General features: G+C 58.4%; 54 protein-coding genes and 3 pseudogenes (1 of these 57 only partly in view). 31 read left to right on the forward strand and 26 right to left on the reverse strand.

What is annotated here, in order from left to right:
• Positions 1-166, reverse strand: a pseudogene (locus B7L15_RS20085) (IS1380 family transposase); the annotation flags it as partial.
• A 221-nt stretch (positions 167-387) separates the two neighbouring features.
• Between B7L15_RS20085 and B7L15_RS09915 the strand changes: the two are divergent.
• A complete protein-coding gene (locus B7L15_RS09915; protein WP_085918821.1) occupies positions 388-1,146 on the forward strand; it encodes a HEPN domain-containing protein in 759 nt (252 codons plus the stop codon).
• A gap of 148 nt (positions 1,147-1,294) precedes the next feature.
• Positions 1,295-1,426 (forward strand): annotated as a pseudogene (locus B7L15_RS20090) (transposase); the annotation flags it as partial.
• A 19-nt stretch (positions 1,427-1,445) separates the two neighbouring features.
• Here B7L15_RS20090 and B7L15_RS09925 read toward each other — a convergent pair.
• Positions 1,446-2,180, reverse strand: a complete 735-nt coding sequence (locus B7L15_RS09925) for an SDR family NAD(P)-dependent oxidoreductase (protein ID WP_085918822.1) — start codon at positions 2,178-2,180, stop codon at positions 1,446-1,448.
• Positions 2,181-2,274: 94 nt separating this feature from the next.
• On the opposite strand from B7L15_RS09925, the gene B7L15_RS09930 reads away from it, so the two are divergent.
• The 4 genes from B7L15_RS09930 to B7L15_RS09945 all read left to right on the forward strand — a co-directional run bounded on the left by B7L15_RS09930 (position 2,275) and on the right by B7L15_RS09945 (position 5,142).
• Positions 2,275-2,640, forward strand: coding sequence for a winged helix-turn-helix transcriptional regulator (locus B7L15_RS09930; RefSeq protein WP_085918823.1), 366 nt, complete (start codon positions 2,275-2,277; stop codon positions 2,638-2,640).
• Positions 2,641-2,936: 296 nt separating this feature from the next.
• Positions 2,937-3,683, forward strand: a complete 747-nt coding sequence (locus tag B7L15_RS09935) for a CPBP family intramembrane glutamic endopeptidase (protein ID WP_085918824.1) — start codon at positions 2,937-2,939, stop codon at positions 3,681-3,683.
• Positions 3,684-3,952: 269 nt separating this feature from the next.
• On the forward strand, positions 3,953-4,558 hold the full coding sequence (locus B7L15_RS09940; RefSeq protein WP_085918825.1) for a porin family protein: 606 nt from the start codon (positions 3,953-3,955) through the stop codon (positions 4,556-4,558).
• A 245-nt stretch (positions 4,559-4,803) separates the two neighbouring features.
• A complete protein-coding gene (locus B7L15_RS09945; RefSeq protein ID WP_085918826.1) occupies positions 4,804-5,142 on the forward strand; it encodes a low molecular weight protein tyrosine phosphatase family protein in 339 nt (112 codons plus the stop codon).
• Positions 5,143-5,322: 180 nt separating this feature from the next.
• Here the strand turns inward: B7L15_RS09945 and B7L15_RS09950 are convergent, their stop codons facing one another.
• Together B7L15_RS09950 and B7L15_RS09955 are read right to left on the reverse strand one after the other, a co-directional pair.
• Entirely contained in the window at positions 5,323-5,796 is a 474-nt protein-coding gene (locus tag B7L15_RS09950) for an SRPBCC family protein (RefSeq protein ID WP_085918827.1), read from the reverse strand.
• 37 nt (positions 5,797-5,833) lie between these two features.
• Positions 5,834-6,703 carry an SDR family oxidoreductase gene (locus tag B7L15_RS09955; RefSeq protein ID WP_085918828.1) on the reverse strand — a complete coding sequence of 290 codons (870 nt, stop codon included), beginning with the start codon at positions 6,701-6,703 and terminating at the stop codon, positions 5,834-5,836.
• 125 nt (positions 6,704-6,828) lie between these two features.
• Between B7L15_RS09955 and B7L15_RS09960 the strand changes: the two genes are divergently transcribed.
• Positions 6,829-7,713 (forward strand): LysR family transcriptional regulator, encoded by an 885-nt coding sequence (locus B7L15_RS09960; RefSeq protein ID WP_085918829.1) that lies wholly within the window; start codon positions 6,829-6,831, stop codon positions 7,711-7,713.
• A gap of 101 nt (positions 7,714-7,814) precedes the next feature.
• On the opposite strand, the gene B7L15_RS09965 is transcribed toward B7L15_RS09960, so the two are convergent.
• The 6 genes from B7L15_RS09965 to B7L15_RS09990 form a co-directional block, all read right to left on the reverse strand.
• Entirely contained in the window at positions 7,815-8,486 is a 672-nt protein-coding gene (locus tag B7L15_RS09965; RefSeq protein WP_085918830.1) for a DUF6064 family protein, read from the reverse strand.
• Positions 8,483-9,418: an aldo/keto reductase gene (locus tag B7L15_RS09970; protein WP_085918831.1), complete on the reverse strand. Its 936-nt coding sequence runs from the start codon at positions 9,416-9,418 to the stop codon at positions 8,483-8,485. Before B7L15_RS09970 ends, B7L15_RS09965 begins: the two co-directional genes overlap by 4 nt.
• The gene (locus tag B7L15_RS09975) at positions 9,415-9,828 is read right to left on the reverse strand and encodes a hypothetical protein (protein WP_085918832.1); all 414 of its coding nucleotides are present in this window, start codon (positions 9,826-9,828) and stop codon (positions 9,415-9,417) included. The genes B7L15_RS09970 and B7L15_RS09975 overlap by 4 nt, the downstream gene beginning before the upstream one ends.
• Before the next feature lie 37 nt (positions 9,829-9,865).
• The gene (locus B7L15_RS09980) at positions 9,866-10,687 is read right to left on the reverse strand and encodes an aldo/keto reductase (RefSeq protein ID WP_085918833.1); all 822 of its coding nucleotides are present in this window, start codon (positions 10,685-10,687) and stop codon (positions 9,866-9,868) included.
• 143 nt (positions 10,688-10,830) lie between these two features.
• Positions 10,831-12,084: a permease gene (locus B7L15_RS09985; RefSeq protein ID WP_085918834.1), complete on the reverse strand. Its 1,254-nt coding sequence runs from the start codon at positions 12,082-12,084 to the stop codon at positions 10,831-10,833.
• Positions 12,085-12,480: 396 nt separating this feature from the next.
• Positions 12,481-13,155 (reverse strand): FAD-binding oxidoreductase, encoded by a 675-nt coding sequence (locus B7L15_RS09990; RefSeq protein WP_085918835.1) that lies wholly within the window; start codon positions 13,153-13,155, stop codon positions 12,481-12,483.
• Positions 13,156-13,252: 97 nt separating this feature from the next.
• On the opposite strand from B7L15_RS09990, the gene B7L15_RS09995 reads away from it, so the two are divergent.
• On the forward strand, positions 13,253-13,675 hold the full coding sequence (locus B7L15_RS09995; RefSeq protein WP_085918836.1) for an MAPEG family protein: 423 nt from the start codon (positions 13,253-13,255) through the stop codon (positions 13,673-13,675).
• Between the two features lie 71 nt (positions 13,676-13,746).
• On the opposite strand, the gene B7L15_RS10000 is transcribed toward B7L15_RS09995, so the two are convergent.
• The gene (locus B7L15_RS10000; RefSeq protein ID WP_085918837.1) at positions 13,747-14,703 is read right to left on the reverse strand and encodes an AraC family transcriptional regulator; all 957 of its coding nucleotides are present in this window, start codon (positions 14,701-14,703) and stop codon (positions 13,747-13,749) included.
• 451 nt (positions 14,704-15,154) lie between these two features.
• On the opposite strand from B7L15_RS10000, the gene B7L15_RS10005 reads away from it, so the two are divergent.
• Positions 15,155-16,342, forward strand: coding sequence for an efflux RND transporter periplasmic adaptor subunit (locus B7L15_RS10005; RefSeq protein WP_085918838.1), 1,188 nt, complete (start codon positions 15,155-15,157; stop codon positions 16,340-16,342).
• A 6-nt stretch (positions 16,343-16,348) separates the two neighbouring features.
• Positions 16,349-19,537, forward strand: coding sequence for an efflux RND transporter permease subunit (locus B7L15_RS10010; RefSeq protein ID WP_085918839.1), 3,189 nt, complete (start codon positions 16,349-16,351; stop codon positions 19,535-19,537).
• Here the strand turns inward: B7L15_RS10010 and B7L15_RS10015 are convergent.
• The gene (locus B7L15_RS10015; protein WP_085918840.1) at positions 19,510-20,451 is read right to left on the reverse strand and encodes a sodium-dependent bicarbonate transport family permease; all 942 of its coding nucleotides are present in this window, start codon (positions 20,449-20,451) and stop codon (positions 19,510-19,512) included. The two genes, B7L15_RS10010 and B7L15_RS10015, sit on opposite strands and share 28 nt — an antisense overlap.
• Before the next feature lie 120 nt (positions 20,452-20,571).
• Here B7L15_RS10015 and B7L15_RS10020 point away from each other — a divergent pair, with 120 nt between their 5' ends.
• A complete protein-coding gene (locus B7L15_RS10020) occupies positions 20,572-21,534 on the forward strand; it encodes a LysR family transcriptional regulator (RefSeq protein ID WP_085918841.1) in 963 nt (320 codons plus the stop codon).
• A 5-nt stretch (positions 21,535-21,539) separates the two neighbouring features.
• Here B7L15_RS10020 and B7L15_RS10025 read toward each other — a convergent pair whose 3' ends face one another.
• Complete coding sequence (locus tag B7L15_RS10025) at positions 21,540-22,205, reverse strand: phosphoribosyltransferase (RefSeq protein ID WP_085918842.1); 666 nt, start codon at positions 22,203-22,205, stop codon at positions 21,540-21,542.
• 171 nt (positions 22,206-22,376) lie between these two features.
• On the opposite strand from B7L15_RS10025, the gene B7L15_RS10030 reads away from it, so the two are divergent.
• A complete protein-coding gene (locus B7L15_RS10030; protein WP_085918843.1) occupies positions 22,377-22,847 on the forward strand; it encodes a GFA family protein in 471 nt (156 codons plus the stop codon).
• Between the two features lie 16 nt (positions 22,848-22,863).
• On the opposite strand, the gene B7L15_RS10035 is transcribed toward B7L15_RS10030, so the two are convergent.
• Positions 22,864-23,589, reverse strand: coding sequence for a CDP-alcohol phosphatidyltransferase family protein (locus tag B7L15_RS10035; protein WP_085918844.1), 726 nt, complete (start codon positions 23,587-23,589; stop codon positions 22,864-22,866).
• A 243-nt stretch (positions 23,590-23,832) separates the two neighbouring features.
• Between B7L15_RS10035 and B7L15_RS10040 the strand changes: the two genes are divergently transcribed.
• From B7L15_RS10040 to B7L15_RS19815, 4 genes and pseudogenes are all read left to right on the forward strand, one after another.
• On the forward strand, positions 23,833-24,816 hold the full coding sequence (locus tag B7L15_RS10040; protein WP_085918845.1) for a zinc-dependent alcohol dehydrogenase: 984 nt from the start codon (positions 23,833-23,835) through the stop codon (positions 24,814-24,816).
• Positions 24,817-24,845: 29 nt separating this feature from the next.
• Entirely contained in the window at positions 24,846-25,244 is a 399-nt protein-coding gene (locus tag B7L15_RS10045) for a 6-pyruvoyl trahydropterin synthase family protein (RefSeq protein WP_085918846.1), read from the forward strand.
• Positions 25,241-27,187, forward strand: a complete 1,947-nt coding sequence (locus B7L15_RS10050; RefSeq protein WP_085918847.1) for a glycosyltransferase family 4 protein — start codon at positions 25,241-25,243, stop codon at positions 27,185-27,187. The genes B7L15_RS10045 and B7L15_RS10050 overlap by 4 nt, the downstream gene beginning before the upstream one ends.
• 4 nt (positions 27,188-27,191) lie before the next feature.
• Positions 27,192-28,070, forward strand: a pseudogene (locus B7L15_RS19815) (lysylphosphatidylglycerol synthase transmembrane domain-containing protein); the annotation flags it as partial.
• A gap of 48 nt (positions 28,071-28,118) precedes the next feature.
• On the opposite strand, the gene B7L15_RS19820 reads toward B7L15_RS19815, so the two are convergent.
• Positions 28,119-28,958 carry a RibD family protein gene (locus B7L15_RS19820; RefSeq protein WP_369596859.1) on the reverse strand — a complete coding sequence of 280 codons (840 nt, stop codon included), beginning with the start codon at positions 28,956-28,958 and terminating at the stop codon, positions 28,119-28,121.
• Between the two features lie 64 nt (positions 28,959-29,022).
• On the opposite strand from B7L15_RS19820, the gene ribA reads away from it, so the two are divergent.
• Positions 29,023-30,123: a GTP cyclohydrolase II RibA gene (ribA, locus tag B7L15_RS10060; protein ID WP_085918849.1), complete on the forward strand. Its 1,101-nt coding sequence runs from the start codon at positions 29,023-29,025 to the stop codon at positions 30,121-30,123.
• 57 nt (positions 30,124-30,180) lie between these two features.
• Here the strand turns inward: ribA and B7L15_RS10065 are convergent, their stop codons facing one another.
• Genes B7L15_RS10065 through B7L15_RS10080 form a run of 4 tightly spaced genes read right to left on the reverse strand, consistent with a single transcriptional unit; the run spans position 30,181 to position 35,220 of the window.
• A complete protein-coding gene (locus B7L15_RS10065; RefSeq protein ID WP_085918850.1) occupies positions 30,181-30,948 on the reverse strand; it encodes a creatininase family protein in 768 nt (255 codons plus the stop codon).
• Between the two features lie 12 nt (positions 30,949-30,960).
• A complete protein-coding gene (locus B7L15_RS10070) occupies positions 30,961-31,743 on the reverse strand; it encodes an FkbM family methyltransferase (RefSeq protein WP_085918851.1) in 783 nt (260 codons plus the stop codon).
• A complete protein-coding gene (gene mdoH / locus B7L15_RS10075; protein ID WP_085918852.1) occupies positions 31,743-33,731 on the reverse strand; it encodes a glucans biosynthesis glucosyltransferase MdoH in 1,989 nt (662 codons plus the stop codon). Before mdoH ends, B7L15_RS10070 begins: the two co-directional genes overlap by 1 nt.
• Positions 33,724-35,220, reverse strand: a complete 1,497-nt coding sequence (locus tag B7L15_RS10080; RefSeq protein WP_254902916.1) for a glucan biosynthesis protein — start codon at positions 35,218-35,220, stop codon at positions 33,724-33,726. Before B7L15_RS10080 ends, mdoH begins: the two co-directional genes overlap by 8 nt.
• A gap of 143 nt (positions 35,221-35,363) precedes the next feature.
• Between B7L15_RS10080 and B7L15_RS10085 the strand changes: the two genes are divergently transcribed.
• Positions 35,364-37,034, forward strand: coding sequence for an alkaline phosphatase (locus B7L15_RS10085; RefSeq protein WP_369596858.1), 1,671 nt, complete (start codon positions 35,364-35,366; stop codon positions 37,032-37,034).
• A 61-nt stretch (positions 37,035-37,095) separates the two neighbouring features.
• Here B7L15_RS10085 and B7L15_RS10090 read toward each other — a convergent pair whose 3' ends face one another.
• The 3 genes from B7L15_RS10090 to B7L15_RS10100 all read right to left on the reverse strand — a co-directional run bounded on the left by B7L15_RS10090 (position 37,096) and on the right by B7L15_RS10100 (position 38,926).
• Positions 37,096-38,031, reverse strand: a complete 936-nt coding sequence (locus B7L15_RS10090) for a lysophospholipid acyltransferase family protein (RefSeq protein ID WP_085918977.1) — start codon at positions 38,029-38,031, stop codon at positions 37,096-37,098.
• Positions 38,032-38,033: 2 nt separating this feature from the next.
• Positions 38,034-38,441 carry a DUF4870 family protein gene (locus tag B7L15_RS10095; RefSeq protein ID WP_085918854.1) on the reverse strand — a complete coding sequence of 136 codons (408 nt, stop codon included), beginning with the start codon at positions 38,439-38,441 and terminating at the stop codon, positions 38,034-38,036.
• 101 nt (positions 38,442-38,542) lie between these two features.
• Positions 38,543-38,926, reverse strand: a complete 384-nt coding sequence (locus B7L15_RS10100; RefSeq protein ID WP_085918855.1) for a VOC family protein — start codon at positions 38,924-38,926, stop codon at positions 38,543-38,545.
• A 31-nt stretch (positions 38,927-38,957) separates the two neighbouring features.
• On the opposite strand from B7L15_RS10100, the gene B7L15_RS10105 reads away from it, so the two are divergent.
• The 12 genes from B7L15_RS10105 (at position 38,958) to B7L15_RS10160 (ending at position 52,227) form a co-directional block, all read left to right on the forward strand.
• Positions 38,958-39,608, forward strand: coding sequence for a class I SAM-dependent methyltransferase (locus tag B7L15_RS10105; RefSeq protein WP_254902918.1), 651 nt, complete (start codon positions 38,958-38,960; stop codon positions 39,606-39,608).
• A gap of 171 nt (positions 39,609-39,779) precedes the next feature.
• Positions 39,780-41,153, forward strand: coding sequence for an MFS transporter (locus tag B7L15_RS10110; protein ID WP_085918857.1), 1,374 nt, complete (start codon positions 39,780-39,782; stop codon positions 41,151-41,153).
• 125 nt (positions 41,154-41,278) lie between these two features.
• Positions 41,279-43,066 carry an acyl-CoA dehydrogenase gene (locus B7L15_RS10115; protein WP_085918858.1) on the forward strand — a complete coding sequence of 596 codons (1,788 nt, stop codon included), beginning with the start codon at positions 41,279-41,281 and terminating at the stop codon, positions 43,064-43,066.
• A 124-nt stretch (positions 43,067-43,190) separates the two neighbouring features.
• Entirely contained in the window at positions 43,191-44,828 is a 1,638-nt protein-coding gene (locus tag B7L15_RS10120; protein ID WP_085918859.1) for an acyl-CoA synthetase, read from the forward strand.
• A 38-nt stretch (positions 44,829-44,866) separates the two neighbouring features.
• Positions 44,867-45,715: a 3-hydroxybutyryl-CoA dehydrogenase gene (locus B7L15_RS10125; protein ID WP_085918860.1), complete on the forward strand. Its 849-nt coding sequence runs from the start codon at positions 44,867-44,869 to the stop codon at positions 45,713-45,715.
• Between the two features lie 117 nt (positions 45,716-45,832).
• Positions 45,833-46,606, forward strand: a complete 774-nt coding sequence (locus tag B7L15_RS10130) for an enoyl-CoA hydratase-related protein (RefSeq protein ID WP_085918861.1) — start codon at positions 45,833-45,835, stop codon at positions 46,604-46,606.
• A 121-nt stretch (positions 46,607-46,727) separates the two neighbouring features.
• Complete coding sequence (locus B7L15_RS10135) at positions 46,728-47,417, forward strand: glutathione S-transferase family protein (RefSeq protein WP_085918862.1); 690 nt, start codon at positions 46,728-46,730, stop codon at positions 47,415-47,417.
• Positions 47,418-47,472: 55 nt separating this feature from the next.
• Positions 47,473-48,012, forward strand: coding sequence for a YaeQ family protein (locus B7L15_RS10140; protein ID WP_085918863.1), 540 nt, complete (start codon positions 47,473-47,475; stop codon positions 48,010-48,012).
• Positions 48,013-48,140: 128 nt separating this feature from the next.
• Positions 48,141-49,130: a lipid A deacylase LpxR family protein gene (locus B7L15_RS10145; protein ID WP_085918864.1), complete on the forward strand. Its 990-nt coding sequence runs from the start codon at positions 48,141-48,143 to the stop codon at positions 49,128-49,130.
• Positions 49,131-49,190: 60 nt separating this feature from the next.
• Positions 49,191-49,514, forward strand: coding sequence for a hypothetical protein (locus B7L15_RS10150; RefSeq protein ID WP_085918865.1), 324 nt, complete (start codon positions 49,191-49,193; stop codon positions 49,512-49,514).
• A 93-nt stretch (positions 49,515-49,607) separates the two neighbouring features.
• Positions 49,608-49,925 (forward strand): DUF6693 family protein, encoded by a 318-nt coding sequence (locus B7L15_RS10155; RefSeq protein WP_085918866.1) that lies wholly within the window; start codon positions 49,608-49,610, stop codon positions 49,923-49,925.
• A 193-nt stretch (positions 49,926-50,118) separates the two neighbouring features.
• The gene (locus tag B7L15_RS10160) at positions 50,119-52,227 is read left to right on the forward strand and encodes a TonB-dependent siderophore receptor (protein WP_085918867.1); all 2,109 of its coding nucleotides are present in this window, start codon (positions 50,119-50,121) and stop codon (positions 52,225-52,227) included.
• Between the two features lie 66 nt (positions 52,228-52,293).
• Here B7L15_RS10160 and B7L15_RS10165 read toward each other — a convergent pair whose 3' ends face one another.
• The 4 genes from B7L15_RS10165 to B7L15_RS10180 form a co-directional block, all read right to left on the reverse strand.
• Complete coding sequence (locus tag B7L15_RS10165; RefSeq protein ID WP_085918868.1) at positions 52,294-52,539, reverse strand: DUF2798 domain-containing protein; 246 nt, start codon at positions 52,537-52,539, stop codon at positions 52,294-52,296.
• A 99-nt stretch (positions 52,540-52,638) separates the two neighbouring features.
• A complete protein-coding gene (gene yghU, locus B7L15_RS10170) occupies positions 52,639-53,499 on the reverse strand; it encodes a glutathione-dependent disulfide-bond oxidoreductase (RefSeq protein WP_085918869.1) in 861 nt (286 codons plus the stop codon).
• A 70-nt stretch (positions 53,500-53,569) separates the two neighbouring features.
• On the reverse strand, positions 53,570-53,995 hold the full coding sequence (locus tag B7L15_RS10175; RefSeq protein ID WP_085918870.1) for an organic hydroperoxide resistance protein: 426 nt from the start codon (positions 53,993-53,995) through the stop codon (positions 53,570-53,572).
• A 140-nt stretch (positions 53,996-54,135) separates the two neighbouring features.
• A complete protein-coding gene (locus B7L15_RS10180; RefSeq protein ID WP_085918871.1) occupies positions 54,136-54,585 on the reverse strand; it encodes a MarR family winged helix-turn-helix transcriptional regulator in 450 nt (149 codons plus the stop codon).
• Between the two features lie 256 nt (positions 54,586-54,841).
• Between B7L15_RS10180 and B7L15_RS10185 the strand changes: the two genes are divergently transcribed.
• Positions 54,842-55,653, forward strand: partial view of a TRAP transporter substrate-binding protein gene (locus tag B7L15_RS10185; protein WP_085918872.1) — the 5' portion only. The gene runs 262 nt beyond the window's last position; 812 of the gene's 1,074 nt are visible here — the first part of the coding sequence; it begins with the start codon at positions 54,842-54,844; the stop codon falls past the right edge of the window.

Below are 55,653 nucleotides of genomic sequence, written 5' to 3' on the forward strand. Positions count from 1 at the left end.
GGCCCAGGTAGCTCTTGATCACGTCACTGGTGCGCATGCCCAGCGTGGTGGGGAAGCGGCTGTCGATGCTGTCGACGCCAGCGATCTCGAAGCATTGCCCGATGATGGACAGCCCGGCGYGGCTGGTGAGGGTGCGGCGACTGGCGCGGAACTTTATGTTGGGCATGGCACTGTCTGGGTGAATGGCGATAATGGCTATATTGCCATGCAGGTCAGTGGGTTAGAAGTGCTTCCGGGGGCCGGTCTCACGGATTCAGGTATTGCTAATTTACTTTGCTTCTGGCTTAAACAATCAAGCTAATATTTCTAATAAAAACAGTCAGCCGGACGCCGCCAAAGTCGCGGCGCCGCTGCTGTAGGCGTTAGAGCTTTCGAGTTGGGCAACCTATGAGCGATAGTTTCGAACAAAACCTGCTGAATAACCTGATGGAGACATGGATAGTACCCTCCATCGAGGACAGACAAGAGAAAGGTGAATTCGAAAGACCTATAGCTTTGAAGATGGCGCAGATAATCTTCAAGGCTGATGGCGGTAGGCCTGTTGTACGAATAAATAACGAAGTCAAAGGGCGAGCTATCGTCAAGATACCAGATGACGCGAATCGGACAGTTACAGCTGGAGAACCGGTTACTTGGAAAGATATCGAAGGCATTCAAGGTTTTGAGCTCAGCGAAGAGGAGATGAATTACGGTCACGTCACCTTGATTTTGGTATCGGATAAGTGGTTCATTTCTTTTAATTTTATATACAATAAATCCCTCTCACAGCGACATCTGGAGGCGGCCGAGGAATTCCTAGAAGCAGCGAGAGAATCGCTAAGTAAGCGACACTTTTTTGCATGCATTGATAATTTGCATAGCGCCTCTGAACTCGCGGCAAAAGCCTATCTGATGGGGCATCCAGATAAGCAGTTAATGGAATCGAAGTCACATGGTGTCATCCATAAAAAGATCAATTTCGAGCGAAAACTGGGTAACGTCAACGAAACTCATGTTGATACGATCAATAAGCTCAAGAATCTGAGAGCGCCCGCCAGATACTTACAGGGTGATCTGAACCTTGAGGACGGAGACATTGAAATGATGATCAAGGAGGTATCTGCATTCATTTCGGATGTTTCGCAACGGTCTGCCCCGAGGCTCTAACCAAGCCATGCACCGGATGCTGATCTTGCCAATACCTCCGCTTCGCTCCGGTATTGCCACCTGTGATGGCGGGCGTTGAACCTGTAGAAAAAAACCGCTGACGGCTAAGTTTTAGTAGGATCGAGGAAACAGACGAGGAGTGGTCAGCATGCCGCGCTTCAAGGCTTATAACTACGATCAGAATGCCATGGTGGTGATCAACTACCAAGATCAGCTCCAGCCCGGCGCCTTTGAGCACGCCGTACATTACCTGATCGAGCACAAGCTAGATCTGTCGGTTTCCCCCGTGCTCCTAGCCCCTAAACTTGCGCGTAGCCCCCGTCAACGAACACCTCGCTCCCTGTCATAAAGCTGCTGTCGTCGGACGCCAGGAATGCCACCGCGCCTGCGGTTTCTTTGGGATCACCCAGACGCTCAAGCGGTACGGTCCGGTTCATCTCGCTCAGAGCTTCGGATGGGAGCAGTTCCATCAGCTTGTCTGTTTGGGTCGGGCCGGGAGACATAACGTTCACGCGAATGCCGGTGCCCCTGAGATCATGGGCCCAACTGCGCGCCAGGTTTCGGACGGCCGCCTTGGAGGCGCTGTAGATACTCATCGCGGGGGTGCCCATGCTGCCAACCGTGGACCCGGTGAGGATGATGGAGCCGCCGTGCTTCATCAGGGGCAGGGCCTTCTGGACGGTGAAGAGGGTGCCTTTGACGTTGATGTTGAAGATGTAGTGGTAGTGCGCCTCGGTGATCTCTCCCAGGCTGGCGAATTCGCCGACGCCCGCGTTGGCCACCAGGACGTCCAGATGGCCTTTCTCTTCCTGGATCGTTTCGAAGACGCGGTCGAGATCCTCCGGCTTTGTCACATCCGCCTGGATGCTCCGGGCGTTGGATCCCAGTGCCTCAACCGCGTTGTCGAGGACGTCCTGGCGTCGCCCGGTAATGAAGACGAAGGCGCCTTCGTCGATAAGGCGTTGGGCCGAGGCCAGGCCGATGCCGCTGGCGCCGCCTGTGATGAGTGCGATTTTACCGTTTAGCCGATTCATGTTTGGGTCTCCGTGTGTGTTGACTTGATTCGCTTTCACGATATATAAACCGCTAACAAATGTTCAAGTATGCACCTTTTGGTAAGTACCCTTTATGTCGAAAGAAAATTCAGAAATCCCACGTTTCATTTGCGGCCTGCATGCGACGCTGCAAGTGATCTCCGGGAAATGGAAGCCGTTGATTCTGTTCTTTTTAAACAAGGGTCCGACGCGTTACGGCGAGCTCAGGCGAAGCGTCCGGGGCGTGAGCGACAAAATGTTGATCCAGCAGCTAAAAGAGCTCGAGTCCGACGGCATCGTCCAGCGAACGGACTATGGGGAGATCCCGCTGCGCGTCGACTACTCGCTGACGCCCTTCGGCGCTAGTCTGGTGCGGGCTATGGAGCCGCTTTGCGGCTGGGGCGAAGAGCACGAAGAGGACATTGCCGCGGCGATGGACCGCCGGAAAACCAGCCGGTAGAAAGCGAAGTGGGAGGGCGGTTGGTGGACAGGCAAACCATCATGCCATCCGGCGAGTCCTCCGGGTAAATCCGCACGTTCAGTGTTCTGGTTCGTGTTGCCGTGGGTCCTGATGGTGCAAAGTATCAGGGAGTCGGCATTTGGTATCGGGTGCTAGAACAAAATAACGGGTGAACGGGCCCATAACCAGTCGGTCAACCATGCACCATACCCCTTGCGGATTATGGTTCCTTACGCTCCGCTTCAGTGCCGGTTACCGATAGCGTTAGTCCGCTTGTAGCGTTGCTAAGGAATTTGATGATTCAGGTATCTAAATTGCGCCTGAGTGCGGCACTGTGGGCAGTAGGTATGCTCGGCGTTGTCGTATTGACGCTAACCGTGATTCCGCAGCTCTTGCATGGGGCACAAACGCCAGTGCCGCAAAGTGTCGCTGTCACCGCGAGCCTGATACAGAGCGGGCTCTTCCTTGCGTTGGCCGCTTGGTTAGGCGCGGCGCTCTCAAGGTCGGTCGGCCTCAGGGCACCTGTGACAGAGGCGGTACTATCCGGCTCAAGTGTCTGGAGGGCCGCAAAGCCTCAGCTACTACCTGGCGCACTTATAGGCCTCGTTGCGGGTGCTGTACTGCTCATTGCAGGGCAGGCCGCGCCACTCGAGGTGCAGAGCGCTGCCCCCGCCTTCAACATTCCTGTTTCGGCCCGGCTGCTCTACGGTGGCATCACGGAAGAAATCTTGATGCGCTGGGGGCTGATGACGCTAATCGTCTGGCTGGCATGGCGATTCTTCCAGCGACGCAATGGTGCGCCAGCCCCTCGCTATGTGGTAGCTGCAATCCTCGTAGCAGCCTTGCTATTTGGCGTCGGCCATCTCCCTGCTGCAACGGCCATGGGGATCAATCTTACCCCCTCCGTTGTCACCTACGTGCTAGTCAGCAATACCATTCCGGGCGTGTTGTTCGGTTTCTCGTACTGGCGCTGGGGCTTGGAGTCTGCCTTTCTCGCACACGCTACTGCTCATGTGGTCGTTATTGTCGCAGGTGCAACGTAGTACCGCGGTCTAACAGTTTGTTCAAGCCGAAGCCGCTTAGTGGCTCGTCTTAACTCAAGCGCCTCTACCTTCCAGGTAGAGGCGCTTTTTTTGCAACAAAAACTTACCCGTCGTAACTGGATTATCCTTGTTATCGAACAGTGTTCTGTCTATGTTTGATACGTGTGAAACAAACGACTGTCACATTGTGTGAATCAAGGCAGGATCGCCTTTCAATACATGACGATTCATAGAATCTTTCATAGCAAGTCGTCACAAGGAGAAGACACGTGAAACTCAGAACCCTACTTACCGCCTCGTTTGCCTCTACCGCTCTGCTCGCCGCGGCACCGTCGGCATTCGCCGCGCCCAATGCTGATGGACTCTATCTGGGTATCGGTACCGGTTTCAGCTCGCTGGAGAATGACGACGACGATGTCGATAATTTCATCTCCAATGGCGCTGAAGACTTTGATCTGGATGATGACGAAGACAACGTCTTCAAAGGCTTCGTCGGCTACGAAATCAATCCTTACTTCGCCACCGAAATTTTCTATGCCGATCTGGGTCGTACGCGCCTGAAGGGTAACAGTGACGCCAATACCGATTTGGAATCTGACGCCTACGGGGCGAGCCTGGTCGGTCAATTGCCCGTCACCTCCTGGTTTACCGCCTTCGCCAAGGCCGGTGTAGCCAAGTGGGAAACCGACGTCGACGGTAACCTTGGCGGTGCTAGCGTTGATCTTGAAGACCAGGACGGTACCGATCCGGTCTATGGTGTCGGCGCGCAGTTCAACTTCGACCCCTTCCTGGTACGTGCTGAATACGAGCGCTACGACTTCGACAGCGACTACAAGATCGATACCTTTACCGCGTCAGCCGGTTTCCGTTTCTAACCGTCAATTTGTTTAGCCATTTACGATATCAGCGCCGGGGCTTGCCCCGGCGCTGTCGTTTTAGCTCACGCAACCCTCCCATACTTCCAGGCGGTACGCTGCCAGCGCGTTAAAGCGCTGAGCTAGCTCAGGTTCATAGCCATTATCGGCCGCGTTACGATGCAACTTGCACTGATCGTGCTGTTATGAATGCCAACGTATCTGGCAAATTGTCGTTGGCACATACAGTAAACGAGGGAGCGCTTATGAACCTTCTATTCATCTGCAGCGAAAATAGGCTACGCAGTCCGACGGCGGAAAGTGTCTTTTCAGCTTATCCCGGTATCAAGGCAATCGGCGCTGGCACAGGTTTGTATGCCCAGACGCACGTTTCTCGGGAATTGATTGAGTGGGCCAATATCGTTCTGGTGATGGAAAAGCACCACCAGGATGAAGTCGCCAGGACGTACAAGGACGTGTTGAAGGGGAAGCCGCTGGTCTGCCTGGATATTCCCGATCACTATGAGTTCATGCAGCCGGAACTCATCACCTTGCTCAAGGAAAGGGTGCCAGAGTATGTGCGGTTATCAACGGTTGGAAAGTAGCCTGATTAGCCACGGTGACCCTACCTAGACGCATAGGGCGGTCCTTGTGCCTCAGTGTTTAAAGAACCGGTGCTGAGACGCTATCGCTTGAATACCGAACACCTCCGCCTAGTACCAGGCGCCGCCGTTTAGCGGCGCCATCAGTAAGAGCGGGTTTAAGCAATGAGCTGGGTTGGCACGTCAAAGGCTGCCGTCTGCGAGCAATTCGCGGGTGCGTTTCAGCGTGGACTGCAAGGCGGCCTTGTAGCCGTTATCGCTGTCGAACTGGGTTTGTTCGGCTTGCTCCTCCGGGCCGCCCGGTGCTTTGTCGCGCAGGCCGAGGTAGCAGTAGAAGCGAAGCTGGAGCGCCCCGGCCTCATCCTCGAAGAGTTCGTTGATGATGGCACCCTCACGGGGCCCCGTGGCCTGGAAGAAGGTGACCTTGCTTTCCGGCGCCAGGGCGATGATCTCGCGGAGATCGGTGCCGGCGATGGTGGCTTCGCGCACGAAGTGCGTCGCGCTTTCCTCCACGACGTCGCAGCGTGTACACAGCCCTTCGGGCAAGAACAGGCGGGCGTCGCGGGCCTTGAGCACCAGGCCCTGCCAGGCCTGTGCGCGGGTCAGTGTGGTTTCACCTGCCGGATTCACCGGGACAGTAGCGGTCGAGTAGATCATGGTGGATTTCCTTATGTTGATTGGGCGCGCGTTGTTGTCAGACCGAGGCCGCGGCCTGGGTGGCGAATTCGCGATAGGAGTGAAGGGGGCGACCCAGAAGGGCGGTCAACCGGTCAACGTCACCGGTATTTGGTAGCATCCCCTCGGTAATGAAGCGCTCGCTCATCAGGCGCATGTCATAAGTCATCCAACTCGGCATGTGCAGCAACAGGTTCTGCTCGAACGCGGCGGTGTCCTCACCCGGATAGGCGATGGGGCGACCAAGTACATCGGTCCAAATCGCAGCGATGTCCTGGCCGGTTAGCGTGTCGGGGCCAACGAGATTGATACGCTCGATCGGTAGCGGTACGGCTGACTGCTCGCGGCGCAGGAGCTCCAGGGCGGCAACCTCGCCGATGTCACGCGTGTCTACCATCGCCAGGCCCTTGTTGCCGATCGGCATCGGGTAGATGCCGTATCCGGTGACGACTTCCTTGATGGTCAGATCGTTCTCGATGAAGTAAGCGGGCCGCAGGATGGTGGCGTTAAAGCCCATCTGCTCAATCATGCGCTCCACACCATACTTGCCGGCAAAGTGCGGCACATTGACGTACAGATCGCTGTGGATGACCGAGAGGTAGACAATTCGCTCGATGCCGGTCTCACGGGCGAGGTTAAGCGCGATCAACGCTTGGGTGTACTCGTCGGGCACCACCGCGTTGAGCAAAAAGAGCGTCGAGACGCCGGAGAAGGCATTGCGCAGCGCGTCCACGTCGAGCAGATCACCCTGGACGACACTGACGCTGGCCGGAAAGTCTGACTTCGAAGGATCGCGGACGAGCACGCGGACATCGGCATCGCGCTTGACGAGTTGTTCGACAACGTGGCGGCCGACAGTGCCGGTTGCGCCGGTAACGAGAATGGTCATGATGATTTCCTTGGGTTGGGGGTATTGGTTGCAACCAGAGTTGCGTACGGAGTGAACAATAGGTCGTTTCATTATCAAAACAAAGAGCATAAAATAGAGACACTATGTTCCGAATATGAGGCGCAATGGATTTCAATGCTTTGCAGGATTTTCAGCTTGTGGCCTTTCACAGCGGCTTTGGAAGAGCGAGCCGGGCCAGTGGCAGGTCCAAGGCAACCCTGTCGCGCCGGGTGTCGGATCTGGAAGAAAGCCTAGGTGTTCGGCTCTTCGAACGAAGTGACCGCAGTCTCGAGCTGACCGAAGCCGGCCAACTGCTGCTCGCTCGAATTGAGGGACCCATGCGTGAGGTGGCCGAAGCGGTAGCGGCGGCACGAGATGGCCTTGATAGCCCGAGAGGCAGGTTGCGCGTAGCGGCCCCCTTGCTGTTTTCGCAGGTGGCGCTTGGTCGGCTGGCCGCCGCCTTCCAGGCGATCCATCCCGACGTGCAGATCGAAGCGGTGGCCGAAGACCGGCTCGCCGATCTCGTCGATGAGCATTTCGATGTCGCCATCCGCATCAACCCGCACAAGGACAGCATGCTGGTGGGCAGGTGTTTTGCCCGAGACAGACTTGTTCTGGCAGCGGCTCCCTCGGTTCAGGTACCGAAGCAGAACGGGGATGAGCTGCCCCGAATCCCGGCGGTCGTCATGCCGACGTATCGAGAAGGTGAGGCCTGGTCCGTCCAGGATGGCCAACTGACCGTCGAGCCACAGCCTGTCCTAAGGCTGTCCTCGCTCCTGACGGTTCGAGATGCCGCTGTGGCGGGTGCAGGAGCGGCCATGCTGCCGCAATCCATCATCGGAGGCCTGCTGGAGAGAGGCGAACTGGTGTCGTGGGGCACTGCCGGCAATGAAGTCGAGCTTTGGGTCCTGCATACGTCCAGGCGCTTGCAGAGCCCCAAGGTCCGAGCCTTTGTTGAGTTTCTGTGCAGCCAATACCCGGATGGGGCCTTCACCATTCCGAGTGAGTAATGGGGCAAACGTACTAAAGCACGCTCAAGTCATTGGCTGGGTCTTTCAACCATAATGAAAAGAGCTGACCAATAGCGTTCCCCATCGAATACGCTGAAATATTAGCGTTGGGACTCAACACTTTTCCAGATCCCCCCAACCAGCGCAAACGCCAATACGGCGAACAGCACGACGGCGCCTGTGGAATCCAACACCTGCAGGGTCAGGCCTGACACGACCAGCCAGAGCGTTGGGATGATGGCGGCGATCCAGAGGGCGAAACCCCGCAGCATGATGAGCACCAGGCCAAGCGTGGTCACCGCCGTGGGGTCGGCGTGTAGGCCGAACACTTCCGCCTGGTACCAGGAATCGCCGCTGAGCGGCGCTATCAGCGGCATGACGATCAGGCCGAAGAGGGCGATGGCGGTGCCCAGAATGACAGGCGGGCTTGTGCTACGCGGGGCTTTATCCATTCCCCACCCTGTTAGCGCCATCACTACCAGCAGCACGGCCTGGGCGATGAAGGCGTTGCCCACATAGCCCCCCGCCCAGTTGAGCGATGCATAGCGTTGAAAGAAAAACGCGACGGCGACAAAAGCCCAGAGAGGGGAGGGTAGCAGGCAGGCGAGTCGCGGGCGGTGTCTCAGCGCCAGTGCAAGGGCCGCGGCGCCTAAGGCGAGGGTCAGCAGGTGCAGTGGCCAGAAGGTTTCGCCCATGCGCTCCAGCAGGCGGAAGTAAACCTCCGCGGTGAAGGGAATAAAGTCCTGTAGCCGGTAACTTGTCCAGGCGTTCATAGCGACTCGATATAATCAGCCATCCGCTGCCGGGCATCGGCCGAGGGCATAGGAGAGTGGCCGGCGCGCATGTTCTCGCGCATATGCTCGACCTGGGTGGTGGCGGGTATCGCGCAGGTGATCGCCGGGTGGCTGACGATAAACTTGAGTAGAAAGTCCGCCCAGGTGGTGCAACCGCACTCCTCGTTGGCCCACTCGGGCAGTGGCGCGTCACGGCGCTTAAGGTGCTTGATCAGGCTGCCGCCATCATAAGGGCGATTGGCGATCACCCCGATGCCCCGTTCTTGTGCCAGGGGCAGTAGCCGGTTTTCGGCCTCGCGGTGGGTGATGTTGTAGGTGAGCTGCACGAAGTCGATGTCCTCTGACGTCATGATCTGCTCGATCTCGCGGTGGCGACGCCCGTGGGAGGTGGTGATGCCCACATGGCGGATAACGCCTTCGGTTTTCATTTCCTGCAGCGCGGCCAGATGCTCGCGCCAGTCGGTCAGGTTGTGCACCTGCACCAGATCGAAGTGATTCACCGTCCAGCGGTCTTTCAGCTCCGCCACCTGTTCCCGGGCTGAGCCACCGGCGGGGCTCCAGACCTTCTCTGCGGAGAACAGGCTCTCGGGCGTGCTGAGCTTTTGCAAGGCATAGCCCATCACATCCGGCGCCGAGCCGTACATGGGCGAAGAGTCGATCAGACCGCCGCCATGCTCGAAAAAGGCCTTCACCACCTCGGTGCGCGCATCGAGCAGCTCAGGGTCGTTGCCAACGTTGAAGGTACGCCAGGTGCCCATGCCGATCACGGGCAGCGTTTTGTCAGTTCCCGAAATGGTCTTTTGGCGCATCTCGCCGGTGTTGGCAAGCAGCGGCACGCCTGGGAGCGTCATGGCCGCAAGTGTGGCACCCATGAGCGTAAGGCTTTGTCGGCGCGTGATGCGATGATTCATAGCGGTCGCTCCTCCAGATTTTTTTGGATCGGCACCGTGGCCGCCAAAACCAGCACAAAGCAGGTCAGCACAAACACCTTATTCACAAACCAGTTGGTACGCCAGATCGACCATTCGGGGTCGGCGAGAAAACGCACGAACAGGGTGCTAATGATGAGGATTTCAATGACGGACATGCACACCGCCAATACACGCGTATAGCGAGGCTGCTTAAGCAGCGCCCAGCCCAGCCAGACGTGCGTCAGGGGCCATAGGTCCCAGTAAATGTAACGTGCCCAGGGCTCACCGTAGGCCAGCGCGTAACCCACGGGAAACAGGTATTTGATGAACAGCGTCCACGCCGCGAGGATGAATAGCAGGTGGGCAAGAAAGCGGATCCAGCCATTGGGTTGTGGGGCGGGCAGTGACATGGCATCGCTCCAGTGCTGGGCCGTTGACGGCCTGGCCTCACACCATCTGCAAAGAGTGCTTGCGTGTTGGCGGAGGAAAGGCGGCATCGATCTGTGCCAGGTCATCGGCGTCGAGGCTGACGCTATCGGCATCAACGTTCTGTTTGATGTGATCCAGATTCACGGCCTTGGGAATGGCTATCACGCCGGGGTGGCGCAGTGCCCAGGCAAGGGCGACTTGCGCGGTGGTGGCGCGGTGTTTGTCGGCGATGCGTTGCAGAGTGGCGTCGCGCAGCAGGTTGCCGCCTTGCCCGATCGGGCAGTAGGCCATGAGCGGCATGTTTTGTTGTGCTTGCCAGGGCAGCAGGTCGTATTCAATGCCGCGTGCGCCGGGGTTGTAGAGCACTTGATTGGTGGCGCAAGCGGGCGCGTCGAGCTCTGCCAAGTCGTCAAGATCGAAGTTCGACACGCCCCAGCGCTGGATCTTGCCCTGCTCGCGCAGCCCCTCAAACGCTGCCACTGTTTCGCTCAGCGGGTACTGGCCACGCCAGTGCAGCAGGTAGAGATCGATAGTGTCGGTGCCCAATCGGCGCAGGCTGCGCTCGCAGGCGGCTTGAACCCCCTGGGTGCTGGCGTTGTGCGGGTAAACCTTGCTGACCAGATACACCTCATCGCCCCGACCGCGGATGGCTTGGCCAACGATCTCTTCAGCGCCGCCCTCAGCATACATCTCGGCGGTATCGATCAGCGTCATGCCCAGGTCGATACCCTCCTGCAGCGCCCTGACCTCAGCACTTCGCTGCCCGGCATCTTCGCCCATATGCCAGGTGCCCTGGCCGATACGGGGAACGCTTACGCCGCCTAGTTTGATCGTTTGCATATCTCTTCCCGGTTGTGAAGCTGTTCCGACGCATGCTCATCAAGTTGAATTGACCATCATCAAGGCGATATAAATGAACCGCTCATGTCGGCCGAGCCCAGTACGTAAGTCAGTCAAAGGACTTGTCAGTCAAAAATAGTCGCTCATGCCATAAGTGGTGCTACAAGGAGGCCTCCGGCCAGCCATAGCATCGCAATAACGACAAGGCTACGCAGAACCCAGGTGCCTGCCCCTGCGCCGCCATGGTCATGATGATGCTCATGGCCATGCTCATGTCCATGGCCCGAATCAGCGTGTTTGGCCCGGTACCAGAAAAACACCAGCACCGCGGATATGGCCAGGAATATCAGGTTGAGTATGAAACCGTAATTCACCTTGAAATGGTCACGTTCCGTTGCTGTTTGTATGGTAGTGGCATCCGGCAGCAGGCCGAACGCCGCGAAGCCGTAATGCATCATCAGGGAAACAAACACCAGCCCACAAAGCAGCAACGCTAGAATATACAGCGACATCTTCCAGCCATAATATTGTGCGTTAATCCTCAGAACCGGCAGTACTACCAAATCCGAAAAAATAAAGGCCATGACACCCGCAAAGCTGACACCGTTACCGAACAGCACCGCCGCCAAGGGAATATTCCCCATGGAACCGATAAAGGTGAAAAAGGCCGCAAAAGGGCCGATCAACGTTTGAGCGAGCAGGGATAAAAAGCCCAGCTCACCTTCTGTCTGGCCAGCGCCAGGAAAAAGCCCATGGAAGAAGCTTTCAGGTACGAAGGCGGCAATCACGCCCGCCACGGTAAAGCCGATTAACACATCCTTCCATACCATCTGCCATTCCATGACATAGGTCATGCCGATCTGCTGCCAGCCCTCACGGCTGGTCAGTTTTGACTTCCAGCTCGCCTGCTGGTCGCCATGCTGATGCTCTTCATCGCCATCATCAAGCCGCTCCCTGGCTTGTTTAATCAGCTTTTTGGGGTTGGTGATGCGAATGAAAAGCCAGGCAAAAAGGATCAGCAGAATACCGCCGATATACTCAGCCACGACGAACTGCCACGCCAGGAAGATCGAGATGACGATACCCAGCTCAATCACCAAGTTGGTGGAGGCGAGCAGAAACGCAATGGAGGGCGCTAATCCAGCCCCCTTCTGGAACAGGCTACGCGTGGTGGCCAGCGCGGCAAAACTGCAAGAACTGGAGATAAAACCAAAGAAGGTGCCCAGCGCCATGCTGCGCGGGCCGGTTTTACCCATGGCTTTTTGCATACGTTCCTTCGTTACCAGCACTTGTATCAGGCTGCTGATGATATAACCCAGTACGAATGCCCAAAGGGCCATCCAGAAATAACCGGTACTGGTAAGCGCTGCCTGATGCCAGAGGCTGAAAAAATCCATATTGGCTCCGGTTGGTTAAACGCAGACTAGGTGTTAGAAAAGCTAGCAAGGTTTAGCTGGATCAACAAAGATGGCAATCTCTCATCATGGTTGCCGCAGAGGCGGGATCACCCCCAGGAGAAGTAAGGCAAATCAGCATCCCGACCAACGGTGAGGCCGGGAGCGGAGTCAGGTTTGATAACCAGCGAGGCTAGCGTCGGCGATAACAATGTGTCATGACATGACCCTACCTGATTGGGTGAGGGATTGTGCTTGGTCATTGAGACCGCCGAGCAAAGCATTAAGTGATTGCTCCCCATCCAAGTGGGCGAGAAGCAAAAAACGGATAGCCTTAAGCCTTCACAATGCCTTGGCACTGTAGATGCGCCGTTGAATCAGAGCGCATTGCGAAACCCCTTACTTTTCAAAGATAAGCGCGTCCGGGTTGGCGCCCAGCTCTTTCAAGGCTGCCATGATGCTCTCGTTGAACGGATCCGGGCCGCACACGTAGAAGGCCTGGCTCATATCCTTGATATGCGATGTCAGGAAGGCCTTGTCGATGACGCCATCGGTGAAGATATGGTCGCCGGACGGCTTTTCGTCGGTGATGACGTTGATGAACTGGTCTCCCAGCATCGTTTCGAATTCTTCCTTGAGAATGATGTCGCGTTCTGACTTGTTGGAGAAGATCAGTTGATTTTTGCCGATCTCGCCCGTGCGATGCAGGTCGCGCAGAATGGCGATAAACGGTGTTACCCCCGCACCGCCTGCCAGGAATACACCCTCGTCCTTGTATTCGATGGTGCCCCAGGGCTCACCAACGATCAGCGAGTCCCCCTCCTTGAGCTGGCCGATCTGCTGGGTGACGCCCTCGTGGTCCGGATAGATCTTGATGACGAATTCCAGCCACGGATCCGACACCAGCGAAGAGAACGTGAACGGCCGTTTCTCGTCGGTCCACCCTTCACGATTGACGGCGACCTCGGTCGCCTGGCCAGGCGTAAAGGTGTATCCCTCAGGCTTGGCAAGCCGTATCTGTTTGACATCATGAGTGAGATTGCGGATTTCCTGGATTTCGAGTGTATGGTCCATACTTCGCCTTATGCCTCTCATCGTTAGGTTGCAATACGTCATGTTGGCCGTGGGAGCTTCGGGTTGCAAAGCCGGGCATTAAACGCAAGGAGACACCATGGATAACGCAGTGTATTGGTACGCGGTGGCGTCAGTGCTGCTTTTTTTGAAGATGTTCGCGATTGCCGTGTATCAAGGGTTTCATCGCATCACCAAGATGACTTTCAAGACCCCTGAAGACGCCGCCTTTGTAGGCAGAGACGCTGCGAAAGAAGAATTGCCCCAGGTACAAAGGGCCGCTCGTGCCTGGTCAAATGACGTGGAAAATATCCCCATCTTTCTGGCGCTCGGGGTTGCTTACGTGTGGGTGGGCGCCGCGCCAGGTTTGGCGGCCTGGCTCTTTTTGACGTTTACCGGCGCCCGTTACGTGCACACCTTGTGCCTGCTGGCGGGGCTCCAGCCCTGGCGAACCTTGGCGTATTTCGTCGGCGTGGGGTGCATGTTTGTAATGTGTGGCCTGATTATGTCGGCACTTCATTAAAACGGCCCAGGATTGAGCACGCTCGCTTTTCCAGCGCGCTGTTGTAACCGGTAAGGGTTAGGCAATATGCCTCAGGCAGGCTCGGGCGCTGCTCTGACCCCTCGCAAGTAGCTGACGTCAGCCCGTGGCGGCGCGCCAAACATGCGGCTATATTCGCGGCTGAACTGGGAGGGGCTTTCATAGCCAACCCGGTAGCTGGCGGTGGCTGCTTCCAGTCCTTCGGCCAGCATGAGTCGTCGGGCTTCGTGCAGGCGCAGCTTCTTCTGGTACTGCAGGGGCGACATACGTGTGACCTGACGGAAGCTGTGATAAAGCGTCGATTCGCTCATGTTGGCGGCCGATGCCAGCTCACCAATCTTGAGCGGTTGTGTATAGCGTTCCTTAAGGGCGTAGATGACCCGTGCAATCCGGTTGGCCTGGGAATCGGAAGCGGCAAATCGGCGCATGTGCGGCCCCATGGCGTCCATGAGTGCCCGGTAGATCAGCTCCCGACGGGCCAGCGGTGAAAGCACTTTGATGTCTTCCGGGGAGTCGAGCAGGCTCAGCAACCGATGGAGTGCGCCCTGCATACGTGCATCCATGGGGGCCGATTTTAATCCGCAGTCCGTCTCGGGGCAGATCGTATCATTTCCCGCGAGCGGCGCTGTGTCACCCAGTTCCAGTATCAGTCCTGCGACCTCCTGAGGATTCACCGAGACTTTCACCGCCAGAAAGGGGGTTTCCGGGGTCGCATGGTCAATCCTGCCGACCACTGGCAGGTGAACGGCGCTGCCCATGTAGCTGGGCCCGGTGTAGACAATCTCTTTGTCACCCAACAGCACCGTCTTGCTGCCCTGGATGACAAAGCACAGGCACGGGTCGTAGACGGCACAATGGAAGGTGGTGGGTGAGTCAGCGCGTACCAGTTGCACTTCGGCAATCGCCGTATCCTGAAGCTCCTCCAGGGGCGTCCAGCGCCGGGCGATTCTGCTCAGTTGATGCAGCGTGTCCGTAGAATGGCTAGCTTGCATGGGCAAGGTATCGTTCAATGGGGCTCCTCCCTAACAGCTTGCAGTATATGCCTTCGTTTCGTGAATCGTGTGCTTTTGCCGCGTTTCTGCAGGATCAGGCAAGCACTGCGCAGAAAACGACAACCCATGCTGTGTGTCACACAACGGTCATTATCCTCAAAACCCTATCAACAGGCTTATACAAATACCCCACCCGATGAAGCCTTTAACGCTTCACGACAGAATCAGGCAATCTTCTCGCAGGAACCCGATACCCTCCGCGTCTCCGCACGGCCTATGTTAGAGAGCATCTGGCAGGTGCTAAGTCATTAGCTCGATCCTGCCAGCGCGCCCAGCCCACCTTTATTACAAAAATCACTGTCGATTCTGACGCGAGTCAACCGACTGGATAAAAGCTGACCGTCAACGCGGTGCCAAATAGATCACCAACGCTGCTATCGGTTTCCGATAGCCATTGGAGCAAGTCATCATGAGAAGTCTGAGACAAGGTGCCCGGATGGCAAGTAGCCGGGCGATGGTTCTGTGCCTGCTGGCCATCGTGTTGCTGACCGGCTGTGATGCCAAGAGTGAGGAAGCAGCTATACAGCAGCCCCCGCCACCCCCAGAGGTGGACGTAGTGGAGATAGAGGCTCGGCCGGTGGTGTTAACTGAGTCGTTTACCGGCCGCGTGGAAGCGCCGGAAACGGTTGAGTTAAGGCCCCGGGTCAGCGGCTATATCCAGGAAGTGGCGTTCGAGGAGGGCGAACTGGTGGAGCAGGGGGAGTTGCTGTTCCAGATCGACCCGCGACCTTACCAGGCGCGAGTCGGCGCCGCCCAGGCTGAGCTTGCCCAGGCCAGGAGCCAGAGCGCCCAGGCCGCTAGTGAAGCCGAGCGTGCTCGGGTATTGCTGGGGCGCCGGGCCATTTCCCAGGAAATACATGACCAGCGCCAGTCAGCCCTGAACAATGCCCGCGCCATGGTGGATGCCGCCGAAGCCGCCCTGGAGACCGCCGAGCTTGACCTGGCGTATACCCGTATCACCGCACCCGTCAGCGGTCGCGCCGGTCGCGCGATGGTGACACGCGGCAATCTGGCCAATGCGGATCAAAGCCTGCTGACCACTGTCGTCAGCATTGACCCAGTCCATGTCTACTTCGAAGCGGACGAGCAGGCCGCCTTCGCCAGCCACGCGCTGATGGTCGATGGCGAGAGCAGCCTGAAGATCGAGCTGGGGGGCGACCAGCAACGCCAATACACGGGCACGCTGGACTTTATCGACAACCGTTTGAATCCTGATACAGGCACCCTGCAGTTCCGGGCGCTGCTGGCCAATGCGGATGGCCGCATCCGGCCGGGAGAGTTTGCCCGGGTCGAAATGCCGGTTGCCCACCTGGAGCAGGCGCTGGTGGTGGAACGCAAGGCGATTCTGACCGACCAGGATCGGCGCTACGTGTACGTCGTCGATGGTGACAATCGGGCAGAACGTCGCCAGGTGGCCACCGGCCGGCAGATGGGCGAACAGATGGTGATTACCGAGGGGCTCAGCCCCGGTGACCGGGTGATCGTCAATGGGGTGCAAAAAGTGTTCTTCCCCGGCATGCAGGTGAGCCCGCAAAGCGTCGCTGCCGACGTCCCTATTTCCGCTGACCAGCCCGCTCTTGCGGCCAGGGAGGAGTAGACCGTCATGAATTTCTCCCGTTTCTTCGTCGATCGGCCGATCTTTGCGGCGGTGCTGTCGATTATTATCCTGGCGATCGGGCTGATCTCCATTCCCAACCTGCCGATCAGCGAATACCCGGATGTCGTGCCGCCCTCGGTGGTGGTGCGCACGGTTTACCCGGGTGCCAACCCGAAAGAGATTGCCGAAACCGTGGCGACGCCGCTGGAGGAAGCCATCAACGGCGTCGAGGACTTGATGTACTTCAAGTCCGTCGCGGGGTCGGATGGCGTTCTGCAGATGACCGTCACCTTCCGCCCGGGTACCGATGCCGAGGAGGCCGCCGTGCGGGTGCAAAACCGCGTTAGTCAGGCCGAGGCGCGGCTGCCGGAAGCGGTGCGTCGCCAGGGCGTGACTACCCAGAAGCAGTCGCCTACGTTTCTGATGGTTGTTCACCTCACCTCGCCTGGAGGCGAATACGACACTCTTTATTTGCGCAACTACGTACGGCTGCATGTCAGGGACCGCCTTGCCCGGCTCGAAGGGGTAGGCGACGCCCAGATTTTCGGCGGTGGAGACTACGCCATGCGCGCCTGGCTGGACCCGGATCGCGTCGCTGCGCGTGATTTGACCGCCAGCGACGTGGTGGCCGCCATGCGGGAGCAGAATGTCCAGGTCTCCGCCGGGCAACTGGGCGCCGAGCCCATTGAAGAGAGCGATTTCCTGACCCTGATCAATGCCCGCGGGCGGTTGGAAACGGTGGAAGAGTTTGGCGATATCGTCCTCAAACGTGGTGACAATGGCGATATCTTGAGGCTCTCTGATGTGGCACGGCTGGAGATGGGGGCTAGTGATTATACCCTTCGCTCGCAATTGGATGGCAATGAGGCGGTGGCCATCGGCATCTTCCAGGCGCCGGGCGCTAATGCGCTGGCGATTCGCGAGCAGGTGGTGGCCACCATGGATGAACTGTCTGAACAGTTCCCAGAAGGTGTTGAGTATGAGGCGGTCTATGACACCACCATCTTCGTCAGCGATTCGATCAAGGCCGTGGTGAAAACCCTGCTGGAAGCGGTGCTGCTGGTCGTGCTGGTGGTCACCCTGTTCCTGCAAACCTGGCGTGCCTCGATTATCCCGCTGCTGGCAGTGCCGGTATCGGTGATTGGCACCTTTGGGGCGCTCCACCTGCTGGGGTACTCCATCAACACCTTGACCCTGTTCGGTCTGGTGCTGGCCATTGGCATTGTGGTGGACGACGCCATCGTGGTGGTGGAGAACGTCGAGCGAAACATCGGTGAGGGGCTCAATCCCCAGGCCGCGGCGCACCAGGCCATGAAAGAAGTTTCTGGCCCGATCATCGCGATCGGCTTGGTACTCTGCGCGGTTTTTATCCCCATGGCGTTTCTTTCCGGGGTGACCGGTCAGTTTTACCGTCAGTTTGCGGTGACGATTGCCATCTCTACGGTGATCTCCACGATTAATTCGCTGACCCTCTCGCCTGCTCTGGCGGCGATGCTGCTCAAACCCCATGACGCGCCCAAGGATCGCCTTACCCGTATCATTGACGGGCTGTTCGGCTGGCTCTTCCGGCCTTTCAACCGCTTCTTTAATGCCAGCGCCAACAAGTACCAGGGCGGCGTGGCGCGCTCCCTAAAGCGTCGGGGCGCGGTATTTGTGGTTTACGCGCTGTTGCTTGCGGGAACGGGCGTTATGTTCAAGGCGGTGCCGCCTGGTTTTATCCCGGTGCAGGACAAGCTGTACCTGATTGCCGGCGTTATCCTGCCGGAAGGCGCTTCCCTGGAGCGAACTGACCAGATGCTCCAGGACGTGGTGGATATCGCCATGGAGACCGAAGGGGTCGAGCACGCGATTGCCTTTCCCGGCCTGAACGCGCTGCAGTTCACCAATACCTCTAATACGGGGGTGGTGTTTCTCACCCTCAGTCCCTTTGGCGAACGCAGCCTGACCGCCGCGGAGATAAACGCCAGGATCAATCAGGGCATCGGCGGGCTGAAGGAGGGCTTTGCGTTTGCCTTTATGCCACCGCCGATTCTGGGGCTCGGCAATGGCTCGGGCTATCAGATGTTCATCGAGGATCGCGGCAATCTTGGCTACGGGGCGTTGCAGGAGGCAGTCAACCAGGTCCAGGGCGCCATCGCTCAGACGCCGGGAATGACCTTCCCGATCAGCAGCTACCAGTCCAACGTGCCGCAGTTGGATGCCGAGGTGGACCGGCTCAAGGCCAAAGCCCAGGGCGTGCCGCTAACCGAGCTGTTCGATACCCTGCAGACCTATCTTGGCTCGACGTACGTCAATGACTTCAACCGCTTTGGCCGTACTTGGCAGGTGATCGCCCAGGCGGATGCCCCTTACCGGGCCAGCGTGGAAGATATCGCCCGCCTGCGCACCCGTAACGATCAGGGAGAAATGGTGCCGATCGGCACCATGGTCAACATCACCCAAACCTTCGGCCCCGACCCGGTATTACGCTACAACGGCTACCCGGCGGCGGACTTGGCCGGGGAGGCTGATCCTCGAGTACTTTCTTCTGCCCAGGCCATGGAGGCGATCAATGCGCTGGCGTTGGACGTGCTGCCGCCGGGTATGGCGTTCGAGTGGACTGACTTGAGCTACCAGCAGTCCACCCAGGGTAATGCAGCGCTGGTGGTCTTCCCGCTGTCGATCCTGCTGGTCTTTCTGGTGCTGGCGGCTCTCTATGAAAGCTGGACGCTGCCCTTGGCGGTGATCCTGATTGTGCCCATGTGCATGCTGTCGGCGCTGATTGGCGTCTGGTTTGGCGGTGGTGACAACAATATCTTCGTGCAGGTGGGGCTGGTGGTGCTGATCGGCCTGGCGTGCAAGAACGCCATCCTGATCGTGGAGTTCGCCCGGGAGCTGGAGCTGCAGGGCAGAAGTATCGTGGACGCTGCCCTGGAAGCCTGCCGCCTACGGCTACGCCCCATCATCATGACCTCCATTACCTTCACTGCCGCCGTGCTGCCGCTGGTGATTGCCACCGGCGCCGGTGCCGAGGTTCGGACGGCGCTGGGCACGGCGGTGTTTGCGGGCATGATCGGGGTGACCCTGTTTGGGCTATTCCTCACCCCGGTGTTCTACGTGGCGCTGCGCAAGCTCTCGGGTTCTCGGCCGCTGGTCAGCCATCACAGCGCCACCTCGGAGGGCACACCTCACCCTGCCAGCCATCCCCAGAGCTGATGATAAAGGGGAATACCCATCAGCACATTGAAGGGGAAGGTGAGTCCTAACGACGCCAGCATGGCAAGGCCAATGTTGGCGTCTGGAATCGCGGCGCGAATGGCGACGGGGGCGGCAATGTAGGAGGCGCTGGCGGTAAGGCTCGCCAGAATGACCGCTGAGCCGGCGGGCAGCCCAAGCCAGTACGCCATCATCAAACCCAAACAGGAGAGCGCAACGGGCGCAGCCAGGGCAAAGATGATCAAGCGGCTGTGCCCCCAGCGCAGGCTGCGTAGCGTCTCTGCCGCGACCAGGCCCATTTCCAGCAGGAACAGTGCCAGAATGCCCTGGAAGGCGTTGGTGTAAAGGCTGGTCACCGACTCGCCGGCATTCGGTCCGTATAGCCAGCCGATCAAAACGCCGCCCACCAGCAGGATGACGCCGCGATTGGTCAGCGTCTCGTGCCATAGGCCCGACACCGTAGTGGTTGAGCCTTGTTGGCTAAAGCGACGATAGAGCAAAATTCCGAGCATAATCGCCGGTAGTTCCAGCAGCACCAGATAAAGCGTTACCTGCCCGCCGGTCATCAGGCTGTGTGCTTCGGTATACGCCAGGGCGACGGCGAAGGTACCGGCGCTAACCGAACCGTAGTGGGCAGCAAGACTGGCGCTGTCTGCCAGAGAGAGCCGCACCAGGTAGCGAACAACGGGGAAGATGATCAGCGGGATTAAAATGCCCAGCAGGGTAACCCCGGCAAGCTCGATTAACAGAGCCGTATTCAGGCTCCCGTGCAGGGCCATGCCGCCCTTAAGGCCAATGGTCAGCATCAGCAGCAGGCTTAAGATGTCATAAGCGGCTTTGGGAATGCTGAGATCGGAGCGCAACACACCGGCGACAACACCTAATACAAAGAACATGACCACAATATCCGGCACGGTTACTATCCTTGAAAAGCTGGGTTGGATGGGCTGGGCGACTACTTTAGCGATCTCAGTAGATTGATGAAAAACAAATAAAGTATATATAGTCATAGATGATTATCTATGGTGTAAGCGATGAAAGTACGACAACTGACCTTCCGTCTGCTGCAGGTTTATGCCGACGTGGTTCGCACAGGCTCGATTACCGCCACCGCCAATCGGCTTCATCTGACCCAGCCGACGGTATCTCAGCAGTTGAAACGGCTGCGGGAGATTGTCGGCGAACCCATCGTGCGCCAGGAAGATAGCCGCGTAGTCCCCACCGAGGTTGGCCAGGCGCTCTATCAACTAAGTCAGGACTTGCTTAGCCGCGCCGATGTGTTCAGCCAGTATCTGGACGAATACAACCGGGGCGGCCGTGGTCATTTTAGTATTGGTTTAGTGAACACTGCCCAATACGTGCTGCCGCGGCTGTTGGGGCCCTTCGGTCAGGCCAATCCCCAGGTAGATGTCACGGTGGAGATCGGCAACCGTCAGCAGATGCTCAATCGTTTTGAGCGCCACGAAGACGATCTCTACGTATTTAGCCACCCGCCTTCGGACGACGCCGTGATGGCCGCGCCTTTTCTGAGCAATCCGCTGGTGGTGGTAGGGCCCGAAAATAATCGCTGGGCGAATATCAACGACCTCACCATGGAGGCCTTGAAAGAAGAGCGTTTCCTGCTGCGTGAACCGGGCTCGGCGACACGGCATACGTTTGATGCCTGGTTATACAGCGCGGGTATTGAGCTTCACTCTACCCAGCAGATCGCCAGCAACGAGGCGATCCGGCTGGCGGTGGCCTCCGGGATGGGGCTGGCGGTGCTGTCGCGCCATGTTGTTGCGGATTCGCCCAAGGGCGTTCAAGAGCTGCCCTTGCAGGGTTTTCCGCTAAAAAGCCGCTGGCACTTCGTGGTGCGTCGAGAGCGCCGTCTACCGCCCGCCGCCTATCGTTTCTTGAGTTTTGTACAGGGAGTGCTGGCGCTCGAGTTCAATGAAACCGAAGGAGAGCTTGCCGTGGCTGAGCTGCTACGAACCCTGGACACCGAGAGACGGTAGCTTACTTAATCCTCGTTTGAGGCGTCGCGAGCTGCCTGCAACAACCCAATGACGTCGTCATCGCTGGTCTGGGTAAAGTCCCGGTAGTGCTCGCCTACGGCGTTGAAGGGCTCGGGGGTTGCCAGGCAAATCACATCGACGACATCGTCAGCCAGTTCATCCAGTGTCGATGCCGGGGCGACGGGCACGGCCAGGGTGACAGTGGCGGCACCAGCCTGCTGAAGTGCCCTGATGGCGGCCTTGGCCGTGCCGCCGGTGGCGATACCGTCATCTATCAGTAGTACTCGGCGTCCGCTCACATTCACCGGCGCTCGGTCGCCTCTGTAAGCTTGGCGACGGCGGGTAATCTCGCGCTTTTGTCGTTGTATTTCCTCTTCAATATAGCGCTCGGGTACCTGCAGCATCTCCACCGTTTTCGGGTTCATTACCACCTGCGACGGGTCGCCATCCACTACCGCACCGATACCGAACTCGGCATGCCCCGGCGCGCCCAGCTTGCGTACCACCAGGATGTCCAGCGGTAGCCGAAGATTTATGGCCACTTCATAGGCCACGGGCACACCGCCGCGTGGCAGGGAGAGAACGACGTCGTAGTGTTGGCCGGCTAGTGCCTTGGCGAGTTGACGTCCTGCGTCATGTCGATTCTCGAAGCGCTCTTGATGGTTAAACATGAGGAGCTCCTGAAGACCTATCGGTGGACACCCGCCACGCTCTTGACGGGGGTGGGTGTCATCCCACGATGGATTAACGCTCCTTAGACTATAGTAAGAGGCAGTGGCTTATCCAAGCCTAGTCGGTTCTTCATTGACCACCATTGCGGTAACCCTTGTGAAGGAGGCGTCATGCTGCTCAAAGGATCATGCCACTGTCAGGCAGTGACGTTCAGCGTCAAGTCACACCATCCCTATCCGTTTAACCGCTGTTACTGTTCGATATGCCGCAAAACGGCGGGCGGAGGTGGTTATGCGATCAACCTGGGTGCTGATAGCAGTACCTTGAGGGTCAGCGGTGAAGAGCACATCACCATCTACCGAGCCGTGATCGACGGCGAGGAAAGCACCGGCGAGCGGCACTTTTGCCAGCATTGCGCCAGTGCCCTTTGGGTTTACGATCCCGAATGGCCAGAGCTCATTCACCCTTTCGCTTCGGCACTCGATACGCCGTTGCCTTCGCCGCCAAAGAAAACGCACATGATGCTGGGTAGCAAGGCGGAGTGGGTCGAAGTCAACGCGCCGATTCAGGACAAGTGCTTTTATGCCTACCCGGACGAGAGTCTGGCCGAATGGCATCAACGCCTCGGGCTGGAGCAGTAATACAGGCAAATAGAGACTAACGAGCGTGTGCCCGCCGGTACAACCACCACGCATCTATCCCGAACGAATAGGCTAAAGACAGCAGGGCGCTTAACGCCAGCATCCCCGCAACGCCGGAGGAGGTCAGCGGCGTCAACGCCAGCAGAAGCGCCGCTACCTGCCAGACGCATACGGTTTTGCGGCGCATACTGGCAAACAGCGGTTTGGCCAGCCAGGTGAACCGCCAGCCCGCGGCCACAAACAGGTAGCGCATGCCGCCAATCAGCAACACCCAGCCGCCCAACGACTCAAACCACAAGCCTACGCAGAGCAGCATGATCAGCAGGGCATCCAGCTCCATATCAAAGCGCGCGCCAAACGATGAAGCGCTTTGCGTGCGGCGTGCCACCCAGCCGTCAACCCCGTCCAGCAACAAAGCGAGTATGGCAATGGCAAGCCAGAGCCATATGGCGGCCATGAACGCCTGGTTGGCCAGTGCGCCCGCCACCAGCGCGACCAGCACTGCCCGGACCAGTGTCACCCGGTTCGCCCAGCCCAGCAGGCCATGAGGCCAGTAAGTCGTCACTAACCCACCGATTAGCGCATAACAGGAAATGGCAACGCCCCAGTTAAGCGGTCCGGATAACAAACCAGGCAACAACCACCCTGAAAGAACCAGTGCGATGCCGCCCAGGAAGACTTCCATGGCCGTTTGCCATCGCTTGTTGGCCGGAACGGTTGGTGTATTGGTAAACAAGTACATGGCACTCCCGCCATTGCGATCACCGCATCGATGAAATAATTCGATGCAAATATTTTTATATGTACCATTCTTGTAGAAGAAGGTAGGGTTGTCTAGTCTGCAATATCGAATATCCGTTTGTTTAACGCTACGCTAAAAGGGTACTGCCAGTGAACACAATTCGACGCCAGCTCGGTCTAACTGGTCCGGCATTGTACATTGGCATACCCCAGGAAAAGCGAGCGGCACAAGGAAGGAGTGCTGATGAGCAACAGCAATAACGCGACGGCGTTCTGGGTGACCCACCCAGGCCGTGGTGAACTCAGGCATGAATCATTGCCAGCGGCGGGTGAGGATGACGTTCTTGTACGTACCCTCTATAGCGGGATCAGCCGTGGTACCGAATCGCTGGTATTCAATGCCCGCGTGCCGGAAAGCGAGTTTGCCCGCATGCGAGCCCCTTTCCAGGCGGGTGACTTTCCCGTGCCGGTTAAATACGGTTACGCTAATGTTGGCCATGTGCTGCAGGGACCGCCCAAGTTACTGAACCAGCGCGTGTTTTGTCTGTATCCCCATCAAGACTACTTCGTGGTGCCCGCGTCGGCGGTGCTACCGCTTCCTGATGACTTGCCGTCCGAGCGTGCCGTGCTGGCCGCCAACATGGAAACCGCGATTAACGGTGTCTGGGATGCCGAGCCTGTGCTGGGCGAGCGCATCAGCGTGATCGGTGCCGGGGTGGTGGGCGCACTGGTGGCCTATCTATGTGCCCGGATACCCGGCGTCGAGGTGCAGTTGATCGATATCAATCCCGACCGCGAACCGCTGGCGACAAAGCTGGGCGTGCCGTTCAGCCTGCCTGACGAGGCCAGTGCCGAACAGGACTGCGTGATTCACGCCAGCGGCCACGCAGACGGCTTGCGCCAAGCGCTAAGCCTGGTCGGCAACGAGGGGCGCATCGTCGAAATGAGCTGGTTCGGCGAGGGTGAGGTGTCAGTCCCCCTTGGCGGCGCTTTCCATTCCCAACGGCTTACCCTGCGCGCCAGCCAGGTGGGTCAGTTGCCGCCTCGCTTGCTGCCACGCTGGGATTATCAGCGGCGGCTCCGCCTGGCACTGAAACTGCTGGTAGACGATTGCCTGGATGCCCTGATCAGCGGGGAGAGTGACTTTACCCACATGCCCGACCTGGCTCCAGAGTTGTTGTCATCCAGCAGTACCGAACTGTGTCACCGGTTGCGCTATTCCCACTAACGCTAATACGAAATACGACAGGAGTGTTTATGTACCGCCTATGTGTCCGTGACCACTTTATGATTGCCCACAGCTTCAAGGGCGAGGTTTTTGGCCCCGCTCAGCGCACCCACGGCGCAACGTACGTGGTGGACGTTATCTTCCAGCGGCCGGAATTGGACGATGACGGCTTGGTCATCGATATCGGTTTGGCTGGCGATACCCTCAAGGCGGTCCTGGCAGGCTACAACTACCAGAACCTGGATGAGGTAAGCGAGCTGCAGGGTCATAACACCACCACGGAATTCATGGCCAAGGTGATTTACGATCAGCTTGGCGCCGCGATTAAAGCGGGCGAAATGGGCACGACGGCCCGCGGACTGACCCATCTTGAGGTCAGGCTGCATGAGTCGCATGTGGCGTGGGCAAGCTACGAAGGCGCGCTATGAGCCAGCGACTCAGCCTGCTGGTGGCTGGCGACCCGAACCAGCGTACCGGCGGCTACCTTTACGATGCCCGCATTGTCTCGGCGCTTCGTACACAGGGCTGGGCGATCGAGGTCATCGGGCTGGATGGGGCGTTCCCGGACGCCGATGCCACCGCGACCCGGGCATTGGCGGATGCATTGGCGGCCCAGCCCGATGGCGCAATGGTCGTCATCGACGGGTTGGCCATGGGGGCATTGCCTGACGTGGTAACCCGCCACGTGGATCGTCTGGCTATCACGGCGCTGGTGCATCACCCGCTGGGTGATGAATCGGGCCTGGGGGCGGATGATCAGCAGCGGCTCCACCAAAGCGAGCTGTGCGCCCTGGCGGCTGTTTCGCGGATTATCGTGACCAGCCACTTCACCGCCCGCCGCCTGTCGGTGCTGGCGGATACGTATGCGATCCCGCTCAAAGCGAATACGACCGTTGTTGAGCCCGGCGTTGAGCAGGCGCCAGTGAGCCCCGCCTGCGAGCCGGGTGAGTCACTGAACTTTTTGTGCGTAGCGACCTTGACGCCCCGTAAAGGCCAGGACGTGCTGATCGAAGCGCTGGCTGGACTCTCGGCGAGCCGCTGGCGCTGTGACTGTTATGGTGGCGCACGGGATGCCGAATTTACCCTGAGGTTACAGTATCTGATTGAATTTCATGGCCTTGAGGGTCAGGTTGCCCTGCATGGCGAGTGCGACAGCGACACCCTTGAAGCTGCCTATCAACATGCTCACGCTCTGGTGCTGCCTTCCTGGTACGAAGGCTATGGCATGGTGGTGACCGAGGCGCTGGCCCACGGCCTGCCCGTGATCACCACCACCGGCGGCGCCTTGCGCGATACCTTGCCCACCGGTGCCGGTTTAAGCGTTGAACCCGGCGACGTGGAAGCCTTGCAAAGCGCTATCGGGCGGTTCTGTGGCGATGCCGACCTGCGTGCTTCACTGCGCCAGGGGGCGATGGCGGCCCGCCAAACGCTCAAGGACTGGCCCGCCGCGGCCGAGGCGTTTGCCGGTGCAGTGGCGTCAACACCCAGGCCCCTGGTGTCGGGTAGCGAATTTGCCGCCTCTTGGCTGGCGCTGCGTGAGCCGGTGGACCACGGCTCCCGTTCCCAACGCCTTGTCACCCTTGCCGACGAGTGGCTGTCGGCCTGCCCTACGCCTCATCGGCTGGTGGATCTGGGCTGTGGCCGGGGCAGCAATGTTCACTTCCTGGCACCCCGACTATCCGGCCCGCAAACCTGGACCCTGCTCGACCACGACACCACCTTGCTTGGGGACGCCCGGGCGCGGGTGATGACGTTGCGGGATATAAACGGACAGCCGATCGCTGCCGACACAGAGACGGCATCGTTCGCCCGTCTCGACACCCCTGCATTGAATGGCGCTCACCTTATCTGCGCTTCGGCACTGCTCGATTTGGTCTCGAAGTCCTGGATTGATCAACTGGTTGCCCATTGCGCTGCGCATCGTCAGGGGGTGCTCATGGCGCTCAGTGTTACCGGTGAATGGTGGTTTACCGACCGTCATCAACGGCCGGTTGCCGATGACGAAGATCAATGGGTACTCGATCTTTTTCGTGCCCATCAGCAGCGGGATAAAGGCCTTGGCGATGCCCTCGGCGGTCGCGCACATGCCACTCTTGCCGCTGCCTTCAAGGTCGTTAATTACCGCGTTGAAGAAGCGGATACGCCGTGGCAGTTATTGGCGGATAACCCCGATCATCAACCACTGATGACGTCATTGATTGATGGCTGGGCATCGGCGGCCGAGGAGCACGCGCCTGATGCCGCTGGCCGCATTGCCGACTGGGCGGCAATGCGTCGCCAGGCGGTCGCCAGCGGTGAGCTGGGTATCTGGGTTGGCCACCGTGATCTGCTGGCCGTGCCCAAGGAAGCGCAATTCCAGGGGGAAGGGTAACGCCATGGCCAATCCTCAGTGGTGGCAGTCCCCGTGGCTACGTCGCGTAGCCGTCAGCGGCTTGTTGCTGGTGGCCGTGGCACTGTGGGTTGACCCCCAGGCGATTGTCGCGCAGGTACAGCGCCTGTCACCTGGTTGGGTGCTGCTGGCGCTACTGATTAGCGTGGGTCAGGTTGTTCTCAGCGCCTGGCGGTGGCAGCTGACGGCAAGGTTGATCCAGGTACCCATGCGCTTTGGCTACGCGCTGCGTGAGTACTACCTGGCCTTGCTGGTCAACCAGTTATTGCCGGGTGGGGTATTGGGCGATGCGGGGCGTGCCCATCGGCATGCCAGACAATCCGCCTCCAGGGGGCGCGCGTGGCGCGCGGTGATTATCGAACGGGTCTCGGGCCAGGTGGCTATGGGGCTGCTGACGCTTGTGGCGCTTGCGCTGTCGCCACTGTGGCAGGCAGCGCTCGGCTGGCCGGTGTGGTTATCCATCGGCGTCGCAGGGGTGCTGGCCACAGGGTTTATCTCGGCGCTTGTCGGCCTGGCACGTAAAGGGTTGATTCACCTGCCTGGCTGGTGCCTGTCCGTTGGCCGGGATATTCAGCGTGGCCTGTTTACGGCTGGTGTCTGGCCTCTTCAATTATTGTCCTCGCTGACCATTGTGCTCAGTTATGGACTGGTCATGGTTTGCGCAGCGCGGGCGATCGGCGTTGAACTGCCGGTGTTGAGCTTGCTGGCCCTGGCGCCGGTGGTGTTGCTTGCCATGCTGGTGCCTTTCTCGGTGGCCGGTTGGGGCGTGCGTGAAGGCGCCGCAGCAGGCGTTTGGGTAGGGGTGGGCTTGCCCGCCGCCGAGGGTGTGGCGGTGTCGCTGGCTTATGGTGTGGTTGTGCTGTTGGCCAGCCTGCCGGGCCTTTGGGTGGCCTTCGGCCGACGCCATGCGGCGCTACCCCCCGAAAGTGGCCGGGCGCAGCAGGACGTCGAACAGGGTGTCTTCTCCACAACGGAAGGTTCGCAGCGCGGGGCGCAGCGCAGTGTCCAGCGTTTCGATGGGCGTCATCTGCAAGCCGGGGCGCCCCGAGCCGATCAACAGCGGTGCGACAAGCAAGTGCAGTCGGTCTACCACGCCTGCCTCGATAAATTGCGAGACGGTAACCCCGCCGCCCTCGACCAGTATCCGGTGCAATTGGTGGGTGCCGAGCAGTTCAATGACATCGCAGGGCGCAAACTGGCCTCGGTCATTCAGTGGCAGCACGCAGCGCTCTACGCCCGCGGGCGGGTCGGTAAGCGAGGCATCTGGCCCGACCACATGCAGCGTGGGCGCCACGCTGGTTCGAAACAGTTGCCGATCCATCGGCACGCGGCCACGCGGGTCAAGCACAACGCGGGTGGGGTGAACGCCGCTAACGTGGCGCACGGTCAACTGGGGATCATCGGCCTCGGCGGTGCCAGCACCGATGACCACGGCATCGGCAAGCCCCCTCAGCCGGTGCAGATGCACAAGGCTCGCCCGACCGTTGATGTAGTGGGAGTGACCGCTCTGGGTGGCGATCCGTCCGTCCAGGCTTTGCCCCAACTGCGCCACCACCCACGACACCGTCGTTGCCAGGGGCGCCAGACTGCTCGCCAGTTCGCTGGCCATCGGCTTGTCATCATCGAGGGACTGTCCTGCCAGCAGGCGCTGCCAAGTCGCGTCCGGGATGACGTCAGCGTCGGGGCTCAATCGATTCGTACGTTCCATGGAGTCGGGCATGACGCCTCCGTTCGGGATCAATCGTTGCATCATGCGGTGCACGGCGACCCGGCGCAAGCGCCACTCGTCCGTCACGTCAGTCAGCCAGGAGGCTTCTATGTATCACATTGAACGCGCCATCTTTGATATTCGACGAGGGCTTCCCGTGGTGGTGAAGGCGGGAGAACAGCAACTGCTGGTTCAGGCTTTGGAGGGCGGCGAGTCGGTGAATGAACTGACCCGGCTCTCAGGCTCGCGCCCTTCGCTGGTATTGACGCGCCACCGTTTGGAAGCCATGGGTGTGTCCATCACCGCGGATGCTGCCTATCTGCCGTTGGCGGCCCAGATGGACGAACGTGCCCTGCACACGCTTGCCGTTGCCCAAGTGGTGCCGGGCCAGGCACCGGCCCTGCTAAGCGGCTTGCAGCCAGCAGGTAGAGCCGAGCGGGGGGCTGTCGCGCTGATGCGCCGGGCCTTGCTAATTCCGGCGGCATTGATTGCCGAAGTCAGTGAAAATGCAGCCGACGGGATCGCCCAGCAGTTGGCGAAAGGCGAACTGCTGGCGGTCGATGCCAGCGATGCCGAGACTTGTGTGGCCGGCGCACCCGGTATGCTCAAGCGGGTAAGCGAAGCCCGCATCCCGTTAGAAGATGCCGCCGAGAGTCGGTTTGTGCTGTTTCGTGAGCCGGATGGCCTGCGTGAGCATGTGGCCGTGGTCATCGGTCGGCCCGAGGCGCACACCGAGGCCGTGCCGCTGCGGATGCACTCGGCGTGCCTGACCGGCGACCTCTTTGGCAGCCTGCGGTGTGACTGTGGCGAGCAATTGCGTAATGCCGTCGCCGATATCGAGGCGATGGGGGGCGGAGTGCTGCTGTATCTGGCTCAGGAAGGCCGTGGAATCGGCCTGGCCAACAAGCTTCGCGCCTATACCCTGCAGGATGATGGTCTGGACACCGTCGATGCCGACCAGATGCTGGGTTTTGGCGATGACGAGCGCGATTACGCCGTAGCGGTCGATATGCTGCGAGCGCTGGATATTTCCCGTGTGCAGCTACTCACCAATAACCCATTGAAAATGCAGGCACTCAGCGAAGGCGGTATTGAGGTGGTCGCTCGTCAGGCATTGTACGGCCGCTTGACCGACCAGAACCATCGTTACCTCAATGCCAAAGCCACCCGAGCTGGGCATTTTTTGGAAGATGTATTAAGCAGTAAGTAATCACTAGCAATTAGTAAGAGGCAAGTTGTAAGAGATAAACCGCTATCACCAAGCCTTTTAAAGTGGTGGCAGGTTGGCGGTTTCCGCCACGACCTGGGCGAGTAGACGGGCGTAATGATGAATCAAACGTGCGCCCAGCTCGGCCGTCGCTGGGCGAGCATCGCCTGATACCCCCTGGCGGCTTAAATCTTCCGCCAGCCAGGCGAAAGCGGCGGCACCCTCTGGTCCTACCAGGTCATCGTCTTGAGCATCAGCCGCTGAGGGCGCTTGATAGCCCTCCAACTGAACCAGCGTGGGCGCCAGATGCAACATCATGGCGGTTTCCAGTGCGCCACCGTGCAAGCCTTTGCGCAATTCATCGGGGTCAATGGCGCCTTCAAGCGGTGGCAGGCGGGTGTAAGTCGCCTTGACCACGCGCATGTTGTGACGGCGGCGCAGCGTCAGCGCGGCCAGATCCATCACGGCCTTGTTGCCGCCGTGGCTGTTGATCAATACCAGGCGCTGAATCCCCGTTCGAGCAAGGCTGTCGCCGTAGGCTTCCAGGGTGGCAATGGCGACCGGTGCAGGCAGGCTGAGCGTACCGGGGTAGCTGGCATGCTCATCGCTTGCACCAACGGCGATCGGCGGCAGGCAGATCACTTCCAGCGACGGCGATAGTTGCTCCAGCATTGCGCTTTGTAGACCCTCACCAATGGTCAGGTCCGTGGCTAACGGGAGGTGAGTGCCGTGCTGTTCAACGGCGCCAAGTACCAACACGGCCACTGGGTCGCGATGGGCAACCTCGACTAACTGAGGGGCGGTAAGTTGCTGCCAGTGGTGAATCATGGGGTAACGTGCCTATGGAGTATTCAGGAGGTGCGGGTGGTCTGAGCGGCAGGCGTAAAGGTCGCCGGAGGGCAGGGCGTCTGCTCCGTCGTTCAACCATTGGCGAATCGCCTCCGGTGTTTGCCATTCTTTCCAGCGAAAATGGCGCTGTTCGCCGACAACGATATTGTAGCGATAATCCCCCAGGCGGTTTAGCAGGTCGACGCATTCATGGCTTACCTTTAGAGCACCTGTTACAAATTCTACCGATAGCGCTACGACGGGATAGCTTAGCCCGGCCAGTACCTCGGCTTCAAAGCCTTCCACATCGATCTTGATGAAACTGGGCTCGCCGTAGTCGGAAATGAGTTGATCGAGGGTGGTGACGGGAACGCTCAGGCGTTGCTCCCAGCGTACCTGACTAAAGCCCGCATTGCGTTGGCCGATCTGCTCGCGCCATTCGCTGGCGAGTGTCGAGAGGGTAGGGTTGGCGTTGCTGATGGCAATCTCGGCAACGCCCTCTATGGAGCCTGCCGCCACCGGCAGCAAGGTGATGGAGGGCGTTTTTATCATGCGCTTGAACCACTGGGCGAGAACGGGCTGCGGCTCCAGGGCGATCACCCGGGCGCCTAGCGCGTGAAAGGCGGCACTTCGGTCACCCAGGTGGGCGCCAATATCAAATGCGGGTTTACCCGGCACAATGAACGGCTGGTAAAGCCGTTGAAGCCCCCGCTGACGCCCTGGACGCCAATAGATAAATAGCGAGCGGGCAAGCCCGCTCGCTTGACGAAGCCGCTGGCAATACCCGTGCTTCATTAACTGGGCTCCTTAATGGTGGCTGATGATGTGACGAGTGCCTCGCGATCAAAGTACTTGAACGACTGGCAGGGCATTTCGCCCACGCGCTCAGCAAGTAGTGGCACCAGCGGAAAATGTCTCTGGGTGTCGGGCGCTTGTGGACAGACGTCGCTACTTGCCACCAGGGTTTCAAACTTATCCAGCAAAGGGGGTTTCAATGCAATACTGGGCGTTTGCAGTAGCCCCAGGCGATGGAGAACAACGCCGCCCCAGGTACCGCTGCTGGAGTATTTGACCAACGGTGCGGCGCCAACCAGCCCAAGCCAAGCAGGGGTTAACCAGCCAAATGCTGTCGGTGAAAAGGCCATCATTACCCCCGCCCAGAGTAGCCCGCTGAGGGTCATCCAGCCGGTGTGCTGCCAGGTTTCCCGCCAGCTGAGCGAGCGCTCGCCACGTGGCTGTGTTTGCCATTCAATGGAGCGACCCAGCAATACGTTGATAATGAACAGGCTGTGCCAGGCCATCATCATTGGGGCGATCAAGGCGGCAAACAGCATTTCCAGACAGGTGCTCGCGAGCAGGCGTAGCCGCCCCCCAAAGGCATAAGGTGTTTGCCAGCAAGCTAGCCCTAACCCAAGAAATTTGGGTGCTAGCAGCATGCCCAGGGTAATCGACAGCAGCCCGAGCGAAAGCGGTTGGGGAAGCGTTTTGCCGGTGACATCGCCAAGCACATGATAAGTCACCAACACGCTGGTGCAGAGCAGCAAACCCAGCCATACAAGCGACGATAAAAAGGCAAAGGCGCCATAAAAAAAGTGCAGCCGGCTAAGCGGGTGAAAGCCTGCCCCGCTCAACAGCCGCAGGTGTTGTAGGTTGCCTTGAAGCCAGCGACGGTCGCGTTTTGCAAAGTCGAGTAAATTGCTTGGCATTGCTTCGAAGCTATTGTGGGATGCGCTGACGTAGGGGTCATGCCGCGAAACCGACGTGGTCATGGTGGTGTCCAGCAGCACCTGCCAGCCGCCGCGTTTAAGCAGGGCAGCCTCGACAAAATCATGGCTGAGTATCTCGCCGCCAAGCGGCGGCTTGCCGGGCAGCGTGGGCAAGCCCGCATGATCCATGAACGCTCGTGTGCGGATGATGGCGTTATGCCCCCAGTAGTTGGCCGTATCGCCCTGCCAGAAGCTTTGGCCGGCCGCGAGCATGGGGCTGTACAACGCTGAAGCAAATTGGGTAAAGCGGCCAAATAGCGTCTTTTGGCCTACCGGCATTGGCACCGTCTGGATCAGGCCAATGCCTGGCTGGCGCTGCATTCGCTGAACCATGCGTAATAACGTCGCGCCACTCATCAGACTATCGGCATCCAGCACGACCATGAAATCGTAATGCCGCCCCCAGCGGCGGCAGAATTCGGCAATGTTGCCCGCCTTGCGGCCTTGGTTGTTGGGCCGCCGCCGGTAGTGAATGGCAAGCTCGCCAGCAAAACGGTGCTGCAAAGCTGCTACGTGGGCTTCCTCTATCCGAGCTTGCTCAGCGTCCTGGGTGTCGCTGAGCACAAAAAACTCAAAATGCTCGCCTAACGGATGTGCCGCCTCATTTGCGTCTTTATCGCCAAGCGAGTGCTGCATAAGCGAGCGGCAGGTGGCTTCAAGGCCGGCAAAGGTAGGCACTGGCGGCTCGGCGTAAATCGGCATGACCACAGCCGTCCGGCTTACCAATAGCCGTGCGTTGGGAATTTCGTGATTGAGCCTGCGCAGGCTTAGTGGGTCAAGTTTCAACGCGCATACCACAAAGCCGCATAAGGCGTTCCAGAATGCCAGCGCGATCCAGGTAAACGTCAGCGCAAACAAAACGAGCATTGATATCTGCCAGCCCAATGCAAGGCTCGATGTAACCCGGTACATGGCAGCACACCCAGCGACACTCGATGCCAGCACCGCGATGGCCAACAACGCACGGCGTGTTTTCAGCCAGGGAATCGAGGGGACCAGAGGATCTGTATCAATCATCGGGGTACCACACATAGTTCCAGGTCTCGCTGACGGGCTCACCTTCAAGGGTTAGTCGTAGTCGGACATCGCTGGGTTGATCGTTCGCGGGTAGCCGGAAACTTGCCCGCCAGCCACCGTTCGGCAGCGCGGTGACCTGAGGCAGCTTTATGTCGCCTTTTCGGTTGCTGATATCCAGCTCAACGGGCTGGTCGGTGGCGATTTCGCCAAGTTCGCCCCCCTGGAAGTCGACAATGAACTGGCGCTCGCCTTCATTGGTTTCCTCCGTTTGCCCTGGCACTTCGGCGCGGCCATGACGGGTGCGCACCACGCGGCCTAATGCGTGGTTTTCAGGTTGCGAATTGAGCGTATAGGTCTGGTAGTGCAGGCGACGGGAATCGCCAGCTTCCATGGGTTCTTCGGCGACCCAGTAGGCAACGATATTGTCGTGGGTTTCGTCCGGCGTGGGGATTTCCACCAGTTCAACGTGACCCTTACCCCAGTCCTCGAGGGGGGTGACCCACTGGCTGGGGCGCCGGTGATATTGCGCTTCCGTGTCCAGGTAGCGGTTGAAATCACGCTCGCGCTGCATCAGCCCGAACCCTTGGGGGTTGTCGTCGAAAAAGGATGAAATACGCACGTTGTCTGGGTTGCTCAACGGCCGCCAGATCCACTCGTCGGTACCGGTTTGTATTAGTAGCCCATCGGAGTCGTGAACCTGTGGGCGATAGTCATCCGGGCGTTCGCGACTGGTTTCACCAAAGGTGAACATGCTGGTCAGTGGGGCAACCCCTAGCTTGGCGATGTTGTCACGCGCAAACAGTGCCGCTTCGACCTCTACGCGCGTCTTGTCACCGGGTTGGATAACAAAACGATAGGCGCCGCTAAGCGAAGGGCTATCCATCAGGGCAAGCAGCTCGACCTGGTCGGCGTCCGCGTCGGGTTTGTGTAGCCAGAACTCGCGAAACGCCGGAAACTCCTCGCCGTCGCTTGACGCGGTATCAATGGCTAATCCTCGAGACGATAAGCCGTAAACCTGGTCGCGGCCGACCAGCCGGAAATAGCTGGCACCCAGAAACACGGCAAATTCATCGGCATAGTCATCGCGATTCAGGGGGTAATGCAGGCGAAATCCTGCGTGACCGCTGCCGGTGAGGTCGTGGTCAAGTAACGCACTCGCCGCGCCGTCGTAGGAAAAATCATCTGTGGAGAAGGACAACGGGGCAACGTTGCCGTTTTCAATAACATTGATATTAACAGGCGTCTCGAACAAAAAACCGCTGTGGAACAGTTGCACGCTGAAAGGGCTGTCATCTCGCCAGTAGGCGTTTGAGGGATCAAAGCGAATTTGCCGATAGGTGTCGTAATCGATGTTGCGCAACGGTGCGGGGAGGTCACCCTCTGGCGATTGGTAAGGTGCGTCGGCCAGGTCTCGTGCCTGTGCAATCACGGCTTGATAGTGGGAGTGTTGATCAGCCATTGCTGGAAGTATGGCCAGCGAGGTGATCATGACGAGCAACCTTCCTTTCATGTAGTAGCGCATAACGATGATGTCCTTTCAGCTGCGTGTGCTGTCTGTCCTCTACGTTGGCTTATCTTCTACCACTTCGTGCAATTTTTAAACAATAGTTATACATTTAGTCAGTAAAGTACATGTCGAGTTCGTTTACCAGCATGGTCGTGATCATGCGACGATATGGCGCTCGCCCACTTCAACTGGCAACGGATGGCAAGCCTGCAATGCGTCGATTATGGATAGGAGCGTTAGCGCTCAATATAGGCTTGGTGGCCCCACTTTGGTGGCGCTATGGCGATATGTCAGGGAACCTGATCGCCTGGGAAGCTTGGCTGGTAATGCCACTCATGCTGCTCATGCCCCGAGGAAGCTTTCGCTTGGGGCTTGGCATTGCACTGGCAAGCTGGCTCATCCTGGCCACGTTGATCAACCTTGGGGAAGCGGCGACTTACACCGCCTTTGGTCGACCGTTAAACCTGTATCTCGACACGCCGCTGCTGGGCTCCATTTACGACTTGCTCGTGGGTAATGTAGGCCATATTTGGGCACTTTGCGCAATAGTCGTGGCGACGACATTGCTATTGCTACTGGCACTTAGCGTGTTCAGGCTGCTGTTGCCGGGTGAAGGTTACCCGCTCAAGGGAAGAGCCAAAGGATGGGCATTCGCAATGCTGGTGTGTGCCAGCCTGGGTGCAGGATTGGCACTGAGCGGCAAGTCCATCCTTGGGCGTGACAGCTTGCCGGTGGTTAACGCGACCCATGTTCAATGGGGGCAACTGGTCACTACCCATCAGGCCAAACAGGCTTTTGTGCAAACGCTTGAGGCAGCGCCTATCGAGCAGCGCTCACTCAGCGGTCTGGCAGGGCGCAGGGTGTTGATGACGTTTATTGAATCCTATGGTGTTACGGCACTTGAGGACGAACGCTATCGTTCTGTCCTGGCGCCTACCTTAGACGAGATTGAGCGGCGGCTTGCCGATCGGGAGATCAACGTCGTATCGGGTCTGCTCGAATCGCCGATCCGTGGTGGTCAATCCTGGCTGGCGCACGCCACGGCATTAAGTGGTTACACCATCGATAACCAGCTGTGGTACCAGTTGTTGTTAGACAGCGATGCGACCACGCTGGTGGATGACTTTCGGGCCACCGGACAACGCACGCTGGCCGTGATGCCGGCGATTACTCAGCCCTGGCCGGAAGGCAGGGCCTACGGTTTTGACGAACTGGTGGTGGAGAAAGACATTGACTACCAGGGACCGCCGCTGAACTGGGTGACGATGCCAGACCAGTTTACGCTGGCCTATACCCAGCGAGAGTTACTGGATGATTCGCCTGTCTTTGCGCAGCTGGCGCTGATTTCAAGCCACGCGCCGTGGACGCCGATTTTGCCGGTATTTGATGATTGGTCCAGCATTGGCGATGGCAAGCTGTTTGCGCCCTGGGAAGAGGCGGGTGATCCGCCGGAAGTCTTGTGGCAGGACATCGAGCGTATCCGCGACCATTATGCCTGGTCGGTCGACTACTCGATTAAAACGGTCGGCCGCTGGGCCGAGCGCGTGGCGGACGACAATACCATGCTGATTGTGTTGGGCGACCACCAACCGGCACCGTTGATTACCGGCGACGATGCCAGCGGTGCAGTGCCCGTCCACATTATCAGCGGCGACCCGGCCTTGCTGACGCCGTTTCAGGCCCGAGGGTTTGTACCCGGCATGTGGCCGACGCCGGAAAGTGACAAGAGGTCAGCCGAGCTGAGTCAGTTGCGGCGCTGGCTGCATGCTGATTTTACCGAAAGCAATACCCGCTGACCCCTCGAGCCAGCCTGTGGCTGGTTATAACCCGCGACGGCAGTTGGCACGCCAACCAAGCTTAGTAAATCCGGTAATCGCGGAAGTTGGCCAACTGCTGCTGCTCCTGAATGGTTTTGCGGTAGCGCTTGTATTCCCATTGATACTGGGCGGGGGCGAGGGCAATAGCGGCTTCGACGCTGGCATTGACGCCGGTGGCTGACTGAATATCGTCTGGGTCGTAGACGCGCTCGTCGGCGTCAAGAAAGTGAATCTCAAACCCTTTTCCAGGCACCCGCAGGGCGATCCCCGTCACCACGCGGGCCTGGGTACGCGCTACCAGTTTAGGCAGCAGCGTGGCCGTGTAGGCATCGCGGCCAAAAAACGGTGCGAAGACGCCACTGCCCCAATCAGGCTCTTGGTCGGGCAGGATGCCGATGGCTTCGCTACGTTTGAGCGCCTTGAGGAGCGCCGCAACCCCGCGGGGGTTGGTGGGGACCAATTGCGCGCCCATGCGCTCGCGACCCTGCCGAATAACCGGGTCAAGTGCGGCCATCTTGGGGGGCTCATACATGGCGGTGAACGGAAAATGGTTCGACAGCCAGAAATTCAGCACTTCCCAGTTACCAAAATGCGGCGCCAGTACAATCACGCCGCGTCCTTCGCTGCGGGCGTTATCGAGTTTATCGCGACCATGCACCGCCAGAGTGCCCAGCGTCACTTGTTCGGGTTCGGCCATCCACGCATGACCAAGCTCCAGCATGGTAGCTGTGGAGTGACGCAGGCTGTCGTGGGCCAGTGTCTTGCGCTCCTGGTCGGACAGCTGTGGGTAAGCGACCTTGAGGTTTGCGTTGGTAATACGCCGTTCACGACGGCTCAGCCGGTAAACCTGGGGGCCTAGCCACGCCGCACATCGCCACAGCCTGCCCAATGGCCAGCGTGAAAGATAGCGCCAAAACCAACGTATCGCGTTGGCTTGAGACAAACGCTGACTTGACGCCGCCATCTTCTGAGGCATTTTCAGATCAGCCAAGTGTTGACGTTAGAAGGCGCGCGTTGCTCCTGCAGCCCTTTAAAGCCTTTAACACAGCGCACAATGAGCCATACGGCCAGTGCCAGCATAAGCAGGAACCCAATGCCGATGATGGCCAGGACCAAGCACAGGAACCCGTAAACCAGGCCTATCCAGAAAGTGCGAATCTGGTAACGGTAGTGTTCATCCAGCCATTCAGGGCCTTTGCCTTTGTAGACGTAAGCGATGACGACACCGACAATCGACGTGAAGCCGAGGATAAAACTGGCAAGATAGAGCGCATAGACCACCATCGCCATGGTGGTGTCGGGCTTGCGCTGGTGTTCAGCTGCGCCCTCAGGCCCTCCGTTGACGACGGTTCCTTCAGTCGGCGTGTCCTGGCTACTGTCTTGCATAACGTTTCCTTTTCCGTGTTTTTAGAGTGACACTGTAATAACAAGGATTCTCTATCGTATTTCAGTGAACGCTATTGTAGCGTGCCTGACCGGTCTTGGCATTAGCGTGCCGCAGGGCGGCAAATCTCGAGCAGGTTGCCGTCCGGGTCGCGCAAATAAATCGACTCGATGGGACCATTGGCCCCCTGGCGTGCCACGGGGCCCAGTTCGATATCAATCCCCAGGACATCCAGGTGCTGTTTGAACTCGTTCAGCGGTAGTTGGCAGCGCAGGCAGAGGTCTAGACTACCGGGAGTGGGGGTGGCAGAAATGGGTGCAATATCCGTGTCGGTCTGATGCAGGCGCAACGCGGTATCGCCGAGGAGCAAGTCGACCCGTTGGGCGTCTCGGTAGCGTACCTCCAGTCCCAGAACACGTGAGTAAAAATCCACCGCGCGACCCATGTCGGTCACGGTCACAACAAGATGGTCCAGACCTGAGAGCATGCCACTTTCCTTAATACAAAACAGTGAGTCAATGAAGACAACGACGCGGCGTTGCCCGCTATGTGACGAGGGTGATGCTACCCTCTATCATCAAGATCGCCGCCGTGACTATTTCCAGTGTGCCACGTGTGCACTGGTCTTTGTGCCGCCAGAGCAGCATTTGAGCGCAGCCGCCGAAAGGGCGGAATACGACAAGCACCAGAACTCGCCGTATGATACGGGATATCGACGTTTTTTAGGGCGTTTATTTACCCCGCTGACCGCTAGGCTGACCGCCCAGGCTCGAGGGCTTGATTTTGGCTCAGGCCCTGGGCCCACGCTCTCTGTGATGTTCGCAGAGCAGGGCTACCCCATGTCAATTTATGACCCCTTTTATGCGCCAGAACAGCGGGTGCTTACCCCTGAATACGATTTTATCACCGCGACAGAAGTCGTCGAGCATCTGGCGCAGCCCGGCCAGGTACTGGCTCAATTGGCCGGACTGCTAACGCCCGGTGGCTACCTTGGGATGATGACCAAGCGGGTCACGTCGCCCGAGTCGTTTGCTCGCTGGCACTATATTGCGGACCCAACACACGTCAGTTTCTTCAGCGAAGCAACATTTTGCTGGTGGGCCGCCCAGCATCATTTTACAGTGGAATTTCCTGGGCCTGACACGGTTATCCTGCGTAAATTGCTATAGCCGACAGCGACGCCGTCAGAAAAGCATTGACTTTACCCCGTTCGGGGCAATAATTGCGCGCCGTTATCCCTGCCTGAATCGATGTGCCAGGTGAGATGGCGGTTTCTGTGGGCGCGCTTTGCCGTGTTTTCCACGCCTGTTTTTCATCTCTATCGGCAAGACGAGGTTTTCATGTCGCGGCAACTGCTGGCCATGGCGCTGGCGCCCCTTTTAGGGCTGTTCATTCTCGGGATCGGTAACGGCTTTCTCGCTACCTTGATTACCATCCGCCTGGATGCGGCAGGTGAGTCGGCCACGTTAATCGGCATTGTCTCGTCCGCCTACTTTATTGGCCTGGCACTGGGTGCCATGGTGAATGATCGCCTGTTACTGCGTATCGGTCATATCCGCGCCTACGGTAGCTTCGCCTCGCTGGTCGCCGTGACGGTACTGCTACAGGGCCTATTCTTTGATCCCTGGGCCTGGTTCGTGCTGCGTTTGATCGGCGGCTGGGCAACGGTGGGGGTCTATCTGGTCATTGAAAGCTGGCTGTTGACCTCTGGCGACCAGAAAGTGCGCGGTCGTCTGCTCGCGCTGTATATGATTTCGCTGTATGCCGCTGGCGTGTTGGGGCAATTGCTGCTGGGCGTGACCGATGCCATGGGCATGACGGCACCGTTCATGGTGATAGGGCTTCTGGCGTCACTCTCGGTACTGCCAATGGCGATGATTCCACGCGTATCACCGCTTATCGAGCATGCCGAGCCGCTTCCGCCTCTTCGCCTGATCACCATGACGCCAACCGGTGTCATGGGCAGTCTGGGGTCCGGCATGGTGGTCGCGGCGGCGTATACGCTGCTGCCGCTCTATTTACAGCGAATTGGCATGACGGTCAGCCAGGTTGGCCAGATGATGGCCGTGGTGATTATGGGCGCCATGCTACTGCAGTACCCCATTGGCCGCTGGTCGGATCGCCACGACCGCCAGATGGTGTTGATCGCGATCAGCGCTTTCTGCGCGCTGATCTCGGCGGCAATGTTGTGGCTACCGCTTTCCACCCCAATGCTGGCGGTGTTGCTGTTCCTGCTGGGTGGCGGGGTGTTTGCGCTTTATCCGGTGGCGGTCAGCCATGCGGCTGATCGTGCTCCGGCCGGTGCCCTGGTGCGCATGAGCCAGGGACTGCTGTTGATCAACTCCATCGGTGCGACGATCAGCCCGCTGATGATCTCCCCGGTGATGACGGTCATGGGCGATGCCGGGCTGTTCTGGGCTTTCGGTGCGCTGAGCCTGTTCTTTGTCATGTTCTTCAGTTGGCGTCGACGTGTTCGCCCCGCGCCTGTGCCGGTGGCACCGTTTACCGCCACGACGCCGATGAGCTCTGCGGGTGCCGAGCTGGTAGTCACCGAAGAGCTGATGCAGGGAGCGCTGGAGCACGAACATCTGGAGGATCTGTCGGACCTGGTGCCCGATGTGGACGTGGCGGAACCAATTGTCGGGCCACCGCCTGAAGACGAAAATCACATCGTTTATTACGATGATACCGAGCAGGCTGGTGAGCGGCATTGAGGCGCCGTCGTTAATTGCGTGACGTTTTGTTGAGACCTTGGGCTAATGGTGTGTAGTGGCGAGGATTACTAGTATCACTGTAGACTTTCAAACAATTGTTTAAATTCTCAGCCCGAGGTCTTGTTATGAACTATTACGCCGCGCCGGTACGCGATTTGCGCTTTGTGCTTGAAGAACTGCTAGCGCATCGCTCGCTGAACCTGCCGGGCTTTGAAGAAGCCACCCCCGATCTGGTCGAGGCAGTGCTTGAAGAAGCTGCCAAGCTGGCCGGTGATGTCTGGGGGCCGCTGAACGATGTTGGCGACAAGCAGGGAGCAAAGCGCCATTCAGATGGCAGGGTAACGACGCCTGAAGGCTTCGCGGCGGCTTACCAGGCGTATGTGGAGGGGGGCTGGAACGGCATTGGCGTCTCTGAATCATTGGGCGGACAAAATTTGCCGGAAGTGGTGGCCAGCGCCGTCCAGGAAATGCTCCACGGCGCCAATATGGCGCTGGGTCTTTGCCCCATGCTGACAGCCGGTGCTATCGAAGCCTTGGCCCACCATGGTAACGACGACCAGAAAGTGGTCTATCTCCCCAAGCTGGTAGAAGGTACCTGGACCGGGACCATGAACCTGACCGAGCCCCAGGCCGGCTCGGATCTTTCGAAGGTCCGTACTAAAGCCATTCCCGAAGGCCGTCATTACCGTATCAGCGGCCAGAAAATCTACATTACCTGGGGCGAGCACGACGCCGCCGAGAACATTATTCACCTGGTACTGGCCCGCAAACCCGACGCGCCGGAAGGCAACAAAGGCATTTCGCTGTTTCTGGTGCCCAAATTTCTGGTCAACGACGACGGTTCCCTGGGTGAGCGCAACGACGTCACCTGCGCCTCCATTGAGCACAAGCTGGGCATCCACGGTTCGCCCACCTGCACCCTGAGCTTTGGCGAAAATGGCGGCGCGGTTGGCTATCTGGTCGGCGAGGAGGGGCGTGGCCTCAACCATATGTTCACCATGATGAACGAGGCACGCCACAAGGTTGGTATTCAGGGCATTGGCGTGGCCGAGCGCGCCTGTCAGCACGCCTTTGCCTACGCCCTGGAGCGCACCCAGGGGCGTTCCCCTAAAGCCCGGGGCGGTAAGGACTGCACCATCAGCGACCACCTGGATGTGCGCCGCATGCTGCTCTCCATGCGTTCACGCACCGATGCGCTGCGCGCGCTGGCCCTGTACTGCGCCGCCGAACTGGACACCGCCCGCCATGCGGAAAACAGCGATGCCCGCCAAGCCGCCCAGGCCCGCGCCGATATTTTGATTCCCGTCATCAAGAGCTTCTCCACCGATCAGGCCGTGGATATTGCCTCTATGGGCATTCAGGTACACGGCGGCATGGGCTATGTGGAAGAGACTGGCGCCGCCCAGCTGCTGCGCGATGCCCGCATTGCACCGATTTACGAAGGCACCAACGGTATCCAGGCGCTCGATCTGGCGGGGCGGAAGCTCCAGCGTGACAACGGCGAAGCGCTCACCGCGCTCTTGAAAGAGGTCGCCGCGACGGTGGAGCAGCTCAATGCCGACCCCGCCTTGGCAGCATTGGGCCGCGGCTTGGCCGCCGGGCTTGACGATTTAAAAGCCGCCCAAGCCATTGTGCTGGCAGAGGGTAAAGACCCCGATAGCGGCGCAGACGCCGTTCAGGCCTACGCGACACCGTTCCTGAATCTAGCGGGGCATGTGCTGTGCGCGTGGCAAATGGGTCAATCAGCGTTGAGTGCCAAAGCTGCCATTCATAATGGCAGCGACGATCCCTTCTATACTGCCAAGATGCGTAGCGCCGACTTTGCCATCACTCAATGGCTGCCAGTAGGCCGGGCACAGCGGGCGGTGATTGATGCAGGTATACAATGTTTAAGCGACTTTGAGGTTCATTGACGCTAATTGTTAGTTTCGCACCGCCGCCCTTTGAGGCGGCGGTGCTGTTTCTAGGCTATCAAAACAGTCATTTAAAACGTGCGCTTATTAATAATAACGATTTCTATAATGCCAGGAGCCGACCATGACGAACACTTCTATCTTCGAGCAGGGGTTGCCGAAGACCGTTGCCAACCACGTACCGCTTTCACCGCTGACCTTTATCGAGCGCTCGGCGTCGATCTATCCCGATTACCCTGCGGTGGTTCATGGCAGCACGCGGCGCACCTGGGGTGAGACCTGGTCGCGTTGCCGTCGGCTGGCTTCTGCCCTCAAGCAGCGAGGCATTCAGCCGGGCCAGACGGTGGCGGCCATGCTGCCCAACGTGCCCGCTATGTTTGAAGTTCACTTTGGCGTGCCGCTGGCCGGCTGTGTATTGAATACCCTGAACATCCGTCTGGATGCCGAGGCGATCAGCTATATGCTGGGGCACGGCGAGGCCAAAGCCATTCTGGTTGACCCCGAGTTTGCCGACGTCATCCAGCAAGCGGTGGCCAAGCTTGAGCATAAACCGTTGATCATTGACGTCGCCGATGTGGAGTTTCTTGGCGACACCCAGGGCATTGGGGAAATTGAATACGAAGCGCTACTCCAAGAGGGCGATGCTGAATTTGCCTATCAGCTGCCCACGGATGAGTGGGATGCGATCTCGCTCAACTACACCTCCGGCACCACCGGTAAGCCCAAGGGGGTGGTTTATCACCATCGCGGCGCTTACCTGAACGCGGTGAGCAATATCATGGAGTGGGCGATGCCCCACCACCCGATCTATCTTTGGACACTGCCGATGTTTCACTGCAACGGCTGGTGTTTCCCGTGGACGATTGCCGCCAACGCCGGGGTCAATATTTGCCTGCGCAAAGTCGACCCCAAAAAGATCATGCAACTCATTACCGCCGAGAAGGTCACTCACTTCAGCGGGGCGCCGATTATTCTCAATGGCCTGGTGAACTTACCGGCCGACGACAAGTGCGAGTTTGATCACCCGGTGAAAGTGACCACCGCCGGTGCGGCACCTCCCGCGTCGGTAATTGCCGGGGTAGAGAAGCTGGGCATTGACGTCACCCACGTCTATGGTCTGACGGAAGTGTATGGGCCGGTGACCGTGTGCGCCTGGCGCGAGTCGTGGGATGAGTTGTCGCTGGAAGCGCGGGCCAAGATCAAAGCCCGCCAGGGGGTGCGCTATCACATGCTCGAAGCCCTCTGTGTGGCCGACCCGCTAACCATGGAGCCGGTCCCCAAGGATGGTCAGACCATCGGCGAGATTCTGATGCGCGGTAACAACGTCATGAAGGGGTATTTAAAGAATGCCGAAGCCACCGAGCAGGCGCTGGAAGGGGGCTGGTACCACACCGGGGATCTGGCCGTGTGGCACCCGGACGGCTATATCGAGATCAAGGACCGCTCCAAGGACATCATTATTTCCGGCGGTGAAAATATCTCGACCATTGAAGTGGAAGACGCTATTTACGGCCATCCTGCCGTGGAAGAGGCAGCGGTGGTGGCCAAGCCTGACGAGAAGTGGGGCGAAACCCCCTGTGCCTTTGTGAAGCTCAAAGTCGGTTATGGTGAAGTCAGCGAAGCCGATATTATCGCCCACTGCCGTGAACACTTGGCAGGCTACAAAGTCCCTAGAATGGTTATCTTCAGCGACCTGCCGAAAACCTCGACGGGCAAGATTCAGAAATTTGTACTGCGGGAAGAAGCCAAACAGCATCAATAATCGCTAGCAGAATCAGTCATCGACCGGGGAGAGAATGCATGAGTGATCAGAATATCGGTGTCGTCGGCGCAGGTACCATGGGGCAGGGGATTGCCCAAGTGGCGGTTGCCAGTGGCGTTAATGTGCACCTTTATGACGTGGCCGAGGAGCCGCTTGGCCGTGCCAAGGCAAATATCGATAAAGGTTTGGGTAAGCTGGTCACGAAAGAAAAAATCAGCGCGGCGGAGAAAGACGCTGCGCTGGCGCGCCTTTCTACCACCACCACGCTGGACGCACTAAGCAACTGCGCGGTGATTATCGAAGCTGCCCCTGAGCAACCCGAGCTGAAAGAGAAGCTGTTTCGCGATCTCAGCCAGTTGAGCAGCACCGCGATACTGGCCTCCAACACCTCTTCGCTATCACTCACTCGCCTGGCAGCGGTGTGTGAGCACCCAGAGCGCGTGGTGGGGATGCACTTCTTCAACCCGGTGCCGGTGCTCAAACTGGTGGAAGTGATTCGCGCCGAGCAGACCGCCGATGCCACCGTGGCCGAGATTGAAAAACTTGCCAAGACCCTTGGCAAAACCGCCGTGCCGGTGGGCGATGCGCCTGGCTTTGCGGTCAACCGCTTACTCGTACCCATGATCAACGAAGCGGCATTTATTGTTCAGGAAGGCACTGCAACGCCTGAAGCCATTGATGAGGCGATGAAACTCGGTGCGGCTCACCCCATGGGTCCGCTGGCGCTGGCGGACCTGATTGGCCTGGATGTCTGCCTGGCGATTACGGAGGTGCTGCAGGAAGGCTTTGGTGACCCCAAATACCGTCCCTGCCCGCTGCTCAAGCGTATGGTCGCGGCGGGTTATCTAGGCCGTAAGAGCGGACGCGGTTTTTATCATTACGAGTAGCTTGCACTGATGTTAAGAGCGCGGCATAAATAAGTCATTGCCACTCAACCAAGCGTTCGCTAGGGTTGGGTGGTATCCACTTTACAATTCCATAATAAATCAAACAAGGAGCCTGTCATGAGCGAAGCAGTGATCGAAAAGGTTGATAACGATGGGATGGTGCGCCTCACCATCAATCGTCCCAAAGCACTGAATGCATTGAATAGCGATGTGCTGTTAGCGCTGGAAACCCACTTGGTGGAGCTTGAAACCCACCCGAATCTACGCGGCGTACTGCTTACCGGTGCCGGTGAGAAGTCCTTCGTGGCCGGTGCTGATATCACCGAGATGCGTGACAAGACGCCAGAAGAAGCGCGCGCCTTTGCCAGCCAAGCGCTGCGTACCATTAAACGCCTAGAGACGTTACCCGTGCCGGTGGTCGCGCTGGTGAACGGGTTTTGCCTTGGCGGCGGCTGCGAACTGGCGCTGGCCTGCGACTGGGCGGTAGCCACCGACAACGCCGTGTTCGGTCAACCTGAAGTGCTGCTGGGGGTCATCCCCGGCTTTGGCGGTACCCAGCGACTGCCGCGCCGCGTTGGCCCTGCCATGGCGATTGACCTGGTCACCACCGGACGCAAAATTGACGCCCAGGAAGCGCTGCGTATCGGCCTGGTGAACCGGGTAATGCCGCAAGCGGAGCTTGAGGGCTACGTTGAAGAGCTCACCAAACAGCTTACGGGTAACGGCCCACAGGCGGTGCGCGGTGCCAAGCAGGCGGTCCACGACGGCTTGGATCAAGACCTGGACAGCGCCCTGGCGCTGGAAACCAGCCTGTTCGCCTTCTGCTTTGCCGGCGACGAACAGAAAGAGGGTATGTCCGCGTTTGTCGAGAAGCGCAAGCCGAGCTTTTAAGCCTTCGCTCATTCAAGATTTGCTGATTTAGGGGGTGGCGCTTTCGTCACCCCCGTTTTATGCTCGATGAAACACGTCATTTGATTAACGTCGCCGTTATCGACACTGCAAGGTGCGCAGCATGTTTGATTTATATATTGCCAACAAGAATTACTCTTCCTGGTCGCTGCGCCCTTGGGTGTTGATGAAAGCGCTGGAGATTCCGTTTAACGAACATCTCATGCCGTTTGAGGGTGGTTTTGGTGCTAGTCATGAGGCGTTTAAACGTTTTTCGCCTTCGGGGCTGGTGCCATGTTTAGTCGACGGGGAAACGGCCATATGGGACTCTCTGGCGATTGTCGAGTACCTTGCCGAGCAACACGATGAGGTTTGGCCTGCTGACAGAGCGGCCCGTGCCTGGGCGCGCTCGGCCAGCGCCGAGATGCACAGCGGCTTTGGTGCGCTCCGCGATGAGTGCTCGATGAATTGCGGTATGCGGGTGGCGTTGAATCGCTTATCGGCCAAGCTCAGCGCCGACGTGGCTCGCCTGGATGCGCTGTGGCAGCAAGGGCTTGAACGCTTTGGCGGGCCGTTCTTGGCGGGTAAGCATTTCACTGCGGTTGATGCGTTTTATGCCCCCGTGGCGTTTCGCGCGCAGACGTTCAAGTTACCGATCAGTGGAGCTTCCCAGGCGTATGTGGAACGTTTGCTCGCGCTGCCTGCCATGCAAGCCTGGTATCAAGCGGCGTTAGAAGAATCATGGCGTGAGCCCATGCACGAAGCCGAAACGCTGAAAAATGGCACTCTCAAGGCGGATTACCGCCAGTCATAACCTGTCATACCCATGTATCAGGTACACTGACGAAAATTTTCGTTTGGAAACTGCAATGGCACTTAGCGCAACACCCTACAAAGTGGATATTAATCTGACCGATCTGGATCGCGGGGTGTATGAGTCGCTGCGCTTTACCGTGGCACGCCATCCGTCAGAGACAGAAGAGCGCATGACCGCACGCTTGCTTGCTTATGTGCTGTGGTACAGCGAAGCCCTGGCCTTTGGGCGTGGCCTTTCTGATGTCGATGAACCTGCTTTATGGGAAAAGAGCCTGGATGGCCGTGTCTTGCACTGGATCGAAGTCGGCCTGCCGGATGTTGATCGTCTTACCTGGTGCTCACGCCGGGCCGAACGCGTATCGCTGCTTGCCTACGGGCGGGTGGATCAGTGGGAGAGCAAAGTACTACCGAATGTAGCATCGCTGAGAAATGTGCATGTGGCAGGGCTGCCCCAGGAAGCGCTTGCGACCATTGCCAATGATCTGCCAAGGGCGATTAACTGGGCCGTGATGATCAGCGAAGGATCGCTGTTCATTACCGATGAAAACGGCCAGCACGAGATCACGCCGCAATGGCTGTTACGCGACCGGTAACCTTTTTCTGCCGTCGGCCAACACGTATGCTTGCTATCATTCTGCACAATTACATACAATCAACAATGTTTGTTGACGATTGATGCCCAACGAGCTTCTTCTCCCCTCCTCAACTCAAGGAATGAGCGATGAATGGATATTTCTCTTTGCGCTGGTCACTTGCCAGCTTTTTTGCCTGCGTTTGCCTGCTGCCCGGGTTGGCCAATGCAGCGGATGATGCGTTATCAGTCAAGTTTGAAAACGACAGTCTGGCCAGCAGTGACGATGGTCACTTCACCAGCGGCTTTGAGCTTAACTATGCATATGAACCTGACGCGGATAGCTGGACCCAGCACCTGGCTACCGCATTACCCGATAGTCTGATCGGTAGTGCCGATAGAGCCGCCTACCGGCTGGTGCATCAGATCTACACGCCGAACAATATTAGGCGAAGTGAGCTGATCGAGGATGATCGGCCCTATGCGGGGCTTGTCTACGGCGGTATTTCGCTTTACGAAGATGTGCCGATTGGCAACTGGCTGCAGACGACGGACCTGCACCTGGATGTCGGTCTGGTCGGGCCGTCGTCGCTTGCCGATAGCATTCAGCGCGAAGTGCACCGTGTTACCGATAGCGAACGTCCTAGCGGCTGGAAAAATCAGTTGGGGGATGAAGCGATACTGAATGCGGCAATGCGCCGCCAGTGGTGGCACAGCACGCCGTTGGGTGGCAAGCAGTTTGCCCATGGGCCCAGCGTCAGCGGTGCTCTGGGTAATCTATACACTTACGCCAGCGCCGGTTACAGCGTGCGCTGGGGCGATGAAGCCTCAGGCATTCCCACGCTGACCCCTATTCCCGGCAGCCGTCATCATATAACCGGTAACGATGGTTGGCAGTGGTACCTGTTTGCCAGCGTAGACGGCTATTACATGGCGCAAAACCTGACTTTGGATGGCAATTCCTTCAGAAATAGCCACTCGGTGGATCGCAAGGAGTGGGTCGGGGACGTGTCAGGTGGATTGGCGCTGGCCTGGGAAGATTGGCAGGTGACCTATGCCGCCGTGGTGCGATCGCGGGAATTCGACGGCCAGGAAGAGCAGGATAAGTTCGGTGCGTTGACGCTGTCGAAACGTTTTTGATGGCAAAACGCGCTAGGCTGTTATCGATTCCACCCGACTGACCGTTGGAGAGGGTGTCAGATGGCCAGGAAAGCATACCCCCGCACGCCCGATGGCCGCTATTTTGTGGCCAAAAATCGCCTGTGGCGGTGTACCGATCCACGCTTGAGCGAGGATGAAAAACGCACCCATATCAAGGCGCTGATGAAAGCGCGCCGGGCGGTGCGAACGGCGCAACAGCAAGACGACCCCGACGCGCTGCGCCAGGCGCGTGACGCGGTGCAGGTTGCCAAGGAAGCATTGGGCGAGCGCGGGCCGGTATGGTGGGACGATGATGCGCCCGACGAAGGGGGACTGGCGCCCGATAACAGCACGTATGCGCAGTGGTGGGCGAGTCGTCAGTAAGCCTGCTCGGCCCCCATTTCGTCCTGCAGCGATTCACGCCAGGGCCTGCTGCTGGTACGCTGCGCCGCTTTCCATGCTGATGAAGGACTTGCGGTGAATATCAAGGCAGATCTATCGATTCTCGACATTGTGGGCCACCTGCTTATCTGGGTGGTGCTGAGCGTGATTACCTTCGGTATCGCGCTTTTCTTCTTTCCCTATTCGTTTGCCCGCTTCGTGATCAACCGGACCTCGGTGATCGACCCCAGTAGCGGCGTGGAGCGGAAAATGGTGTGCGATATCAACCTGTTCAGCAATGTTGGGCATATTATCCTGTGGATGCTGATCTCGCTGCTCACCTTTGGGTTGGGGTATCTGTTCTACTTTTATCGCGTGTGGAATTATGCACTGAACAATGCCCGCGTCGTATAACCCTCACTCACGGCACCACCTTACCTCGTTAATCCATTATGGCCGGCAGGGCGTACGCCTTTGTCGGCGCTATCCGTTTACTCCTCTCGCGTTCCAGCCAGGTGCTTTACAGGCGACCCCCAAGTCTTTATATTAATTCGCAAATAAAAATCACTATCATTGTTATTAATATTAGCTCCGGGATCAACCTATCATGCAAAATTCAGCCTTTCATGTGCGCAAGCTCTCCAGTGCGGTGGCGCTTGCGTCGCTTATCGCCCCCACGTTTGCCGCGGCCCAGCAAGCCGAATCCGACAGTGACGTCGAGCTGGACGCCATTCAGGTCGTGGGTACTGCCGTGGATGCAATGGGCTATATCGAAGCGGAAAAACAGCCCAGTGTGGGCAAGCTGAACGTACCGTTAAACGAGCAGCCGTTCTCCATGTCGGTGGTGGACGAGCAATTCATGCAGGATACCGGCAGCAAAACCATTCAGGATGCGCTGCTCTATACGCCCGGTGTCTACGCCGGTAACTATGGCTTTGACACGCGCATCGACGGGGCCTCTGTACGCGGTATCGAAGCCGGTCGCTATCTGGATGGCCTGCGCCAGCTTTACGGCTCCTACAATTCAGTGCGCACCAATCCCTATGCATTGGAGAGCCTGGAAGTGCTGAAAGGGCCGTCGTCGATGCTCTACGGGCAGGCGGATCTGGGCGGCATTATCAACGGGGTGTCCAAGCTGCCCGAGGAAGAGCGCAGCGGCGAAGTGTGGGCGCGGTACGGTTCGCATAACCGTAAGCAACTGGCCGTGGATGTTACGGGTGCCGCCGACGAGGATGGCACGCTGCTCTATCGCCTGGTGGCCTTGAAGCGTGATAGCGATACCCAGGTGGATCACGTCGAGGATGACGGTTATGTGGTGGCGCCCTCGCTGACCTGGCGGCCCAGCGACGACACGGAAGTTACCCTGCTGGTCAATCGCCAGGAGAATAAAGGCCAGGTGTCGGCGCAGTTCCTGCCCCAGGCGGGTACGCTGGAGCCGGGTTCCCAGGGCTTTATCGGCTCGGAGCGGTTTGTCGGTGAGCCGGGCTGGGACCGCTACGACCGCGAGAAAACCGAAACCACGTTGTTTTTCGACCATCAACTGAATCGCGACTGGGCATTTTCCGCCACGGCGCGTTATACCGACTCCAGCACTGAAACTCGCGAGCACTGGGTTGATATCCCAAGCGTGCCCGACGCCAATGGCGAGGTCTCGCGGACGATCTTTACTGCCGATGCCGCCACGCAAATATTCAATGTGGACGCGCGTCTGCAAGGCAATTTTGAGCTTGGAAATACCCAGCATAACCTGATCGCCGGTATCGACCGTCAGGACGCCCGCTGGGAGCAGGATAACTATGACTCGGTCCCTGGCGGCGGCGGCAACATCGATATTTATAACCCTCAGTACGGTGATTTACAGCTGGACTCGCTGAACCCTTCAGATCGTCCCGATAATGAAATCGAGCAGGTAGGGATTTACCTGGCTGATCACATTGAAGTCGGCCCGGTGGTGGTGTCGGCGGGGCTACGCCATGATTGGGCGGAAAACCGCGAGCTGGCGGTGTCCGGGTCTGATTCGGTCAGCGATCAGGAAGCGACGACGGGACGCCTGGGGCTGATGTATCGGTTTGCTAATGGGGTATCTCCCTACGTCAGTTATTCCGAAGCCTTCACCATGAACCTGGGCACCGACGGCACGGCAAACCCCAGTGCGCTCAAGCCCACGCGGGGCGAGCAGGAAGAAGCGGGGATCAAGTATCTGTCACCGGACAAGTCGCTGGCCATCAACGCCGCGTATTTTGATATCACCCAGGAAAACCGGGTCAGCGACGGGGTAACTCCCGGTGGCGTTGAACAGACCGGCGCTGTGATCGACGGCTGGGAACTGCAGATCAACAAACGCTGGCAGGACTTTGAAACCCAACTGGGCTATACCCACATGAACGCCAACGACGATAGCAGCGGTGAGCGGCTTTCCGCCGTGGCCGAAAAACAAGCCTCGTGGTGGAACAAGCTGTACGTAGGCAACCACTGGCGGTTGGGTGCGGGGGTGCGCTACATCGGTGACAATGTGGGCTTTGGTGGCTCGCCGGTGGTGCCATCCGAGACGCTGTATGACGCCATGATCGGCTACACTGTCGGGCAGTGGGACATTAGTCTGGATGCCAAGAACCTCACCGACGAGGAATTCATTTCCTGGTGCCGTTACGAAGGCGGGGACTGTGGCTACGGCGAACGGCGTAATGTGACAGCCAACGTCCGCTACCAATTCTAAGGATTTGAACGAGGCTGAAAAGCTAAAAAGGGGCGTCGAATGACGCCCCTTTTGGCTTGGTGTGATTCAGGCTTTGTCCCGCTCGGGCGGCCGTTTCACCAGCAGGGTGACGAGTCGGCGCACAATGGGCAACACCAGATTGATGACCGGAAAGGCCACGACGAAAGCAAACAGCCAGGCTTCCAGCCAAATCATCACAATGCCGTCAACAAGGCCGATATTGTAAAGCGTAATCACCAGCGACATAACGCCTGACATGAACAACGCCATCAAGAAGGTAAACAGCAACTGACTATATTTAGGGTCAATCATGACGTCTCTCTTCATATGGCTAAGCTTATACACGGCATGACGCAAAACGGCCCGTGATGGGCCGCTTGGGGTAATGCTCAAGCGAATGCGAAGGCGTCATTATTGCTTGTCTTGGGTGCGACGTTCAAAATCGCTGGCATCATGGCGCTCATGCAACTGTTCATGGGGTTCGCCCCAGGTGCGGTTGACCATGCGGCCACGCTTGACGGCCGGGCGCTCGTCGATCTCTTCGGTCCAGCGAATGACATTCTGGTAGGTATGGGCTTCAAGGAACTCGGCCGCTTCATAGACCCGATTCTTGACCAGTGCGCCGTACCAGGGATGGATCGCCATGTCGGCAATGGTGTATTCATCGCCTGCCATGAAGCGGTTTTCGGCCAGGTGGCGGTCGAGTACATCAAGCTGGCGCTTGACTTCCATGGTGTAGCGATCGATCGGATACTGGTAGCTCTCCGGCGCGTACGCGTAAAAGTGGCCGAAGCCGCCACCGAGTAGCGGCGCGCTGCCCATTTGCCAGAATAACCAGGACAAGCACTCGGTGCGTTTTGCCGGGTTAGTGGGCAAGAAGGCGTTAAATTTCTCGGCCAGATAAAGCAGGATGGCGCCGGACTCAAACACCCGCTGAGGCGGCTGTGTGCTGTGATCCATCAGCGCGGGGATTTTCGAGTTAGGGTTCACCTCAACAAAACCGCTGCCAAACTGGTCGCCTTCACCAATCTGGATAAGGTGCGCATCGTACTCAGCACCCGCAATGCCTTTCTCCAGCAGTTCTTCGAGCATCACGGTGACTTTCACCCCGTTGGGGGTGGCCAGTGAATAAAGCTGTAGGGAATGTTTACCAACCGGCAGCGGTTTGTCATGCGTTGCGCCCGCGACAGGGCGGTTAATGTTGGCAAATTTGCCGCCGTTGCCGGGTTCCCATTGCCATACGCGTGGTGGGGTGTAGGTGTCTTCGCTCATCGTTCCCTCCTGTTAAAGGAAGCCACCGCACCAAATGATGCAGTGGCTGATGGTTCGCTGACTATCGACCTTATACCACTGTCAGTGTGACGTCGATATTACCGCGCGTTGCATTGGAGTAGGGACAGACAACGTGGGCCTTATCGACCAGCATTTGCGCAACGTCTTTTTCAAGGCCGGGCAGGCTGATTTCGAGTTCCACTTCAATGCCAAAACCGGTCGGAATAGCCCCAATGCCAACGTGGCCGTTAATTTGGGTATCGTCTGGCAGCTTAACGTTTTCTTGGCTGGCAACGTGTTTAAGGGCGCCTAAAAAACAGGCTGAGTAACCTGCTGCAAAAAGCTGTTCGGGATTGGTACCGTCGCCGCCGGGGCCGCCCAGTTCTTTGGGCGTGCTGAGCTTGACACTCAACGCGCCGTCGGACGATTTGGCATGACCCTCGCGGCCGCCGGTAGCGGTGGCATGGGCACGGTAGGCAATCGTTTCAATCGACATCGTCAATACTCCTTGCATGACTCGATAAGTAAGCTTCACCCAAGCTGTACATAACGTGGGCGTGGCAATAATTTAGTGCAGCTTTAGTTTGTGCGCAAGCTAAATGGCCGAGCGTTTTTGATCCGTGCTGGCAAGGGGGACTACTGGAAGGTTTGTAATTTATCGCGGAGTTTAACCAGGTCGTCTTTGAGTTGGGTAAGTGCCTCGATGGACTGGTCGCTTGCATTGACGACGCAGCTAGGGATATGACGCGCCCGTTCGCGCATCGACCGGCCATGTTGGGTCAGAAACAGCTCTACTACCCGCTCATCCTGGCGGCTACGCTGTCTGATCAACAGGTGATCGGCTTCGAGCCGCTTAAGCAGGGGAGTGACCGAGCCGGGGTCAGTGAGTAAGCGCTTGCTCAACGTGCTGACCGTAATGCCGTCTTCCTGCCACAGCACCAGCATTGCAAGGTATTGAGGGTAGGTAAGGCCTAGCTCTTTGAGTAGTGGTTTGTAGACCTTGGTCATCATCAAGGACGTGGAATAGAGCGCGAAGCAAAGCTGGTTATCAAGCTCCAGTTCACTGCAGGTCGGGGTGTCGGCCATGATGGCTCCCTCAAGAAATACTTGTCCCTAATGTAGCGTGATAGGCCGCTAGGTGGCTAGCGGCCTATACCTTGGTCGCAATTTGTCTGTTTCGCTTTGACACCGTGATGGTAGATGGCTAGCCTTCGCTTAACAAATGTTACCGGTAACAAAGCGTCGATAATCGTCGTGACCGGCAACGTTCTCTCGGTGGCGATGCCATTCATCCGCTATCAATCACCATCATCAACAACAATGATTTGTATGGAGATACGTCATGACTGCAATTTGGCGCAACACGCTTACCCTGGTTGGCGCGACCACCCTGACGCTGGGCATGGCCCATGCCCAAAGTCCCGAGCTTTCCGACCCGCCTGAAATCGATGGCGATAAGGTCGGCGACCACGGTACTCATACGCTGCGTATGGGTATCGGCCTATCTGAAAACTCACCGCAGTACATTTCCAGCCAGTATTTTGGTGAGATTCTCGAAAAGCGCACAGATGGGCGTATCACCGTCAATGTCTTCCCCAACAGCCAGTTGGGTGACGATGTCCAGATGCTCGAAATGCTGCAAACCGGCACGCTGGACATGACCTATCCGTCCAGCTCGGCAGCCACGGGCTATGTTGAAGAACTCGCCGTTTTTGACCTGCCGTTTTTGCTGCCAAGCCGTGAAGCCGCCGTCGAGGTCCTGCAAAGCGATGTGGCGTTGGAACTGCTGGAAGGCTTTGAAGGTTCCGGCCTGAAGCCGCTGGCATTTTCTGAAAATGGCTATCGCCAGCTTTCCAACAGTGCTCGCCCGGTTGAAACGCCGGAAGATGTTGCGGGCCTTGATGTCCGTGGCTTGAGTGTCCGCACCATGGAAAACCCGGTGCACCTGGATATCTGGGAAACGCTGGGGGCCAACCCGACGCCCATGGCGTTTGGCGAGCTTTTCTCGGCGATGGAGCAAGGCGTGGTTGATGGCCAGGAGAACCCCTGGAGCACCATCCTGACGTCTAACTTCCATGAAGTGCAGGATTACGGCACCGAAACGCGCCACGTGTACACACCGTTCATCATGATGCTTTCGGAGCGCACCTGGGA

The sequence above is a fragment of the Halomonas sp. CSM-2 genome (genome assembly GCF_002119345.1).
GTDB classification, from domain to species: Bacteria; Pseudomonadota; Gammaproteobacteria; order Pseudomonadales; family Halomonadaceae; genus Vreelandella; species Vreelandella janggokensis.

Bases quoted from the DNA above. Each gene is read 5' to 3' on its own strand.
- B7L15_RS09915 (WP_085918821.1), top strand. From the start codon at position 388: ATGAGCGATAGTTTCGAACAAAACCTGCTGAATAACCTGATGGAGACA.
- B7L15_RS09925 (WP_085918822.1), bottom strand. From the start codon at position 2,180: ATGAATCGGCTAAACGGTAAAATCGCACTCATCACAGGCGGCGCCAGC.
- B7L15_RS09930 (WP_085918823.1), top strand. From the start codon at position 2,275: ATGTCGAAAGAAAATTCAGAAATCCCACGTTTCATTTGCGGCCTGCAT.
- B7L15_RS09935 (WP_085918824.1), top strand. From the start codon at position 2,937: ATGATTCAGGTATCTAAATTGCGCCTGAGTGCGGCACTGTGGGCAGTA.
- B7L15_RS09945 (WP_085918826.1), top strand. From the start codon at position 4,804: ATGAACCTTCTATTCATCTGCAGCGAAAATAGGCTACGCAGTCCGACG.
- B7L15_RS09950 (WP_085918827.1), bottom strand. From the start codon at position 5,796: ATGATCTACTCGACCGCTACTGTCCCGGTGAATCCGGCAGGTGAAACC.
- B7L15_RS09955 (WP_085918828.1), bottom strand. From the start codon at position 6,703: ATGACCATTCTCGTTACCGGCGCAACCGGCACTGTCGGCCGCCACGTT.
- B7L15_RS09960 (WP_085918829.1), top strand. From the start codon at position 6,829: ATGGATTTCAATGCTTTGCAGGATTTTCAGCTTGTGGCCTTTCACAGC.
- B7L15_RS09965 (WP_085918830.1), bottom strand. From the start codon at position 8,486: ATGAACGCCTGGACAAGTTACCGGCTACAGGACTTTATTCCCTTCACC.
- B7L15_RS09970 (WP_085918831.1), bottom strand. From the start codon at position 9,418: ATGAATCATCGCATCACGCGCCGACAAAGCCTTACGCTCATGGGTGCC.
- B7L15_RS09975 (WP_085918832.1), bottom strand. From the start codon at position 9,828: ATGTCACTGCCCGCCCCACAACCCAATGGCTGGATCCGCTTTCTTGCC.
- B7L15_RS09980 (WP_085918833.1), bottom strand. From the start codon at position 10,687: ATGCAAACGATCAAACTAGGCGGCGTAAGCGTTCCCCGTATCGGCCAG.
- B7L15_RS09985 (WP_085918834.1), bottom strand. From the start codon at position 12,084: ATGGATTTTTTCAGCCTCTGGCATCAGGCAGCGCTTACCAGTACCGGT.
- B7L15_RS09990 (WP_085918835.1), bottom strand. From the start codon at position 13,155: ATGGACCATACACTCGAAATCCAGGAAATCCGCAATCTCACTCATGAT.
- B7L15_RS09995 (WP_085918836.1), top strand. From the start codon at position 13,253: ATGGATAACGCAGTGTATTGGTACGCGGTGGCGTCAGTGCTGCTTTTT.
- B7L15_RS10005 (WP_085918838.1), top strand. From the start codon at position 15,155: ATGAGAAGTCTGAGACAAGGTGCCCGGATGGCAAGTAGCCGGGCGATG.
- B7L15_RS10010 (WP_085918839.1), top strand. From the start codon at position 16,349: ATGAATTTCTCCCGTTTCTTCGTCGATCGGCCGATCTTTGCGGCGGTG.
- B7L15_RS10020 (WP_085918841.1), top strand. From the start codon at position 20,572: ATGAAAGTACGACAACTGACCTTCCGTCTGCTGCAGGTTTATGCCGAC.
- B7L15_RS10025 (WP_085918842.1), bottom strand. From the start codon at position 22,205: ATGTTTAACCATCAAGAGCGCTTCGAGAATCGACATGACGCAGGACGT.
- B7L15_RS10030 (WP_085918843.1), top strand. From the start codon at position 22,377: ATGCTGCTCAAAGGATCATGCCACTGTCAGGCAGTGACGTTCAGCGTC.
- B7L15_RS10035 (WP_085918844.1), bottom strand. From the start codon at position 23,589: ATGTACTTGTTTACCAATACACCAACCGTTCCGGCCAACAAGCGATGG.
- B7L15_RS10040 (WP_085918845.1), top strand. From the start codon at position 23,833: ATGAGCAACAGCAATAACGCGACGGCGTTCTGGGTGACCCACCCAGGC.
- B7L15_RS10045 (WP_085918846.1), top strand. From the start codon at position 24,846: ATGTACCGCCTATGTGTCCGTGACCACTTTATGATTGCCCACAGCTTC.
- B7L15_RS10050 (WP_085918847.1), top strand. From the start codon at position 25,241: ATGAGCCAGCGACTCAGCCTGCTGGTGGCTGGCGACCCGAACCAGCGT.
- B7L15_RS19820 (WP_369596859.1), bottom strand. From the start codon at position 28,958: ATGATGCAACGATTGATCCCGAACGGAGGCGTCATGCCCGACTCCATG.
- ribA (WP_085918849.1), top strand. From the start codon at position 29,023: ATGTATCACATTGAACGCGCCATCTTTGATATTCGACGAGGGCTTCCC.
- B7L15_RS10065 (WP_085918850.1), bottom strand. From the start codon at position 30,948: ATGATTCACCACTGGCAGCAACTTACCGCCCCTCAGTTAGTCGAGGTT.
- B7L15_RS10070 (WP_085918851.1), bottom strand. From the start codon at position 31,743: ATGAAGCACGGGTATTGCCAGCGGCTTCGTCAAGCGAGCGGGCTTGCC.
- mdoH (WP_085918852.1), bottom strand. From the start codon at position 33,731: ATGATTGATACAGATCCTCTGGTCCCCTCGATTCCCTGGCTGAAAACA.
- B7L15_RS10080 (WP_254902916.1), bottom strand. From the start codon at position 35,220: ATGATCACCTCGCTGGCCATACTTCCAGCAATGGCTGATCAACACTCC.
- B7L15_RS10085 (WP_369596858.1), top strand. From the start codon at position 35,364: ATGTCGAGTTCGTTTACCAGCATGGTCGTGATCATGCGACGATATGGC.
- B7L15_RS10090 (WP_085918977.1), bottom strand. From the start codon at position 38,031: ATGCCTCAGAAGATGGCGGCGTCAAGTCAGCGTTTGTCTCAAGCCAAC.
- B7L15_RS10095 (WP_085918854.1), bottom strand. From the start codon at position 38,441: ATGCAAGACAGTAGCCAGGACACGCCGACTGAAGGAACCGTCGTCAAC.
- B7L15_RS10100 (WP_085918855.1), bottom strand. From the start codon at position 38,926: ATGCTCTCAGGTCTGGACCATCTTGTTGTGACCGTGACCGACATGGGT.
- B7L15_RS10105 (WP_254902918.1), top strand. From the start codon at position 38,958: ATGAAGACAACGACGCGGCGTTGCCCGCTATGTGACGAGGGTGATGCT.
- B7L15_RS10110 (WP_085918857.1), top strand. From the start codon at position 39,780: ATGTCGCGGCAACTGCTGGCCATGGCGCTGGCGCCCCTTTTAGGGCTG.
- B7L15_RS10115 (WP_085918858.1), top strand. From the start codon at position 41,279: ATGAACTATTACGCCGCGCCGGTACGCGATTTGCGCTTTGTGCTTGAA.
- B7L15_RS10120 (WP_085918859.1), top strand. From the start codon at position 43,191: ATGACGAACACTTCTATCTTCGAGCAGGGGTTGCCGAAGACCGTTGCC.
- B7L15_RS10125 (WP_085918860.1), top strand. From the start codon at position 44,867: ATGAGTGATCAGAATATCGGTGTCGTCGGCGCAGGTACCATGGGGCAG.
- B7L15_RS10130 (WP_085918861.1), top strand. From the start codon at position 45,833: ATGAGCGAAGCAGTGATCGAAAAGGTTGATAACGATGGGATGGTGCGC.
- B7L15_RS10135 (WP_085918862.1), top strand. From the start codon at position 46,728: ATGTTTGATTTATATATTGCCAACAAGAATTACTCTTCCTGGTCGCTG.
- B7L15_RS10140 (WP_085918863.1), top strand. From the start codon at position 47,473: ATGGCACTTAGCGCAACACCCTACAAAGTGGATATTAATCTGACCGAT.
- B7L15_RS10145 (WP_085918864.1), top strand. From the start codon at position 48,141: ATGAATGGATATTTCTCTTTGCGCTGGTCACTTGCCAGCTTTTTTGCC.
- B7L15_RS10150 (WP_085918865.1), top strand. From the start codon at position 49,191: ATGGCCAGGAAAGCATACCCCCGCACGCCCGATGGCCGCTATTTTGTG.
- B7L15_RS10160 (WP_085918867.1), top strand. From the start codon at position 50,119: ATGCAAAATTCAGCCTTTCATGTGCGCAAGCTCTCCAGTGCGGTGGCG.
- B7L15_RS10165 (WP_085918868.1), bottom strand. From the start codon at position 52,539: ATGATTGACCCTAAATATAGTCAGTTGCTGTTTACCTTCTTGATGGCG.
- yghU (WP_085918869.1), bottom strand. From the start codon at position 53,499: ATGAGCGAAGACACCTACACCCCACCACGCGTATGGCAATGGGAACCC.
- B7L15_RS10175 (WP_085918870.1), bottom strand. From the start codon at position 53,995: ATGTCGATTGAAACGATTGCCTACCGTGCCCATGCCACCGCTACCGGC.
- B7L15_RS10180 (WP_085918871.1), bottom strand. From the start codon at position 54,585: ATGGCCGACACCCCGACCTGCAGTGAACTGGAGCTTGATAACCAGCTT.